43 protein-coding genes, 1 tRNA gene and 2 riboswitches (2 of these 46 only partly in view) are annotated in these 57,671 nt (G+C 46.1%); of the genes, 32 read left to right on the forward strand and 12 right to left on the reverse strand.

Going from position 1 to position 57,671, the window contains the following annotated elements:
• A protein-coding gene (locus tag MMB75_RS18320; protein ID WP_045244931.1) for a sugar phosphate nucleotidyltransferase crosses the window boundary here: on the forward strand, window positions 1-1,225 show its 3' portion. The gene continues 131 nt to the left of window position 1, outside the view; the window shows 1,225 of its 1,356 coding nt (coding positions 132-1,356); the start codon falls outside the window, past its left edge; the stop codon is at window positions 1,223-1,225.
• A gap of 189 nt (window positions 1,226-1,414) precedes the next feature.
• Here MMB75_RS18320 and MMB75_RS18325 read toward each other — a convergent pair whose 3' ends face one another.
• The 4 genes from MMB75_RS18325 to MMB75_RS18340 all read right to left on the reverse strand — a co-directional run bounded on the left by MMB75_RS18325 (window position 1,415) and on the right by MMB75_RS18340 (window position 6,202).
• Window positions 1,415-1,930, reverse strand: a complete 516-nt coding sequence (locus MMB75_RS18325; protein WP_016818604.1) for a thioredoxin family protein — start codon at window positions 1,928-1,930, stop codon at window positions 1,415-1,417.
• A gap of 135 nt (window positions 1,931-2,065) precedes the next feature.
• Window positions 2,066-3,922: a beta-glucoside-specific PTS transporter subunit IIABC gene (locus tag MMB75_RS18330; protein ID WP_017427395.1), complete on the reverse strand. Its 1,857-nt coding sequence runs from the start codon at window positions 3,920-3,922 to the stop codon at window positions 2,066-2,068.
• Between the two features lie 226 nt (window positions 3,923-4,148).
• Window positions 4,149-4,997, reverse strand: coding sequence for a BglG family transcription antiterminator LicT (gene licT, locus MMB75_RS18335; protein ID WP_016818607.1), 849 nt, complete (start codon window positions 4,995-4,997; stop codon window positions 4,149-4,151).
• A gap of 233 nt (window positions 4,998-5,230) precedes the next feature.
• A complete protein-coding gene (locus tag MMB75_RS18340) occupies window positions 5,231-6,202 on the reverse strand; it encodes a LacI family DNA-binding transcriptional regulator (protein ID WP_019688430.1) in 972 nt (323 codons plus the stop codon).
• Between the two features lie 211 nt (window positions 6,203-6,413).
• Here MMB75_RS18340 and MMB75_RS18345 point away from each other — a divergent pair, with 211 nt between their 5' ends.
• Window positions 6,414-7,871: a glycoside hydrolase family 1 protein gene (locus tag MMB75_RS18345; RefSeq protein ID WP_045244845.1), complete on the forward strand. Its 1,458-nt coding sequence runs from the start codon at window positions 6,414-6,416 to the stop codon at window positions 7,869-7,871.
• A 168-nt stretch (window positions 7,872-8,039) separates the two neighbouring features.
• Window positions 8,040-8,124, forward strand: a riboswitch (glycine riboswitch).
• 11 nt (window positions 8,125-8,135) lie between these two features.
• A riboswitch (glycine riboswitch) is annotated at window positions 8,136-8,230 on the forward strand.
• 158 nt (window positions 8,231-8,388) lie between these two features.
• Window positions 8,389-9,807: an alanine/glycine:cation symporter family protein gene (locus MMB75_RS18350; protein WP_039269192.1), complete on the forward strand. Its 1,419-nt coding sequence runs from the start codon at window positions 8,389-8,391 to the stop codon at window positions 9,805-9,807.
• Window positions 9,808-9,864: 57 nt separating this feature from the next.
• Here the strand turns inward: MMB75_RS18350 and MMB75_RS18355 are convergent, their stop codons facing one another.
• From MMB75_RS18355 to MMB75_RS18375, 5 genes are all read right to left on the reverse strand, one after another.
• Window positions 9,865-11,037, reverse strand: a complete 1,173-nt coding sequence (locus MMB75_RS18355; protein WP_045244844.1) for an iron-containing alcohol dehydrogenase — start codon at window positions 11,035-11,037, stop codon at window positions 9,865-9,867.
• Between the two features lie 149 nt (window positions 11,038-11,186).
• Entirely contained in the window at window positions 11,187-12,014 is an 828-nt protein-coding gene (locus tag MMB75_RS18360) for a carbohydrate ABC transporter permease (RefSeq protein WP_031462092.1), read from the reverse strand.
• A 21-nt stretch (window positions 12,015-12,035) separates the two neighbouring features.
• Window positions 12,036-12,911 (reverse strand): carbohydrate ABC transporter permease, encoded by an 876-nt coding sequence (locus tag MMB75_RS18365; protein ID WP_016818618.1) that lies wholly within the window; start codon window positions 12,909-12,911, stop codon window positions 12,036-12,038.
• Between the two features lie 33 nt (window positions 12,912-12,944).
• Window positions 12,945-14,234: an ABC transporter substrate-binding protein gene (locus MMB75_RS18370; RefSeq protein WP_196300131.1), complete on the reverse strand. Its 1,290-nt coding sequence runs from the start codon at window positions 14,232-14,234 to the stop codon at window positions 12,945-12,947.
• A gap of 197 nt (window positions 14,235-14,431) precedes the next feature.
• The gene (locus tag MMB75_RS18375) at window positions 14,432-15,913 is read right to left on the reverse strand and encodes a PTS transporter subunit EIIC (RefSeq protein ID WP_045244842.1); all 1,482 of its coding nucleotides are present in this window, start codon (window positions 15,911-15,913) and stop codon (window positions 14,432-14,434) included.
• Window positions 15,914-16,231: 318 nt separating this feature from the next.
• On the opposite strand from MMB75_RS18375, the gene MMB75_RS18380 reads away from it, so the two are divergent.
• Entirely contained in the window at window positions 16,232-17,056 is an 825-nt protein-coding gene (locus MMB75_RS18380; RefSeq protein WP_045244841.1) for an MIP/aquaporin family protein, read from the forward strand.
• A gap of 31 nt (window positions 17,057-17,087) precedes the next feature.
• Complete coding sequence (glpK, locus tag MMB75_RS18385) at window positions 17,088-18,581, forward strand: glycerol kinase GlpK (RefSeq protein ID WP_016818622.1); 1,494 nt, start codon at window positions 17,088-17,090, stop codon at window positions 18,579-18,581.
• An 84-nt stretch (window positions 18,582-18,665) separates the two neighbouring features.
• Here glpK and MMB75_RS18390 read toward each other — a convergent pair whose 3' ends face one another.
• Window positions 18,666-19,706 (reverse strand): LacI family DNA-binding transcriptional regulator, encoded by a 1,041-nt coding sequence (locus MMB75_RS18390; protein ID WP_025365660.1) that lies wholly within the window; start codon window positions 19,704-19,706, stop codon window positions 18,666-18,668.
• Window positions 19,707-20,001: 295 nt separating this feature from the next.
• On the opposite strand from MMB75_RS18390, the gene MMB75_RS18395 reads away from it, so the two are divergent.
• From MMB75_RS18395 to MMB75_RS18415, 5 genes are all read left to right on the forward strand, one after another.
• Window positions 20,002-21,330, forward strand: coding sequence for an ABC transporter substrate-binding protein (locus MMB75_RS18395; RefSeq protein ID WP_045244840.1), 1,329 nt, complete (start codon window positions 20,002-20,004; stop codon window positions 21,328-21,330).
• Between the two features lie 70 nt (window positions 21,331-21,400).
• The gene (locus MMB75_RS18400) at window positions 21,401-22,294 is read left to right on the forward strand and encodes a carbohydrate ABC transporter permease (protein WP_016818625.1); all 894 of its coding nucleotides are present in this window, start codon (window positions 21,401-21,403) and stop codon (window positions 22,292-22,294) included.
• A complete protein-coding gene (locus tag MMB75_RS18405) occupies window positions 22,294-23,112 on the forward strand; it encodes a carbohydrate ABC transporter permease (protein WP_017427404.1) in 819 nt (272 codons plus the stop codon). Before MMB75_RS18400 ends, MMB75_RS18405 begins: the two co-directional genes overlap by 1 nt.
• 23 nt (window positions 23,113-23,135) lie before the next feature.
• Entirely contained in the window at window positions 23,136-24,482 is a 1,347-nt protein-coding gene (locus tag MMB75_RS18410; protein WP_029515190.1) for a GH1 family beta-glucosidase, read from the forward strand.
• Between the two features lie 18 nt (window positions 24,483-24,500).
• Window positions 24,501-27,740 carry a hypothetical protein gene (locus tag MMB75_RS18415; protein WP_019688419.1) on the forward strand — a complete coding sequence of 1,080 codons (3,240 nt, stop codon included), beginning with the start codon at window positions 24,501-24,503 and terminating at the stop codon, window positions 27,738-27,740.
• Between the two features lie 75 nt (window positions 27,741-27,815).
• On the opposite strand, the gene MMB75_RS18420 is transcribed toward MMB75_RS18415, so the two are convergent.
• Window positions 27,816-28,580 carry an exodeoxyribonuclease III gene (locus MMB75_RS18420; protein WP_016818629.1) on the reverse strand — a complete coding sequence of 255 codons (765 nt, stop codon included), beginning with the start codon at window positions 28,578-28,580 and terminating at the stop codon, window positions 27,816-27,818.
• A 215-nt stretch (window positions 28,581-28,795) separates the two neighbouring features.
• Window positions 28,796-28,869, reverse strand: a tRNA-Arg gene (locus tag MMB75_RS18425).
• A gap of 238 nt (window positions 28,870-29,107) precedes the next feature.
• Between MMB75_RS18425 and MMB75_RS18430 the strand changes: the two genes are divergently transcribed.
• From MMB75_RS18430 to murC, 22 genes are all read left to right on the forward strand, one after another.
• Window positions 29,108-30,040, forward strand: coding sequence for a hypothetical protein (locus tag MMB75_RS18430; protein ID WP_019688418.1), 933 nt, complete (start codon window positions 29,108-29,110; stop codon window positions 30,038-30,040).
• Window positions 30,041-30,183: 143 nt separating this feature from the next.
• The gene (tig, locus tag MMB75_RS18435) at window positions 30,184-31,497 is read left to right on the forward strand and encodes a trigger factor (RefSeq protein ID WP_017427409.1); all 1,314 of its coding nucleotides are present in this window, start codon (window positions 30,184-30,186) and stop codon (window positions 31,495-31,497) included.
• A gap of 409 nt (window positions 31,498-31,906) precedes the next feature.
• Window positions 31,907-32,497, forward strand: coding sequence for an ATP-dependent Clp endopeptidase proteolytic subunit ClpP (clpP, locus tag MMB75_RS18440; protein WP_016324659.1), 591 nt, complete (start codon window positions 31,907-31,909; stop codon window positions 32,495-32,497).
• A gap of 12 nt (window positions 32,498-32,509) precedes the next feature.
• Window positions 32,510-33,766: an ATP-dependent protease ATP-binding subunit ClpX gene (gene clpX, locus MMB75_RS18445; protein ID WP_013372695.1), complete on the forward strand. Its 1,257-nt coding sequence runs from the start codon at window positions 32,510-32,512 to the stop codon at window positions 33,764-33,766.
• 110 nt (window positions 33,767-33,876) lie between these two features.
• Window positions 33,877-34,995: a flavodoxin-dependent (E)-4-hydroxy-3-methylbut-2-enyl-diphosphate synthase gene (ispG, locus tag MMB75_RS18450; protein ID WP_017427410.1), complete on the forward strand. Its 1,119-nt coding sequence runs from the start codon at window positions 33,877-33,879 to the stop codon at window positions 34,993-34,995.
• Window positions 34,996-35,213: 218 nt separating this feature from the next.
• A complete protein-coding gene (gene lonB, locus MMB75_RS18455; protein WP_016324658.1) occupies window positions 35,214-36,941 on the forward strand; it encodes an ATP-dependent protease LonB in 1,728 nt (575 codons plus the stop codon).
• A gap of 110 nt (window positions 36,942-37,051) precedes the next feature.
• Window positions 37,052-39,388, forward strand: coding sequence for an endopeptidase La (gene lon / locus MMB75_RS18460; RefSeq protein ID WP_277509606.1), 2,337 nt, complete (start codon window positions 37,052-37,054; stop codon window positions 39,386-39,388).
• 18 nt (window positions 39,389-39,406) lie between these two features.
• A complete protein-coding gene (gene yihA / locus MMB75_RS18465; protein WP_013372691.1) occupies window positions 39,407-40,018 on the forward strand; it encodes a ribosome biogenesis GTP-binding protein YihA/YsxC in 612 nt (203 codons plus the stop codon).
• Window positions 40,019-40,305: 287 nt separating this feature from the next.
• Entirely contained in the window at window positions 40,306-40,893 is a 588-nt protein-coding gene (locus MMB75_RS18470) for a hypothetical protein (protein ID WP_013372690.1), read from the forward strand.
• A 266-nt stretch (window positions 40,894-41,159) separates the two neighbouring features.
• On the forward strand, window positions 41,160-41,558 hold the full coding sequence (gene speD, locus MMB75_RS18475; protein WP_277509688.1) for an adenosylmethionine decarboxylase: 399 nt from the start codon (window positions 41,160-41,162) through the stop codon (window positions 41,556-41,558).
• A 249-nt stretch (window positions 41,559-41,807) separates the two neighbouring features.
• Complete coding sequence (gene hemA / locus MMB75_RS18480; protein ID WP_013372688.1) at window positions 41,808-43,202, forward strand: glutamyl-tRNA reductase; 1,395 nt, start codon at window positions 41,808-41,810, stop codon at window positions 43,200-43,202.
• A 16-nt stretch (window positions 43,203-43,218) separates the two neighbouring features.
• The gene (ccsA, locus tag MMB75_RS18485; protein ID WP_058830511.1) at window positions 43,219-44,046 is read left to right on the forward strand and encodes a cytochrome c biogenesis protein CcsA; all 828 of its coding nucleotides are present in this window, start codon (window positions 43,219-43,221) and stop codon (window positions 44,044-44,046) included.
• A gap of 8 nt (window positions 44,047-44,054) precedes the next feature.
• The gene (locus tag MMB75_RS18490; protein WP_277509615.1) at window positions 44,055-44,702 is read left to right on the forward strand and encodes a precorrin-2 dehydrogenase/sirohydrochlorin ferrochelatase family protein; all 648 of its coding nucleotides are present in this window, start codon (window positions 44,055-44,057) and stop codon (window positions 44,700-44,702) included.
• 1 nt (window position 44,703) lies between these two features.
• A complete protein-coding gene (gene hemC / locus MMB75_RS18495; protein ID WP_045244836.1) occupies window positions 44,704-45,630 on the forward strand; it encodes a hydroxymethylbilane synthase in 927 nt (308 codons plus the stop codon).
• A gap of 4 nt (window positions 45,631-45,634) precedes the next feature.
• On the forward strand, window positions 45,635-47,191 hold the full coding sequence (gene cobA, locus MMB75_RS18500) for a uroporphyrinogen-III C-methyltransferase (protein ID WP_045244835.1): 1,557 nt from the start codon (window positions 45,635-45,637) through the stop codon (window positions 47,189-47,191).
• Window positions 47,192-47,239: 48 nt separating this feature from the next.
• Entirely contained in the window at window positions 47,240-48,238 is a 999-nt protein-coding gene (gene hemB / locus MMB75_RS18505) for a porphobilinogen synthase (RefSeq protein ID WP_017427414.1), read from the forward strand.
• Window positions 48,239-48,269: 31 nt separating this feature from the next.
• The gene (gene hemL, locus MMB75_RS18510) at window positions 48,270-49,574 is read left to right on the forward strand and encodes a glutamate-1-semialdehyde 2,1-aminomutase (RefSeq protein WP_025365649.1); all 1,305 of its coding nucleotides are present in this window, start codon (window positions 48,270-48,272) and stop codon (window positions 49,572-49,574) included.
• A complete protein-coding gene (locus tag MMB75_RS18515) occupies window positions 49,571-50,482 on the forward strand; it encodes an RluA family pseudouridine synthase (RefSeq protein ID WP_045244834.1) in 912 nt (303 codons plus the stop codon). The genes hemL and MMB75_RS18515 overlap by 4 nt, the downstream gene beginning before the upstream one ends.
• 125 nt (window positions 50,483-50,607) lie before the next feature.
• Window positions 50,608-51,939: a LysM peptidoglycan-binding domain-containing protein gene (locus tag MMB75_RS18520; RefSeq protein WP_045244833.1), complete on the forward strand. Its 1,332-nt coding sequence runs from the start codon at window positions 50,608-50,610 to the stop codon at window positions 51,937-51,939.
• 433 nt (window positions 51,940-52,372) lie between these two features.
• The gene (locus MMB75_RS18525) at window positions 52,373-55,039 is read left to right on the forward strand and encodes a valine--tRNA ligase (RefSeq protein ID WP_017427418.1); all 2,667 of its coding nucleotides are present in this window, start codon (window positions 52,373-52,375) and stop codon (window positions 55,037-55,039) included.
• A gap of 36 nt (window positions 55,040-55,075) precedes the next feature.
• On the forward strand, window positions 55,076-56,452 hold the full coding sequence (locus MMB75_RS18530; RefSeq protein ID WP_016818421.1) for a bifunctional folylpolyglutamate synthase/dihydrofolate synthase: 1,377 nt from the start codon (window positions 55,076-55,078) through the stop codon (window positions 56,450-56,452).
• 6 nt (window positions 56,453-56,458) lie between these two features.
• Window positions 56,459-57,671, forward strand: the 5' portion of a protein-coding gene (gene murC / locus MMB75_RS18535; protein ID WP_038978209.1) for a UDP-N-acetylmuramate--L-alanine ligase. It continues 167 nt past the right edge of the window; only the first 1,213 of its 1,380 coding nucleotides appear in the window; its start codon is at window positions 56,459-56,461; its stop codon lies beyond the right edge, outside the window.

A 57,671-nucleotide genomic window follows, 5' to 3' on the forward strand; every position in this document is an offset into this window, starting at 1 on the left:
GTTGGATGAGGCGAATTTGGCAGATCAAGCCTATTTTTCTACGAGTGGAACTCAGGTCGAACTGATTCAGGGACAAATTGGTGGAGACGCTGTAGTGATTGAGGAGCCGACTCAGCGGGATACCTTCCCGGCCATTTCCTTGGCTACCGCTTACTTGCATGACATTGCAGGTGCATCACGTGACGAGATCGTGGGGGTCATGCCGGTGGATGGCTATGCGGGGGATGAATTTTTCGAGCATCTGCGCAGGCTTCCTTCCATATTAGAGCAATCAGGAAGCCATATCGCATTGATGGGGGCTGTTCCAACGGAGCCCTCAGATAAATATGGATATATTGTGCCTTCAGCTCCTTTACTTGACCAGGAATATTATAGGGTGAGTTCATTTGTAGAAAAGCCCGATCTGATTCGATCTGAAGCCTTGATCCGTGAAGGAGCCTTATGGAACTGCGGAGTGTTTGCTTTTAGACTCGGCTTTTTATTGGATGTGCTGGCGCAAATGAGTTTACCAGCCGATTATAAAACACTTTCGACAAATTACGCAGACTTGCCTAAAACCAGCTTTGATATTGCGGTAGTAGAGCACACTCGTAAGCTCTCCGTGCTCCCATATCATGGAGAGTGGAGGGACTTGGGAACGTGGGATTCGTTGGTGCGGGAAGTAAGTTCAAAGCTAAGCGGTCCCGGATATATTTCGGAAGCATCACATGACTCGCATATCATCAATGAACTGGAAATTCCGGTTAGCATCTGGAATGTCCCAAACATTATTGTTGTTGCTGGGCCGGATGGTGTGCTGGTTACGGATCGACAATCATCAACAGGAATTAAGGATATGGTGGCAGAAATTGAAATTGGACCGCGTTTTGAGGAGCGATTCTGGGGAAAGCAAACGGTCTTGTCCCATCAACAAGCGGCAAGCGGGTTACAAACGGTCACCAAACGTGTTGTCATTTCGAACGGGAGATTTATCAGCTATCATGAGCATCAGTTCCGAAAAGAGGTTTGGACCATTGTTTCAGGAACCGGAAGTGTCTGTATCAATGGGATGACACAGACAGTCAGCCCTGGTATGGTCATCGTTGTAGAACCTGGTACCAAGCATTTTATAGGTGCAGTAGAGGGAGATTTTGAATTCATTGAGTCACAAATCGGACATATCGTATCCGAAACGGATATTATTCGATATGAATTTCCCGATTCGATTGATGCTCGTACTGTATAATCGCCTGCAATATAGGAACGGATGGGTGTAAACAAGGCTTTCCGAAGCGAGTGAAGAGCGCTAGGAACTATTTTTAATCAGCTTGATGATTTGGACATTCTTAATAAAAGGTATTCATGCGTTGTTCGCTTGAATACCTTTTTTGCATGAACAACTCTATTATTCTCAATGAAATGGATAAAAAGAGGCTTATAAAATGAGTTTTTTGGAGGTTAGCCATTCTTTTACTGCATCTGTACTGAGATCTCTTTTTGGCGTCCATTCTATTTTATCCACCAGCTTGCCGTTCCTGAATTCTGCAATCGTGGGGGTGTATTTTACGTTGTAATCTGCTTTGAACTTATTCCATTGGGATTTGTCCTTATGAATTTTGTGAACGTTTAAAAAAGTAATTTTGGAGCCCAGATTATACTGTTCAATCATCTTGTTAAAGTTAGGCTCAAACCGATTGCAGTCGCCACAACTGGGTCTGCCAACATAGACAAATACACTTTGATCCTGCTGAATCAATTGTTTAAAACCATCCATTGTAACCGCATTCAAGTGGTCATATATTTCGGGGTAATTGCTTTTGCTCGCTTGGATCTCTTTATCTTTCTGCTGAACTACCTGCTCCAAGTCTTGAAATTTAACTACAGCTGAAATAGCGATACCAATGATAAGCAACACAATGACACTTAACCCGGCGATATATCCTTTTTTCACAGAAATCCTCCTTTTTTTACAATCTCAAACTTACAATATATGATATTTCCATTTTTCGCTGTAACACTTGTCTCATGATGTATAAAAAAAGAAGCTTTCCATTAGGAAAGCTTCTTTTAGTCTGAAAGTTAAACGTTAGACTACAACGGTCAACAAGTAATCCTCACGTTTCACTTCCGTTTCCATGGTGTTCAGTACATCCAGGTATTGAGCGGAATTGGTTACGATGATCGGCGTAGTCGTTGTATAGCCTGCCGCTTTAATTTGTTCGATATCAAATTCAAGCAACAACTGTCCTTGCTTCACCACATCACCCTCTTTGACGCGTTTGTCAAAGAATTGTCCTTTCAGCTTCACTGTATTAACACCAACGTGAATCAAAATTTCTGCTCCGTCATTGGAAGTAATACCGATGGCATGTCCGGTCGGGAATACTGTCGTAATCGTTCCGTTAACCGGAGATGTCAGCACACCCTCTGTAGGATCGATCAAGATTCCTTTCCCCATAGCGCCTGAAGCAAAAGCAACATCAGAAGATTGTTCTAATGGCAGCACTTTACCTTGCAGCGGACTTACGAGGATTTCTTTTTCGATGGCTACTTCTTTTTTTACGGGTGCTGTTTCTGTTTTTGCAGCTTCTTCTTTTGGATCATCAAAGCCCAAAATCATAACCAATACAACTGCAAGTACAAAGGCAACGAGTAAGCCGATAACAACCCACAAGAACCCAGCTCCAAAATAAGTTGGCAACGCCAGTAAACTAGGCAGGGAGAAGGATTTTGCAGTTGCTCCGCCGGAAGCGATAATAGCGCCACCGATACCACCAGAAATACAAGCGTAAATGAAAGGCTTTTTCAATTTCAAAGTTACACCATAAATCGTAGGTTCAGTAATCCCGAATACAGCTGCCAGTGTAGAAGAACCAGCCAAAGCTTTCATTTGAGTATTTCGTGATTTCAGGAATACCCCCAGTGTTGCACCCGCTTGAGAAAGTACGGCTGCTGTAAGCATTGGAAGCATCGTGTCATAACCCAATGTTTGAATATTGGACAGCATAATAGGAACGAAGCCCCAGTGTACGCCGAAAATAACAAAGACTTGCCAGAATGCCCCAGCAACAGCTCCGGCAATCAATGGGCTTAAATTGTACACCCATGTAAAACCGTTCGCCAAGCCTTGGCTGATCAGGTTACCGACTGGACCAAAGGCCAAAAACGTCAACGGAACAACAACTAGCAGTGATAGCATAGGGACGATAATGTTTTTAACCGATTGATGAACAAAGGAATTAAACCAACGTTCCACATAGGACTGTACCCATACCGCGAGAATAATCGGGATTACGCTGGAACTATATTTTATCAGAATGATTGGAATCCCGAGAAAAGCCAGTTTTGCCGGATGGTCCACCGCTGCAATAACATCCGGGTAGACGAGGGCTCCAGCAACTGCGACCGATACAAAAGCATTCGTCTTAAATTTACGGGACGATGTAATAGCTAGGAATATAGGCAAGAAATAAAACACGCTGTCCGAAGCGGCGTTCAGAATGAGATACGTACCGCTTGCAGTATCAATCCAATGGAGCGACGCAATTAAGGCCATAATCCCTTTGAGCAAACCAGCTCCGGCAAGAGCACCCAAGAGAGGTGAGAAAATGCTGGAAATGATATCGACCGCTTTGCCAAGAAAATTCGTTTTTTCGGAAGATTCTTCTTTTTTCGCATTTGGATTATCTGCATCCTGCAGATTTGTTTCTGCCATCATATGCTCAAAGACCTGACCTACATTGTTACCAATGACCACTTGGAACTGGCCACTGCTTTCCACCACTGTAATGACACCAGGTGTTGCTTCCAGTGCAGCTTTGTCTGCTTTTGTGCGATCTTTTAATTTAAATCTCAAGCGTGTAGCGCAATGGAATACCGAATTGACATTCTCTTCGCCGCCAACGAGAGTCACTATTTTTTTGGATAGCTCTTTATCACTCATGTTCAGAACTCCTTAAGTGTTATTCTTGCTACTGATAGGATTTACCGTTTACATTTGTTACTGAGATGCGCCGGCGTGCATCTTTTTTAACCTTGTAAACAAGAAAAACCTAAACTCGTGGTGAAAACTGCGCACTCCTCCTATAAGGGAACGTCGATTTCACCATCAGTTTAGGTTTTGCCTGCCTTACCAGTCACAATCCATGAACGATGAGGATATAAAGTTTTTAGCCTGATATGTTATTACGCTCAGTTACCCGATGAATGTGAATCGTTAGATATACATACTCATCTTTGCTTAAATATTGATCATATGTTTTTTCCAGATACTCATTAATTTTTTGGGCACAAGCAAAAGCCTCGGTATATGTTTGCTTTACCTGGTTGTACAAAAATTCTTCACCACTGTGAATAACCTCTTTGCGAATCACTCGCATTGCAAAATATTGCAAATGGGTCAAAAATCTCGAATAGCTAAAAGAAGACTCATCCAGCACAATCCCGTAATGATACGTAATAATATTCAATATGTGTTGGACAATCTCGGTCATTTTCAGTGTAGCCTTCATCTCGTTACCATCAATCCGTGCATTCACCATATGCAGTGCAATAAATCCCGCTTCGTCTTCGCCCAATTTTACACCGAGCGTATTTTCAATTTTTTGTAGAGCATCCAGCCCAACTGCAAATTCTTTTTTGTAAAAGCGTTTAATTTCATACAGCATCGCGTTTTTGAGTGCCAATCCTTTTTCTTCCCGCTGTATGGCAAAATGAATATGGTCGGTCAATGTTAAATAAATGTTATCACTTAACTCCGTATCCAGCACTTCGGCTGCATGGGTCACAATTTCATTCACGACCTCCAGATGAGACACAGGAATATCGTTTAGCAGCTCAGTTAGTCTGGCCGTGAACTCGTTTTCATTTAACATGAAAATCTTATCTATTTTATGATCATCGACTTGGTCCCCAGCCACCTTTTTGAAGGAAATACCTCTTCCCATGACAATGACCTCTTTGCCTTTATCGTTTTTAGTCAACAGGACGTTGTTATTGAGCACCTTCTCAATAATCATTGAAGTTCCCCCTCCCATCCTTTACCAATAAAAAATGCCCAAGCACAATTCAACACTATTGTTAGCAATAGCACTCAATTGAACTCAGGCATTGCCCGCATCACCGGTCACAATCCTTCGATATAGTGCTATTGTAGCACAAAAAAAAGCGATTTCAACATATTTTATTCTCTTTCGACAAAAAATATTTCATATCAAGGCCCATTTGCCTAATTTGCAAGTCAATTGTGCCCTTAAGTAGTCGTACGCTCTATGAGGCTGTATTCTAGCGAATGAAGCTCCATTTGGCGTCCAATCAGCTGAGGGGAAAGCATGAAAAAGGCATTTTCCGCCTGAGCCATAATGGGATTTTGAACCGTTGTAATCCCCATGGTGTGCGCCAGCTCCGTGTTATCAAACCCAACAATCGCCAGATCTTCCGGTACCCTCAGCAATTGTCTGCGCGCTTCGCAGAGAATGCCCACTGCTACATAATCGTTAGCACACAAGATAGCCTCTGGAAATTCCTCACGATGCTGTAACAAATTGCGCACGACCTGTTCGCCATCACGAATGTTATAAATAGAAGAATAGTTCCAGTGTGGCAGCACCGGCAGATTGTGTTCACTCATGATCTGCTCATAGGCTCGTTGTCTGCTGTGAGTATTGATGCTGCTTGGACGACCAAAAGCATTGGCTATACGTGTATAGCCTTTTTGTATCAAATGTTTTAATGCTAACATGTATCCTTCATATTGATCCATAGCGACGGAGCGAATATCGGTATGCTCCATTCGTTGCCATGCCACGATCGGTCCATATTTGCAATAGGTACTCAAAAAATCAGTGTCATTCACGCAGGAAATGATGACCAGCGCATCGACTCTTTTTCTTTTTAAATCCTCGAAAGCTTGAAGCTCTTTCTTTTTGTCTTCTCCCGAAGTATAAATAATGGTTTGGAATTCATATTGGCCTGCGATTTCCACAAAGCTGTCCAGAAATGCCAGCACAATTTCATTGATAGTTGAAGTGATGATACCAATCTGAAGCGTCTGACCCTTGGATAGAGAGATCGCATTCCGATTAGGAACATAATCTAATTCCTGCATGATTTTTAAAATTTTAGCTCTGGTTTCGTGACTTACATGGGGGGACTGATTTAACACTCTGGATACCGTAGCTTTGGAAAAGCCCGCCAGTTTTGCAATTTGATCAAGATTCGACATGATGCTTCTCCTCACCTGAGAAAAAAATACTTGACATGAAACGCGTTACAACAATTAGGATGCTTTATGAGGGCATTACGTCTATTTTAAAGCATCTGTCGATGCATTTCAAAGGAGAACGGTTACCGTTAGTTATGGATTCGCATTGCAGCACCTGACGGGTTACTGACTAAAGTGAAAACATTAAATTAAGGAAAGAGGTTTTCATACCATGACGAAGACGCTAAAAGGATTCCCGAAAAACTTCCTCTGGGGCGGGGCAACTGCAGCCAACCAATTGGAAGGTGCTTTTGACGTAGATGGAAAAGGTCTGTCCAGCGCAGACATGATAGCCTATGTACCTAAATCAGAACGTAAGAACGATCATGCTATAGAAATTTCGTCCGAACGACTGGAGGACATCTTGGCAGGGAAGGTAAACGCCCGTTTTCCAAAGCGTGAAGGTGTGGACTTTTACCACCACTACAAAGAAGATATTGCCTTGTTTGCAGAAATGGGCTTTAAAGTATTCCGGATGTCCATCCACTGGTCGCGGATTTTCCCGAATGGATATGATGCCGAGCCGAATGAAGCGGGATTGCAATTCTACGACAATGTATTCGATGAGCTGCGCAAGTATGGTATTGAGCCTTTGGTAACACTGTCGCATTATGAAACACCGCTAGGTTTGACACAGAAATATAATGGCTGGTTGGGACGCGAAGTCGTGGATCATTACGTAAAATATGCCGAAACGGTATTTACACGCTATAAGGATAAAGTAAAATACTGGCTGACCTTTAACGAAATTAATGTCATGACTATGAGCCCGTTTACAGGCGGCGGTGTGGTTATTGACCGTGTAGAAAACAAGCAACAAGCGATATATCAAGCATTGCACCATCAATTTGTAGCAAGTGCATTGGCGACCAAACGGGGACATGAGATCATTCCGGGCGCTCAGATCGGCTGTATGCTGGCCCGCATTGAAAGCTACCCACATACGTGTAACCCAGAAGATATCCTGAAAGCACAGCATGAAAATCAAATGAACCTGTTCTTTACGGATGTGCATGCTCGTGGGGAATATCCCAACTATATGAACCGCTATTTTGAAGAAAATAATATTGTGATCCAGACAGAATCCGGCGATGCCGAAATTTTGAAAAATAACACGGTCGATTTTATCTCATTTAGTTACTATATGACCTTGACCGTATCGGCAGGGCCAGAAGGCGAAAAGGCAGCAGGGAACCTGATAGGCGGTGTGAAAAATCCGTATCTGCAGTCTTCCGACTGGGGATGGCAGATCGATCCGATCGGCCTGCGTGTTACACTGAATACGTTTTATGATCGCTATCAAAAGCCACTGTTCATCGTGGAAAATGGCCTGGGTGCGTATGATAAGGTAGAAGAAGACGGCTCTGTGCATGACACGTATCGCATTGATTACTTGCGTCAGCATATTGCCCAAATGAAGGAAGCGATTGCTGACGGTGTTGATCTGATTGGTTACACCAGCTGGGGACCTATCGACCTTGTGAGCATGTCTACGTCCGAAATGTCCAAGCGCTACGGATTTATTTACGTTGATCTGGATGATGACGGTAACGGAACGCTTCAACGCTCCAAAAAGGACTCATTTAACTGGTATAAAAATGTGATAGCAACCAACGGTGAAGAACTGTAATTCCATATCGTTTTGGCGGGTACAGCAGAGAAAATCCTCAGGATGCAATCTGCTGTACCCGCTTTTTGTATAGACACTCTATTGATTCTTTCAGAGGGCTTCACAAATTTTTCACTTGTAATAAGCTGAAATTTTTCTGTATAATGAATAAAAATTTCATATGTCTGGTTGATGTTTGCGGGAGATGGAATGAAAGTTCCAACCGAAGGGGCAAAACTCTCAGGTGCTTAGGCTGATTTACAGCAACGAGCAGGGACCGTAAACGGACAGAACTCTGGAGAGACCCTTAATTGGGCGCCGAAGGTGCACCGCAGATCACATCTGCTTAAACTCTCAGGCAAAAGGACAGAGACGCGAATAACCTGTGACAGGGATAGCCCTAGGCTTTTTATAAGCTTTTAGAGGTGAAATCCTGCACAAGATGGTTGTATTTTTTCGTGCCTTTAACCTCTCCAGGAGTCGAATCAACAGATTTGACTCTTTTTTGTTTTCTACTATGCTGGAGGAGCGGGTTGAAATGAATTTGGTACATGTGTTAGAAACGATTAGCAGTTGGATATGGGGGGCGCCTCTCATCATCCTTGTTATGGGAACGGGGTTATGGCTGACCATACGTCTAAAAATGTTGCAGGTATTCCGCCTGCCCCTGGCGATCAAGCTCATCGGTAAGGCCCCGAATGAAGGTAGCGGGGATGTAAGTAGTTTTGCGGCTTTGAGTACGGCATTGGCGGCTACCGTCGGTACAGGAAGTATTGTCGGTGTAGCGACAGCCATTAAGCTGGGCGGGCCAGGTGCCCTGTTCTGGATGGTCGTTGCAGCCTTCTTTGGGATGGCGACGAAATATGCGGAAGGTGTACTTGCGGTAAAATACCGGGTGAAGGATCGGAATGGACAATTTTCCGGCGGCCCGATGTATTATATTGAAAAAGGCCTGGGACGCCGTTTTAAACCGTTGGCGATGCTGTTTGCTTTTTCAGGGATGCTGGTAGCGTTGTTCGGAATTGGAACATTCCCTCAGGTCAAGGCGATTGTATCTTCGACTGAAAACAGTTTTGGCGTTCCGCCGATTGTAACGGCGCTGACAATTGCTGTCCTTACAGGTCTTGTGACCATTGGAGGACTCAAAAGCATTGCCAAGGTATCGACGAAGGTCGTTCCTTTTAAAACAGGCCTGTATGTATTGATTTGTATCATTGTACTGATTCGATTTGCTGACCAACTTCCTGCCGCAATTGCGCTTGTGCTTCATTCGGCATTTTCAACTACATCGGCAACCGGCGGATTTGCAGGAGCTACGATTATGCTGGCCATGCGCAGTGGGGTAGCCAGAGGTATTTTTGCCAACGAAGCTGGATTGGGGAGCGCACCGATTGCAGCCGCAGCTGCCAAAACCAAATGGCCTGCGGAACAAGGGCTGATTTCCATGACGGGTGTGTTTATTGATACGATGGTTATTTGTGTGATGACCGGGTTGACGTTACTGGTGAGCGGGGTGTGGAGCGGGCCTACCGATGCAGGCTTGATGACTCAGCAAGCATTTTCCAGTGCATTTCCGCTGGGAGCAGAGCTGCTCACCATCATCCTGATTATGTTCGCATTCACCACCATGCTCGGCTGGAACTATTACGGGGAACGCTGTGTTGAATACTTGCTTGGGGTTAAGTGGATCAAGCCTTATCGTTATTTGTTCATTGTACTGGTTGGCGGGGGCGCGTTCATTAAACTGGATGCGATTTGGCTGCTGGCAGATATTTTTAACGCCATGATGGCTTTTCCAAACCTGATTGCTTTGCTCGGCTTGTCGGGAATTGTCGTTGCCGAAACCCGGACTTATATGAATTCTTTGTATCCTAATAAGAACAAGGGTATTCTTGCTGGTGCCAATGTAGGGGCGGCTATCCAAGTAGAAGAAAAGGGACAAACGGTAAATTCATAAATACTAAAAGGGAGTATCCTCAGCCATCACAGGCTTGAGGGTACTCCTTTTTTAATGTTATAACGATGCACGCAGTATAGCTAAAATATCTTCCTGTTTCAGCTTTTGATAATTACCGAAACCTCCGTGCTCCATTTCACGGGCCGCGATGTTTGCGATGTTTTCCAATTGCTCATCATGAATGTTGTAATCGGCCAGAGTAGAAGGTGCACCGAGACTTGTCCAAAACGCACTTAGACGGTCAATACCTTCCAAGGCAATTTCTCTGTCAGTTTTACCTACAGTGTCCAAGTCAAACATACTGAGCATCAGCCGCTTCATGCGTGCAGCATCCTGATCCACCGTATGTCTCATCCAGTTGGGAAACAGAATCGCCAGACCACCAGCATGAGGAATATCATATACAGCGGATAATGCATGTTCAATGGTATGCGAAGCCCAGTCCCCGAAGTAACCCATTTGCAGCGTACCGTTCAGGGCAATCGTCCCAGCATATAATATCGTTTCGCGATGCTCATAGTTGTGCAAATCCTCCAGCAGCTTAGGTGCCGTTTCGATCACGGTTTGCAACACGGAAAAGCACATGCGGTCTTGCAGCGGTGTATTTTTGACATTGTGAAAGTACTGTTCAAACACGTGGCTCATCATATCCACCATGCCATAAACCGTCTGATCACGTGGCACAGAAAAGGTGTTTTTCGGGTCCAAAATGGAGAACTTCGGATGCGTCACCGCGCTGCCCCACACGTATTTTTCGTTCGTTTCCCAGCTGGTGATAACTGAATCCGGATTCATTTCCGAACCAGTGGCGGCCAGTGTAAGGATGGTACCGAAGGGCAAAGCCTGGGTCGGCATATGTTTTTTGTTGATAATATCCCACACATCGCCGTCATATTCAGCTCCTGCTGCGATAGCTTTGGTGCAATCAATAACGCTTCCGCCGCCCACTGCAAGCAGAAAGTCTATCTTTTCCTTTCGGCAAATGTCGATGCCCTTCTTAACGGTGGACAAGCGCGGATTGGGTTCAACGCCCGCCAATTCATGAATGTTGAGGTGCAGAGGCTCTAACGCATTTAATACCTGGTTATACAAACCATTTCGCTTGACACTTCCGCCTCCATATACCAACAAAATGTTTTTGCCGTAATTCAACAGTTCTTGCTGTAATTGTTCAATTTGATTGTCTCCAAAAATTAATTTGGTGGGGTTATAATATGTGAATTTGTTCATCTGGAAGGTTCCCCTCGGTTCATAGTTCATGTTCAAATGGTAATCTCTTATCTTGACTAGCCCATTAAATATCTGACTTGGCCATGTGAGCTATTTGAAATGACGATTAACCATTATACATGAAAAGAATAAGGGGAATCAAGTGAAGGCTAATCTTTGATCGCTCCAGCGGCAAGATCGGAAATAAATTGGCGGCTGATGAAAAGAAACAAAATAATAAGAGGAAGTACAGCCAGCAGGGTGCCAGCAATGACCATCGCATAATCCGTATTGTAAATCCCGTTCAACTGCGACAATGCAATCTGGAGGGTGAATTTGCGCTCATCCGTTAAAACGATTAATGGCCATAAGTAATCATTCCAAGCTCCTATAAAGGTAAATGCGCCGAGAAAAGCGAACGCAGGGCGTAAAATCGGCAGTGCTACATTCCAGTACAGCCGAAAAAAGCTGCACCCGTCCATACGCCCCGCATCCAGGAGCTCCTTGGGAATAGATTCTTCTGCATACTGACGAATCCAGAAAATCCCGAAGGCATTTACCATACCCGGGATGATGAGCGCTTTGAACGTACCTACCCATCCAAAGGAAGCCATCATGACAAAGGAGGGGACGAGCGAAAGTTGTGAAGGGACCATCATTGTAGCTAGCAGAATGACGAATAGCACCTTTTTGCCCGGAAAATCAAACTTTGCGAATGCAAAACCGGCCAGTGAATCAAAAAACAGCACCAATAGGGTAATCGAACTGGCTACAAAAAGGGTATTCAAAAAGGCGCCGGCAAAATCAATCTGCTGCAATACTCTCGTGATGTTATCCAGGAAGTGGCTGCCGAACCACAATTGTGGCGGAAAACGATAGATGTCTGAGGTTGTACGGGTTGCCATGACGATTAGCCAGTAAAATGGAAACATCGACAGGATGATACCTACCAACAGCCCAGCATATAAAACAATGGATTTTGCACGTGTCTGCATCATGTGGTAAAGCTCCTTCCATCGTTATTTTTTACCTTGAACGAGTTTCCAATTGATGATGGAGAATAGAGCAATGATGAGAAACATGCCCCATCCGACAGCAGCGCCATATCCAAAATAGTTGTTAATGAACGACTCGCGGTACAGGTATAAAACGATGGTCATGCCACTTGCCCCGGCACCGCCGTCATTACCGACCAGGACCTGTGGCTCGGTGAACAGCTGCATCCCACCGATGGTGGACGTAATGACCGTAAACAGAATGACTGGGCGCAGCATCGGAATGGTGATGCGGAAAAAAGCTTGCGCTCCGGTTGCCCCGTCTATTTTGGCGGCCTCATACAGCACATGTGGGATACTCTGGAGCCCAGCCAGATAGATAATGGCGTTGTAACCCATCCATCTCCAGACGACCATGGAAGAAATGGCGATTTGGATACCCCATGGCACATTCAGCCATTGGATCATAGGTAGCCCCAAGAGCTGCAAAAGGTAGTTGAGAAATCCAAAATTGTTGGCAAATAAGGCGCCAAAGATGATGGCAACAGCAACAATAGATGTCACATTGGGCAGGAAGAATCCAACTCGCCATAAGGTGCGCATTTTCACAAAAGGGGCATAAAGCAGAAAGGCAACAATGAGTGCTAGAAATAGCATTGGAATCGTGGCGTACACCCAGATCACAAACGTATTACCTACAGCCTGCCAAAATTCGTTGTCTGTCACAAGGTAACGAAAGTTGCCCCAGCCGTTGTAGGTCATGTCTCCGATCCCGTCCCATTTGTGAAACGCCAGGTACAATGAAAAGCCAATCGGAAACAAGCCAAAGATGCCAAACAGCAAATAAAATGGCGAGATCGCAGCATAAACGGCCCGGTGCTTCCAGATTTCTCTCAGCATATTGTCCACACGCCTTTTTTGAAGTTTTGTTTTTTAACGCTGTAATTCCCGTTCAATTCGTTGCATTGTTTCCGTCCATAATGAGTCGGGATCGGCATTTTGTTTGGCCACATTGGCAAGACGACGGGTTACAATGCCGTGGATGACAGGATAGCGCTCGCCGAAATAGCTATTTTTCACCTGACGTGCGGAGGCGGCAAAAATGAGGCCAGTGGCCTGACCACCAAAGAAAGGCTCGGGTGTCTCCATGACTGGATCGTCATAGACGCCGGGAGTGGATGGGAACAGGCCGATTTTATGGTAGGCTTCCAGTTGGTGTTCCGGGCTTTGCAGCCAGGTCAGAACTTCAAAGGCTTCTTTGGGGTGTTGGCTAGATTTGAGGATAGAGATGAAAGACCCTCCCAGATTTCCGTCTCCTCCAGGAGCACGGGCGACTCTCCATTTGCCCGCTGTATCCGGTGCGGCTTCTGTGAGAACTTGCTTCATCCAGATTGCCCCTACGAACGAGGCGATTTTGCCGTTATTGACCGAAGCATTCCATTCAGGAGTCCAGCCATCTGCATTGGCGAGCAGATGCTTCCTGTGGAAATCCACAGCGGTTTTCCAGCCCAGGCGGATGTCAGGAGATTGATTGCCGATATAACTTCCGTCCGGCTTGAAGTACAGGTTCGTATGTTGAGCGAGTACCTGATTGTAAACGTTTACAATATTATCGGCCAAAAATGAATGGCTTCCGAATTTCTGCCGAAGTTGTTCTCCGGCTGCCATATAATCATCCCATGTGCGGATCGAGGCGCTGACCTGTTCAGGATCACTTGGCAAGCCTGCCTGTTCAAACAGGTCGCTTCGATAGAAGAGGGCGGTAGGCCCAGTATCCATGGGAAATGCAATCATTTTACCATCAGGAGTGATGCCCTGATTCCATTTCCATTCCAAATATTGATCCTTCAGTCGGTCTGCTCCGAGTTCCTTTAGATCATAAAAACGATCTGCACTCGGGAATAGTTCCACCATCCAGTCGTTCAGAGCTACGATGTCCGGTTCACCGGAACGAGCTGCGAGCGTTGTCTTCAGCTTGGCTTTAAAGTCACCGCCTATTTTTTGAGTTTTTAATTCAATGTTGGGAAACTGTTTTTCTGCCTGGACGAGCAATTCATCGTCAATAGAACGGTTCCAGTACCACAATGTAAGCGTTATCTTTTTGCTGTTTGACAAATTAGCTTCAGATGATTGACCTTTAGAGGATAGGGACCCACTACAACCACTAATCATAGTGATAAAAGCAAGACATAATACCAGCCATTGCCATTGTACTGTCTTCACATCATTTCCCTCCTTGCTGTCTGAATAATCTGCCTGCTGAACAAGTTGTAAATGGTTTAGCTCCATCATATGAAGCTGTTACCCATTTATGTGCATTGCCTTAACCAAAAACAAAAAATTTGAAACGTTTATCCATAAAAAAAAGCACGTGCGTCTGCTATAGGAAGATCGCACGTGCTTAAGGCATGGGATTAGCTTCATGACATCAATCGTTGTATCTCATCTTTCAGAGCTTCAGATCGAGTACCGAAAATAACCTGTAGGGTACCGTTCCCAAGCCTGATAATTCCTGACGCTCCGAGCTGCTTAAGAGCTTGATCGTTAACCGCTTTGTCGTCCTTGACGACAAGACGCAGCCGCGTGATGCAGGCATCAATGCTTTGGATATTGTCTGAACCGCCGAGATAGGTTAGGACCTGGCCTGCCTGACTGGACTGGGTGCCGGATGAGGCGCTTGCTTTTCCAACGGGTATGGATTTGTTAGCCTCAAATAGAAGGGTGTCATCTACATCGTCTTCGCGCCCGGGAGTCTTTAGGTTGAATTTGAGGATGATGAAGCGGAACAGAAAATAATAGATGAGGGCGAAGACAAGCCCAATCGGGATCATTCGCAATGGGTGGGTGGAGAGCTTCATATTGACCAGATAGTCAATGAGTCCTGCTGAAAAGGAAAAGCCGAGTTTGACATCCAGTAGGTATACGACTAGGCCGCTCAGACCTGTTAGCAGAGCATGAATGCCGTAAAGCAGAGGTGCAATGAACATAAAAGAAAATTCGAGAGGCTCAGTAATACCGGTCAGGAACGACGCCAGCGCAGAACCGATAAAGATGGAAGCGACAGCTTTACGTTTTTCCGGCTTGGCCGTATGGATGAATGCAAGAGCCGCCGCTGGCAGAGCGAACATCATAATGGGGAAGAAGCCGGACATGAACATACCCGCCGATGTATCGCCTGCGAAAAAACGCGTCAGGTCACCATGAACAACTTCACCTGCAGCGTTGGTATAGTCCCCAATTTGAAACCATGCGATCGAGTTCAGCACATGATGCAGACCGAGCGGGATCAGCAGTCGATTGGCAATCATGAACACCATTGACCCGATTCCACCAAAGCCAACAATCCAGTTGCCGAAGGCTGCAATGCCATCTTGTATCGGACTCCAGATCATGCCGAGCAGAATGGCTAAAATCATGGTCGTGAAGGCTGTAATCATGGGGACAAAACGTTTGCCCGAAAAAAAGCCGAGCCAATCTGGAAGTTGAATATTATGATATTTTTTAAACAGATAAGCGGACCATCCGCCGATAAAAATACCGCCCAATACGCCCATGTCCAGCTTGACGTCGTCTGGAATATACGCAAATATACCCGGTACGGCCGCCAAAATACGGGTCAGCACCAAATAGGCAATGACTGCCGAAAGTGCGGCTACCGCGTCGCCTGCCAGACCAATAGTAACACCGATGGAGAAAATGAGCGCCAGATTGCCAAAGATAGCACCCGCCCCTTCATTCAGAAAAGGAGTGACATAATGATTCAGAAATCCACCAACTCCAGGGCCAAGCGGAATATCCGTTTCATAATTAATGAGAGCCAGCCCTTGCAAAATCCCTGCGGCGGGTAATGTAGCTACTGGAAGCATTAATGACTTGCCAATTTTTTGCAGAAATTTCAGCATAACATTCTTCCCTTCATCATCAAGTTTGGGAGTGTCGTATTCATCCTGAAATCCTTACATTCAGCCATTTTTTTACATCATAAATCGGGCAATCTAACATGGTCAACGATTATTTTAGGATATCAGAAGACGTAAATCCGCAGTTGACATCGCTTACATGCTTATATAATATCAAATTTAAGTTAATAATCGTGACGGAGACAAGAGAGCCACGCAGACATCCCATGTTACAGCACAGGGTTGGTTTGTGATGGCTTTTCTTTTTTTTGCGCGATGAAAACGATCAAAATCGGATGATCTATTGAGGAGGTTGGTTGTATGTCGCCATACGCAGCCGAATTCATAGGGACAATGATTCTTATTGCCCTAGGTGGCGGAGTGTGCGCAGGGGTGTCCCTGAAAAAGTCTTTTGCCCACGCTTCCGGCTGGATTGTGGTCGGATTGGGGTGGGGGCTCGCGGTAGCTATTGGGGTGTATGCGGTGGGCCAAATCAGCGGAGCGCATTTGAATCCCGCAGTTACACTCGCGTTGGCATTTCAGGGTAGTTTTCCATGGCAGGATGTTCCCGGTTATATTGTGGCTCAGGTTCTTGGAGCCATGGCGGGTGCAGTGATCGTCATTTTGCATTATTGGCCCCACTGGAAAGAGACGGAGGACACAGCAGCCAAACTCAGTGTATTTGCGACAGGACCAGCTATTGATCATCCGTTTGGTAACGTGCTTAGTGAAATGATAGGTACTTTTATCTTTGTTCTTGCTTTACTGTCGTTTGGTGCCAATTCGTTTACAGACGGCCTTAAACCGCTAATTGTTGGTTTTTTGGTTGTCAGTATCGGTTTATCCCTTGGAGGCACAACGGGCTATGCCATCAATCCAGCGAGGGATTTTGGGCCGCGTCTGATGCATTATTTACTACCGATACCCGGTAAGGGAGCATCCAACTGGAAATATGCATGGGTGCCCATTGTAGGACCGCTATTGGGGGGATCTTTCGCAGGGCCGTTTTATCAGGCCGTTTTTAAGGGGAGTATGACTCCGGCCTTCTGGATTTTATTAGGGGTTATCGTGGTTGTACTCTTGATTACCTTCGGTATTAGTCGTATTTATAAAAATCATAAAATGGATCACAAGCTTACAGCGTAAAAACGATGGATTTACACGGGGAGAGATGAACATGGGAAAATATATTTTGTCACTAGACCAGGGAACGACAAGTTCAAGAGCGATTTTGTTCAATAGCGAAGGAGATGTGGTGTACTCGGCCCAGCGGGAATTTCCGCAATATTTTCCTCACCCCGGCTGGGTAGAGCAGAATGCGAATGAAATCTGGAGTTCTATTCTGGGCGTTATTGCCTCCTGTCTTTCCGAATCCGGTGTAAAAGCAAAACAAATTGCTGCCATCGGCATTACCAATCAGCGAGAATCGGTGGCCGTGTGGGACAAAAATACCGGATTACCCGTGTATAACGTACTCGTATGGCAATCACGCCAAACCTCGGATATTTGCGAAGAACTGAAGCGGCAAGGGCATGAGGAGTTGTTTCACAGCAAAACAGGGCTATTGATCGATCCGTATTTTTCAGGCACTAAAGTAAAGTGGATACTGGACCATGTAGAAGGAGCGCGGGAAAGAGCGGAACGAGGTGACTTATTATTTGGTACGATTGACTCGTGGCTAATCTGGAAACTATCCGGCGGAAAGGCCCATGTAACAGACTACTCCAATGCGGCCAGAACGCTGATGTACAATATTTATGAGCTAAAGTGGGATGAAGAGCTACTGGATATTCTGGGAGTTCCGAAAATCATGCTGCCCGAGGTAAGGCCTTCTTCCGAGGTATATGCGCACACCGTGGATTATCATTTTTTTGGTCAGAATGTACCGATCGCCGGTGCAGCGGGTGACCAGCAGGCAGCCTTGTTCGGTCAGGCTTGTTACGAAAAAGGAATGATCAAAAACACTTACGGTACAGGTTGCTTCATGTTGATGAATACGGGAGATCAGCCGGTTGAATCCAAGCACGGTCTGATCACGACCATCGCTTGGGGGCTGGAGGAAGGCAAAGTGCAATACGCACTTGAAGGGAGTGTGTTTGTTGCGGGCTCTGCGATCCAGTGGCTGCGAGATGGGCTGCGCATGTTCCGTGAAGCGAAGGACAGTGAGCCTTATGCGGCCCGTGTTTCCTCCACAGAAGGAGTATATCTTGTACCCGCTTTTGTCGGGCTGGGCAGCCCCTACTGGGATAGCGAGGTGCGTGGAGCGATGTTTGGTCTGACACGTGGGACCACGAAGGAGCATTTTATCCGTGCCACCCTGGAGTCGCTCGCTTATCAGACCAAGGATGTGCTTACAGCCATGGAGATTGATTCAGGAATTACGGTGAAGATGTTGCGAGTGGATGGAGGAGCCGTGTTGAACAATTTCCTTATGCAATTCCAGAGCGATATTCTGGATGCGACGGTGGAACGGCCAGTTATCCATGAGACAACGGCGCTGGGGGCCGCGTGTCTGGCAGGGTTGGCGATAGGATACTGGAAGAGTACAGATGAACTTCGTAAGCGAGTGAGAGTGGAAACTTCTTTTACCCCTACGATGGATGAAGCAACACGTGACAGCCTGTATGAAGGCTGGAAAAAGGCCGTGAATGCGACGATGGCCTACAAATAATGGCTTAAACGAAAGGGCTCTTGTTATATAACTGCAAAAAGGTGACTTCTGTATTCGACAGGAGTCACCTTTTTTAGGTATGTGCTATCCCTCAACCCTTGTAGGGTTCCAATGTTGCCGGGCTCCGCAGGAGGTGCGAATGACGAGTTCGGGCTCCACTTTAATACATTTCGTATCCATTTGTTTATTCATCAGGTCAAACAGCACCATAGCGGCCAGACGACCTATTTTTTGCTTATCTTGTTTCACAGTCGTCAGTGGAGGATCGGTATAACGACAGGCTTCAATATCATCACATCCTACTACGGCAATATCCTCGGGTACCCTCAAGCCGCTCTCCTTGAAAGCACGGATGGCACCAAAGGCAAGCAGGTCGGTAGCCGCAAAAATAGCTCTTGGTAAATTTTCTTGCTCTATCCACGCCTTTGCGATCTGGTATCCATCCTCTGCTGCATAGTCCTTGCCATACACGATCCATTCCGGTCTGACATCAAGGCTAAACCGCTTTAGTGATGAGATAAAAGCTTCTTCTCTCTCTTTAATAACCAAGGAGGGGCGTTCTATGCCTATAAAACCCATTTCGCGGTATCCATTCATGTAAAAATGCTCAACAACTTTCATTGAAATCTTCTGATTGTCGGACATGATATAGCAGGAACTGGCTCCGGTTAATTCGATATCGACACCGATGCAGGGGATAGGGCTGGCATCGAGATCAAAAACACTCTTCTCCACTTCGTCTCCAGCAATAATAATGCACCCGTCCACTGAGAAATATTTTGAGCGAGCCAAATAGTCCTCTCCATTATCCAGAAATTTCTCATTCGAAAAAAACAGCAGGTCGTAACCGAGCAAGCCAATCTGCTTTTTGAAAACATTAATGATGTCTACAAAAAAAGGATGGCTAAAATCGACATTCAGCTTGCCAGCGAATATAACGCCTACCAGATTGGATTTTTTGGTAGCAAGCGTTTTAGCCGAGGAAGAAGGTCTATAGCCTGTCTCCTCCATAATTTTGAGTACTCGCTGCCGGGTTTCCTCACTGATATCTGTGTAATTGTTTATGATCTTCGAAACCGTTGCTACTGAAACGCCTGCCATGCTAGCTATTGTTTTTATATTCATGGAATCCTCCGCAACTAAACTGATTTAGTTCATTTGACCTTGCATTCTAAAATTAATGATTACTCGTATTCTATGCTACCTCATAGAAGAGAGTCAACCGTGCTATTAAAGGATTAATCCTAATATATTATGGATAATGAAGTTTGATTTAACGATAGTTAATGATTTTTTGATAATTTACAAATTGCTATTTACAAATACAGGCTATTCGATACATAATAGTAGCTGTAATTAACTAAACCGCTTTCGTGAGAGTGAGTGCATTTTATTCTAAGATTACAGGGGGAATTTTGCAATGCTGAAAAAGTGTTTTTCTTTACTTGTTGTAACCGCTTTAATCGTGGTATTAGCCGCTTGCGGTAAAGGTAACGAAGCTGGGCAGAACGGGAATAAAAAGGTCACGTTAAAAATTATTCATTGGCAGCAGGAGAATATTAATAACTATATAAAGGAATTTAATAAAAAGTTTGAAGAGAAGTATCCTGATGTTCAGGTGGAGTATACGACGGTTCCTGCTGATTCCACTTATGATCAACTGATGCAAACGCGTATGAATGCGGGTTCAACCGGTGATGCAGATATTATTCCTCTGAAATTCAGCTTCGTAGGCGCACCGCAGGAATGGTCTAAGGGAGCTGCTGATCCGATGTGGAAGCAGTGGATCGAGGGAGGACTCATTGCAGATCTGTCAGATCAAGCTTTTATCAAAAACTATAATCCTACAGATGTCAAAAATGCCATGACCTATAACGACAAGGTATACGGTGTAAACATGGGGAAGGTAGCACTGACAGGTCTGTTTTACAACAAAGAGATTTTTGAAAAATATAATCTTGCTGTGCCCACGACATGGGACGAACTGGTGAATGTTATGAAGGTGCTCAAGGATAACGGTGTAGAACCGATTGGTTTCGGCGGTAAAGATGTATGGCCTATCAACCTTGCTGTCCAAGGGCTTCAGGTCTCTATCCATGATGATCAGTTGGAATACATCAAAGGGTTGTGGATAGGTAAAACAAAACTGACTGACCCTGTCCAGCTTGAGGTGCTGGAAAAATCACAAATTTTGATGAACAATGCCATTGGTGGATTTATGGGAATTGACTATGGCACCTTGCCAAGTTTGTTTGCTTCAGGGCGTGTAGCTATGATAGCGGATGGTACGTGGGATGCAACTACGATTCAGACAGCCAATCCAGAGCTGAAATTTGGTTATTTCCCGATTCCGGGCAGTAACGACCCCGCCAAAAATAAAAACCTGGCAGGCAAGTATGATATGACCTGGATGGTACTAGAAAAGTCACCAAACAAGGAGTATGCGATCAAATGGCTTGAAATGCTCTCTGAGAAACAGAACTACACGGATTTTGTGAATGCTGCTGGATTTTTGCCAACACAGTCTGATGTGAAGATAAGCAGCGATTTCGTTAATGAAATCCAGCCTTCACTGGAAAACTTCAAGCTCTCTTGGGATCAGCTGTTTATCAATCGTAAGAATGTTGGACAGTACATTAAGGAAGCCAGTGTACATGCGGAATTTTTGGCGCCTGCCGGTCCGTTAAAAACGCCTTTGGAGCTTGCGCAGAAATCTCAAGCAGACTGGGATGCGGCAGCCCCTAAATAATCCATAGATTTTACATGAACACAATGGTAACTGCAAAGCTCCCATAATAATGTGAAAAGGTGTGAGACCCATGTATCCCTTTGGAAAGGGTGCAGCCCGGATAATGCCCTATCTTCTGCTGAGTATTCCGGTGCTGCTCTATTTGCTTCTTGGTTTTGGACCCTCTATGGTAACCGTGCTTTTTTCCTTTACAGATGCTACCGGGGTTCCGGGACAGACGTGGAATTTTATCGGATTTGAGAATTACACGACCTTTTTCACCTCCTCCGATTCTGGAGATCGTATTGCTTCCATTGGCCGTTCCTTATATTTTGCCGTAGCGGTGGTTGTGATCCAAAACGCAGTTGGGCTATTCATGGCTATCCTTATTAATAAAAAGCTCAAAGGTGATGTGTTATATCGCTCTGTATTTTTTCTGCCCGTTGTGCTCGGGGTAACGGTATCCGGTCTGATCTGGCAGTTGCTTGCCAATCCGCTTGGCGGTCCTGCGCAAGCATTGCTGAACTTTTTTGGAACCAGCTCCAACTTCTTTGGGGATTATGATATTGCATTTGAATTGGTCATTTTTGTGCAAATTTGGATGTACATGGGTTACTCGATGACTATTTTCTTAGCTGGACTCCAATCCATTCCTAGTGACTTATATGAAGCGGGATATATGGACGGCGCTTCTGGATGGAAAGCGTTCAAAAATATTACCTTTCCAATGATTGCACCGTCCTTTACCGTCAATATGCTGCTATCCATTATCGGCGCCTTGCAAACCTTTGACATTATTTATGTGCTGACAGGGGGTAAATTCAACACGACGACACTTGCATTTGATGTATATGCCACAGCCTTTGGCTCCGGGACATCAGATTATGGTCTTGCTTCCGCAGTTGCGATGATCCAGTTTGTATTCGTGTTTACGGTATCAATGATTGCACTTTATTACTTGCGCAGAAGAGAGGTGGAAATGTAATGAGCAGTAGCAAAGGAACCAAAATAGTGAGCTACACCATCGTACTGCTCATGCTTTCGTTATATGTACTCCCGCTTTTCTACCTTTTTAATGTATCGATGAAGACGCAAAGCGAGTATTTGATGGATCCTGTAGCGTTAGCCAAGGGTCTGCGTTTGGAGAATTTCATGGATGCTTGGGATAAAGGGAATTTCTCTCAATATATGTGGAACAGTATTTTGTATACAGGAGTTTCTACGTTATTAACCCTGATTATATCCGTGTTTGCCGCCTTTCCGCTAGCACGGGGATATGTTAAGTTCAGCACCTTCTTTTATGTGTTTTTCCTGATTTCCATGTATCTCCCCAATCCGCTAATTCCGCAATTTGCCCTTATTAATAGTCTGGGACTGTACAATACACAGCTTGGTTTTATTTTGCTGAAAACGACAGGTACCGGCATCGCTTTCCTGATGTTTGTGGGGTATATCAAGTCTGTCTCCCGAGAGCTGGATGAAGCGGCTGCAATGGACGGATGCGGTTATTCACGTTATTTGTTCACGATTCTTGTACCACTGATGAAGCCCGTGTTGGCGACAGGCATCATTTTGACAGCCATTGGTGCATGGAACGACATTATAGGTCCTACCATTTATTTGTCTGATCCCGCCTATCAGCCAGTGACCAAGGGACTGTTCTCTTTCTATGGACAATACATGAACAACTGGCCGCTGCTTGCTTGCGGTATCTTGATTGTTACACTACCGCTGGTTATTTTGTATATTTTCCTCCAGCGCTTTATTGTCGGCGGTGCAATGGCTGGAGCTGTGAAGTCTTGATTCCTGAAAGGACGGTACCGAGTATGAGCGAGAATACCTTTATATTTCCTGCCACGTTTATGTGGGGAACTTCAACCTCTTCTTATCAAATTGAAGGGGGTACAGATGAGGGCGGCAGAACGCCCTCCATTTGGGATACTTTTTGTCAAATCCCCGGGAAGGTAATCGGAGGGGACTGTGGAGATGTAGCATGTGATCATTTTCACCACTTTAAAGAAGACGTGCAATTAATGAAACAGCTTGGTTTTTTACATTATCGTTTTTCTGTAGCTTGGCCACGTATTATGCCCGCGGCTGGCATTATTAACGAAGAGGGGTTGCTCTTCTACGAGCATCTGCTGGATGAGATTGAGTTGGCTGGACTGATCCCGATGCTGACGCTGTATCATTGGGATCTACCGCAGTGGATTGAGGACGAGGGTGGATGGACACAGCGAGAGACTATCCAACATTTTAAAACGTATGCCTCTGTAATCATGGATCGATTCGGCGAGCGGATAAACTGGTGGAATACGATCAATGAGCCTTATTGCGCCTCTATTTTGGGCTATGGTACAGGAGAGCATGCCCCTGGCCATGAGAACTGGAGGGAAGCCTTTACTGCCGCCCATCATATTCTGATGTGTCATGGGATTGCCAGCAATTTGCACAAGGAGAAAGGGTTAACGGGTAAGATTGGCATTACGTTGAACATGGAACATGTGGATGCGGCTTCCGAGCGACCCGAGGACGTGGCTGCTGCCATTAGAAGAGATGGCTTTATTAATCGTTGGTTTGCGGAGCCATTGTTTAACGGAAAGTATCCTGAAGATATGGTGGAATGGTACGGAACGTATCTGAATGGATTGGATTTTGTACAGCCTGGTGATATGGAGCTGATTCAGCAACCGGGGGATTTTTTGGGCATTAACTATTATACCCGTAGCATCATTCGATCAACGAACGACGCTTCGTTGCTGCAAGTAGAGCAGGTTCACATGGAGGAGCCAGTAACGGACATGGGATGGGAGATTCACCCTGAATCTTTTTATAAGCTGCTGACACGGATTGAGAAGGATTTTAGCAAGGGCTTGCCCATTCTGATTACGGAAAATGGAGCAGCGATGAGGGATGAACTGGTAAATGGACAGATTGAGGATACCGGGCGTCAGCGCTATATTGAAGAGCATTTAAAGGCCTGTCATCGCTTCATTGAAGAGGGAGGTCAGCTCAAGGGGTATTTTGTCTGGTCTTTCCTTGATAACTTTGAATGGGCCTGGGGCTACAGCAAGCGTTTTGGCATTGTGCATATCAATTACGAGACGCAGGAACGGACTCCCAAACAAAGTGCGCTATGGTTCAAGCAAATGATGGCGAAGAACGGGTTTTAAATAGAAAAGGGGGATACGATGCAGCCGTATTATTTTGACAATCAAGGACGTTTTGTGATTGAAAATTTTGCGCATGCCAAGCCCTTTTCCAGTTTCTTGCCCGGCATTGCTGGTGTTCAGGGGATTCCCCTGTGGGCGTATTATGTTAATCGTGGACAAGGAATTGCGAGCTTTGGTGTGGAGGATAAAAATGGAGCGATTATGGAATTTTTTCCGGCTAACCGCAGCTATAGCCTCGTACCGATCCATGGCTTCCGTACCTTTTTAAAGGTAAAAAGGCAGGATGAGTGGAGCTATATGGAGCCGTTTTCGGCTGTGCGTCCTTTAGAGCATGAGCAACAAAAAATGTTAATATCCCGCCATATGCTGGAAATTAATAGCTCTCATCCAGATATAGGGCTGGAGGTGCGTGTGCAATATTTTACGCTTCCTCATGAAAGCTACGCTGCTTTGGTGCGCAAGGTTGAGATTGTCAATCATTCCGATCAAGAACTTGAGCTGGAGGTGCTGGACGGCATGCCGGCTGTGCTGCCCTTCGGTATTGACAATACGGCTTACAAGGAGCTTGGATATACACTGAAAAGCTGGATGGATGTGTATAACCTCAATAACAGCATACCTTACTATAAGGTACGTGGAAGTACAGCGGATACAAGTGAGGTCCATCAGATTGAGGTGGGACATTTTATGTATAGCTTTGTGGAGCAGGATGGCAAGGCCAGACTAGTACGTCCCATTGTCGATCCATCCATTATATTTGGTGAAAATACGTCCCTGACCTTCCCTGACTGCTTTATCCATACACGTGTCGAAGACCTGATATCACAGCAGCCAGTGACGACGAATAAAGTGCCTTGTGGGTTTAGCGGTTATGCGGCACGACTGGCGGCAGGTGCAGCTGTAAATTACTGTTCGGTCATCGGGCATGTGAATGATATTCAATTGATCAATGAACGGATTACAGAAATTGCAACGATGTCTTATATCGATCAAAAGGCGAAGGAAGCTAGAACGTTAGTTGAAGAGTTGACGGATGGAATGGCCACGCAGACATCCATTCCGTTGTTTGACGAGTACTGCCGTCAGAGCTATCTGGATAATCTGCTACGTGGGGGTTATCCATTATTGCTGGACAATGGCACGGAGCAACCCTTTGTGTATCATGTATTTTCGCGCAAGCATGGAGATCTGGAACGAGACTATAATTTTTTCAAACTCCAGGCGGGGTATTATTCGCAAGGGAATGGTAATTTCCGCGATGCGAACCAGAATCGGAGAAATGATGTGTGGTTTAACCCGGGCGTCGGAGATTTTAATATTCGTTTGTTTATGAGCCTGATTCAGCCGGACGGCTATAACCCGCTTGTTGTAAAAGGCTGTAGCTTTCAAATACGAGAGCTCGAACCGTTGCTGGAACAGGTGGAAGTGGCGGCCCATTCGTCTTTGTGTACTTTTTTTCAATCATCATTTACCCCGGGCGAGCTGATTCAGCACATCATTCATGACAATATTGGACTAAAGCAAACGGTAGAGACATTTGTGACCGAAGCCCTCAAGCATTCCGAGCAATGCTATGAGGCTGATTTTGGTGAAGGCTTCTGGATCGACCATTGGACTTATAATATGGATCTAATCGAAAGCTATTTAAGTATCTTTCCAGACAAACAAGAAGAACTCCTGCTCTCGGCCAGGGAGTACATGTATTACGACAGTCCCGCATGGGTACAGCCGCGCCGAAACAAATACGTGCAGATGAAGGACGGACGTATTCGTCAGTACGGAGCGGTTGTAGAAAGCAAGGAGAAGAAAGCTCAACTTCACATGCGGACCCGCGATGTTCACTGGGTTCGAACCGGACGAGGCAACGGAGAGATTTACAAGTCCAATTTGTACGAGAAGCTGCTATCCTTGGCTGCCATCAAGCTGTCTACATTAGATCCAGAAGGCTTGGGAATTGAGATGGAGGCGGGGAAACCAGGATGGAATGATTCCATGAACGGACTTCCGGGGCTGTTTGCTTCGGGCTTTAGTGAGCTATGCGAGTTACAGCGACTCGTAAGATTTTTAATACATGCACAGATGAAGCTTTCGGCAGACTTTGTGCTGAGGCTACCGCTAGAGGTAGCCAGGTTGATCCAAGAATTAGGGCTCGCAGTTGAAGAGTACTACCACGATTTTAATGATGCGGAGCCTGAGAATGGTAGTGACGATCATGGCTTCTGGTCACGGATTTCGGATGCTAGAGAAGCATACCGTGAAACGGTTCGCTTTGGATTTGAAGGGACAGAAGCAGCATTATCCTTTGATGATGTACTGGAGTTTTTGCAGCGGGCTGAACGTAAGATTCAAGAGGGGATGGATAAGGCTCTGCGTATAGGAAAGGGGATATACCCAACCTTCTTTTATTATGAAGCCAAAGAATTCGAGGTACAGCAGGATGAGAACGGGGGGTTGTTTGTAAATATACATTCCTTTAAACGCAAGGATATACCGTTCTTCCTGGAAGGACCAACCCGGGCTATGAAAGTAACTGGCGACATTGTAAATGGGAGGAAGCTGTATCGACTTATCAGACAGAGCGAGCTTTACGACAAAAAGCTGGGTATGTATAAGGTGAATGAGAGTCTGGCGGGACAGCCGATTGAACTGGGCCGTTCCAGAGCTTTCACGCCAGGGTGGCTGGAAAATGAATCGATATTTATGCATATGGAATATAAATATTTACTTGAGTGTTTAAAGGTGGGTCTATACACTGAATTTTTTGCAGACATCCAAAAAGCGCTACCCCCTTTTATGGACGCTGCGATCTATGGAAGAAGTACGCTGGAAAACAGTTCCTTTATTGCTAGCAGTGCTAATCCTGATGCAAGTTTGCATGGAACGGGCTATATTGCGAGGCTGAGTGGATCAACGGCAGAATTTATTCATATGTGGCTATGGATGATGACAGGCGGGCAGCCATTTGGCTATGATTCTAGGGGGCTTACCTTGAAGCTGGAGCCCAAGTTGCCAGGCTGGCTGTTCACAGCTACAGGTGAGTTAACCTTCTGCTTTCTCGGAAGCTGCCAGGTGACGTATTATAATACAAGTCGCATGGATACTTACGCGCCGGACTGCATAGTGAAACAGTATATACTGCATTATAGCAATGAGGAACAGAAGACAATAAACCAGGCTGTATTAGACCAAAAAGAGGCGCAGGATGTGAGAGACCGGCTGGTTTCTCGTATCGAGGTGCATCTGGAGAGATCGCTTTAATTCATTTAAGCCGTCATGCTGCCAAACGGAGCATGACGGCTTTTTAAGACCCTAATTTCTTGTATTAGTGCGGAATTACGCGGAAATATCTTGCAAATCTAATATAACAGGGCAGTGGTCACTGCCTGTAATATGGCAATCAATACTCGCATCTATTAAAAGCGGACGAAGCCGCTCCGAGACGAGGAAGTAATCAATCCGCCAGCCGATATTCCGTTCTCTCACCTTTGGCATATAGGACCACCAGGAATAAACATCCGTTCGATCAGGATAAAAATATCTGAAGGTGTCTATAAATCCAGCGTTGAGCAGCTGTGACATGCGGTCTCGTTCCTCGGGCGTGAAGCCAGCATTTCCGTAGTTGGCTTTGGCATTTTTGAGATCGATCTCCTGATGAGCCACGTTCAAGTCTCCGCAAATGATGACAGGCTTCAGAGTGTCTAGTTGTTGCAGATAGTTGCGAAAACGGTCTTCCCATTCGAGCCTGTATGGCAATCGGGATAAATCCCGTTTGGTATTCGGTGTGTACACATTGACAAGATAAAATTTTTCAAATTCCAGCGTAAGGGTTCGACCCTCCGGTTCTTCATTTTCTTCAAGTCCATAATGCACAGAGAGCGGCTTGATTTTGGTGAAAATAGCTGTGCCAGAATACCCTTTTTTCTCAGCATAATTCCAGTATTGCATGTATTCCTCCATGTTCTCCATGAGGATTTGTCCTTCTTGAAGCTTCGTTTCCTGTACGCAAAAAATATCGGCATTCGTTTCTTTTAGATAAGTATAGAATCCTTTGGTTACACAGGCTCTTAAGCCATTTACATTCCAAGATATTAATTTCATTTGATTAAACTCCTTACTACTCCACGCAGTCAAGCGGTGTAATGGGTATATCCTCGATTAAAAGGCTGTCCCAGACAAGCGCTCGAATAGCGCTACGGAAACAGCCTTTTCTACATTAAAATAGGTTGTAATACGATGCTGGCTCCAACGTCCATGGTAGATCTTACGTGGGTGGAAAATAAAAAAAGCTTCCTAAATAGGAAGCTTCGGCTATACGTCCCAGGAGGGATTCGAACCCCCGACCGACGGCTTAGAAGGCCGTTGCTCTATCCAGCTGAGCTACTGGGACATAAAATTCAAGCGAATATTAATATATCATATGGATGAAAAAGATTCAAGTCTTATTTTACATATATCGCTTATTCGGGCTCTACACCACATAAATTCAGACTACACATCGTTTTTTTTGCCTTATAAAAGGGTATGTTAGAATACAGGTGAATATGTTGAAGACGAGTAGTTGAACTTCGGCTGCTGTTTCTCATATAATCTACGAATACTTTAGCTTGCGGAGGAGAGGGGGTGCCTTGAAAATAAAGGACTCCAAGGTGACGACAAAAGAAAATAATATCGTATTGTTTCCGAAGACACTGGACTACTATCAAATTCAACTTACGGTGATGCTTGAAAACGAACGTTACGGAGAGGCGATGGCGATGCTGCGCTTTTTGATGCAGTGTCAGGGACAGGAGCAGAAACAATACGATGAATGGAACGCTCTATCACAATGGTTGGAAGCTGCATTTCCACAGTATGCTGACAGCGGAGCGGTAACGGACAATGTGGAAGAAGACGAAGTCAGTGAAGTTGAGTTGGCTCGCCGTCATGCACGTTTTAAGCAGGAACAGGATGCAGGCTACGGTAACAAGCTTTTGCAGATGGCTATGGATCAACCGTTATCCGAACAGACGATTCTAGCTTTGGAACAGCTATCCTACTTGGAACTGCCGGAGATCGACGATGCTTTGCTTCGCTGGATTACTGAACGGGAAATCCATCCTCTTCTCCAATTCCGTGTTCTACAGACATTGAGACGCCGCGGAATGGAAGGGACGATAGAAATCAGACGAGGGGATGAAAAGACGGAAATCGATATTGAAACGGTTCCGTTACAGCCTGATGAGTTTCCAGAGGCGATTATGCGTATTTTGGAACGGGTAGCTGACCAGACTGAAGTGCATGAGCCCACACTATTCTATTTTGCACAGGAGCTGTGGTCACAGTTTGTGATGGCCGTGTACGGTACTAAAGATTATAGATCAATGTTGATAGAGGAGGACGGAATGCCGGATATTTGGGCAGCAGCACTCCATCAGACCGTTTCGGAAAGTTTGAACGGGAACAACAATGAAGAAGAAACTCGCGCTATATATGGCATTACAGATGCACTGCGCTTCCGTTTTGAGCAAGCATATCGGTCGATGCGAATATTCGTAGCGGCGGGAATGAACACTCCTTAATGACCGGAAACGTTTACCTGTTAAAGCATTCAAGGGCTGCTCTTGAAAAAGACAGTAATGTTAGATATACTATAGTGGTTATTTTGTGTGCGTTGATTGTAATGAAAACTAAGTGAAGATTTTGTTGGAGGGGAAAGCATAAAATGAAAGCAACTTGGGAGAAAATAGAGAAGAACCTTGGGGTTCTTGAAGTTGAGGTAGACGCGGATCGTGTAGCCGCTGCACTCGACAAAGCTTTTAATAAAGTGGTTAAACAAGTAAGCGTACCAGGATTCCGTAAAGGTAAAGTGCCACGTCCTATCTTTGAAAAACGTTATGGCATTGAAAGTCTGTACCAGGATGCAATTGACTTCCTGTTGCCAGAAGCATACAGCCAAGCTGTAGAGCAAACAGACATCTTCCCAGTAGATAGCCCAGATGTTGAAATTGATCAATTTGCTAAAGGCGAAACTTTCAAATTCAAAGCAAAAGTTACGGTTAAACCTGAAGTAACTTTGGGCGATTACAAAGGCGTAGAAGTGCCTGTAAGCAAAATCGAAGTAAGCGACGAAGAACTGGCTCAAGAGCTGGAGCGCCTGCAACAACGTCATGCTGAATTGGTTGTCGTTGATGAAGATGCTGCTCAATCCGGCGATACAGCTATCATTGACTTCGACGGTTCCGTAGACGGTGTACAGTTCGAAGGTGGACAAGCTGAGAAGTATTCTCTGGAACTGGGTTCCAATACCTTTATCCCTGGCTTTGAAGATCAAGTGATTGGTTTGCACACTGGTGATTCCAAGGACGTTGAAGTAACGTTCCCTGAGAACTACCATTCTGCTGACCTCGCTGGTAAACAAGCTGTATTTAAAGTGAAAGTTCATGAACTGAAACGCAAAGTTCTTCCTGAATTGGACGATGAATTTGCTAAAGATGTAAGTGAATTTGATACACTTGCTGAATTCAAGGAAGACTTGAAAAAGCAATTGCTGGAACGCAAAGAAAACGAAGCTAAAGCAGCTCGTGAGGGCGCTGTAGTGGAGAAAGTTGCTGAAAATGCAACAATCGACATTCCTGAGGCAATGGTTAAGAGTGAAGTGCAAAACATGGTTCGCGATTTCGACAACCGTCTGCGCAGCCAAGGCATGAATCTTGAAATGTTCCTCGGCTTCTCCGGTCAAAGCAAAGAAGACCTGGAAGAGCAAATGAAAGCTGATGCTGAGAAGCGCGTACGCAACAACCTCGTGCTGGAGCAAGTGGCTAAAGCAGAAAACATCGAAGTTTCCGAAGCGGAAATTAATGAAGAGCTGCAAAACATGGCTGATGCTTACAAACGTTCTGTAGAAGAGATCCGCAGCATTCTGGAAAGTAACGGCTCGTTCGCTAACTTGAAAGAAGAGATCTCACTGCGCAAAACAATCGCTTTGCTGGTTGAAAACAGCAAAGAAGTTGAAGCGCCAGCTGCAGCTGCTGAGTAATTTAAACGATAAAATATACGGTGTATGCTGTAACAGGCTGCAACGTAGTAATTAGATAAGGATAAGGCACGTAGTGAAAGTTACGTGCCTTATTTTTACCTTAGACAATCCAAATTTTAGTCGTTTATGGAAAGCGCTGTGAATGGTGTTTTCTGTTTTACATAAGTCACTACCGTACATTTGCACATACATACGAAACATGGTTAAATATGAGAAGGTCTCGGCAGGACGTCTGTAAATAGCCTGCATTTTATATATGAGCACAGGCAAATATGACACGAGACTCTGAACATGTTAAAATATTTTGTAAGGTGTTCACGTTTCATGATTGCCGCTTCCGTTTTAATGGGACTTAAGGAAGCGGATGAATACAGGTGTTCATTTTAATAAAGAAAAGAGGTTGGTCGTGATGAGTCTCGTCCCTATGGTTGTGGAACAAACGAATCGAGGAGAACGATCTTACGATATTTACTCGCGGTTGCTTAAGGATCGCATCATTTTCCTAAGTGGCCCGATTGATGACGATGTCGCCAATCTCGTCATTGCACAGCTATTGTTCCTTTCTGCGGAAGACCCGGAGAAGGACATTAATTTGTACATTAACTCGCCAGGCGGTTCTGTTACTGCAGGCATGGGTATATATGATACAATGCAATTCATTAAGCCGGATGTATCGACGATTTGTGTAGGTATGGCTGCTAGTATGGGCTCTTTATTGCTCACAGCCGGTGCACCAGGCAAGAGATATGCACTTACCAATAGTGAAGTTATGATTCACCAGCCGCTCGGCGGCATTCAGGGGCAAGCCTCCGACATGCTGATTCATGCGGACTGGATTATCAAAACACGTGCCAAGCTGAATCAAATCTATGTGGAGCGTACAGGTCAGCCCCTCGAAAAAATCGAACGTGATACTGACCGGGATTTCTTCATGGAAGCGGAAGAGGCGAAAGCATACGGTATCATTGACCAGGTGCTGTCTAAACCGATTAATCTGTAAAGGGGTGGCTCTATGTTTAAATTTAATGATGAAAAAGGACAATTAAAATGTTCTTTCTGCGGTAAATCTCAGGATCAGGTTCGCAAGCTTGTTGCCGGACCGGGCGTATATATATGTGACGAATGCATCGAGTTGTGCACGGAAATTGTGGAGGAAGAATTGGGTCATGAAGAAGAAGTAGATCTGAAAGACATTCCAAAACCAATGCAAATCCGTGAAATTCTGGACCAATATGTTATTGGTCAGGATCAAGCGAAAAAATCATTGTCTGTTGCGGTATATAATCACTACAAACGTATTAATACACAAAACAAAATTGATGATGTGGAATTGCAAAAAAGTAACATTCTGATGCTTGGACCTACAGGTTCGGGTAAAACGTTACTTGCGCAAACCATGGCTAAAATTTTGAACGTCCCATTTGCTATCGCAGATGCCACTTCCCTTACGGAAGCGGGTTATGTGGGTGAAGACGTTGAAAACATTTTGCTGAAACTGATTCAAGCTGCCGATTATGATGTAGAAAAAGCCGAGCGCGGCATTATCTACATTGACGAAATTGATAAAGTAGCCCGCAAATCCGAAAACCCGTCCATTACGCGTGACGTATCGGGTGAAGGTGTACAGCAAGCGTTGCTTAAAATTTTGGAAGGCACAGTTGCTTCTGTACCTCCGCAAGGTGGTCGTAAGCATCCACATCAAGAATTCATTCAAATTGATACCACGAATATCCTGTTCATTTGCGGTGGTGCCTTTGATGGTCTGGAGCAAATGATCAAACGTCGTATCGGTAAGAAGGTCATCGGCTTTAACGCGACTAGTGAACAAAAAGATCTGAAACCAGGCGAATATACCTCCATGGTATTGCCAGAGGATCTGCTGAAATTCGGTCTGATTCCGGAATTCGTAGGACGTTTGCCAGTTATTTCTACGCTGGAGCCGCTTGATGAGAAGACATTGGTTCGTATTTTGTCTGAACCAAAAAATGCCTTGACCAAGCAATATCAGAAGATGCTGGAACTGGACAATGTGCAGCTGGAGTTTAAGCAAGATGCTCTGGAAGCCATTGCTCGTGAGGCGATCAAGCGTAACACGGGTGCCCGTGGCCTTCGTGCAATCATCGAAGGTATTATGCTCGACGTTATGTACGAAGTTCCTTCCCGTGATGATGTGACGACTTGCGTCATCAACGAGCAGGTAGTAAAAGACAAAATCGCACCGGAACTCGGTGGTACAGATAAGGATAAAAAACAAGAAGAGAGCGCCTAAGGATTGATACTTCGCGATCTCTACAACATGAGAAGCCAGATCTCCACTTCACTAAACCTGTATGAGGTTTTATGGGGTGGAGGTTTGGCGTTAATGGGAGAGAAAAGTACATGTTCTTAAGACAAGACACACGTCCCGTTAAAGTCGGGAATCTGACGATTGGCGGCAGCAATGAAGTCATCATCCAAAGCATGTGTACAACCAAAACGGCAGATGTGGAAGCTACAGTAGCTGAGATTCTTCGCTTGGAAGAAGCCGGATGTCAGATAGTGCGGGTTACCGTCAACAATGAGGAAGCTGCCGCAGCTATTAAGGAAATTAAGAAGCGGATTCATATTCCGCTGGTTGCAGATATTCACTTTAATCACAAGCTGGCTCTACTGGCGATTGAAAATGGGATTGACAAGGTTCGTATTAACCCAGGCAACATTGGACGACGTGAAAAAGTGGAAGCAGTCGTTAAGGCGTGTAAAGAAAAAGGGATTCCGATTCGGATTGGTGTGAACGCCGGATCATTGGAACAGCATTTACTGGATAAGTATGGCTACCCGACGCCAGAAGCGATGGTAGAAAGTGCACTGTACCATATCGGGATACTCGAAGAGCTTGATTTCCATGATATTATCGTATCACTGAAGGCTTCTGACGTTCCAATGGCGATTGCGGCTTACACGAAGGCAGCTGAAATTATTAAGTATCCCCTCCATTTGGGCATCACCGAAGCCGGTACACTCTTTACTGGAACGGTTAAAAGCGCAGCGGGTATGGGAGCACTGTTGGCAGCTGGTATCGGGTCCACCATGCGTATTTCGCTAAGTGCCGATCCGGTAGAAGAAGTGAAGGTAGCACGGGAGTTGCTCAAAACGTTTGGGTTGATCACGAACGCAGCTACATTGATTTCTTGTCCGACTTGTGGGCGTCTGGATATTGATCTGTTCTCTATTGCGAACGAGGTAGAGGATTACATTGCAAAACTCAAGGTGCCGATTAAAGTATCTGTACTAGGGTGTGCAGTTAACGGCCCGGGTGAAGCGAAGGAAGCTGATATCGGAATTGCCGGAGCACGCGGAGAAGGTCTATTGTTCCGTTATGGAAAGATGATTCGCAAAGTCCCTGAGGCTGAAATGGTTGACGAATTGAAAAAAGAAATTGATATCATCGTCAAAGCTTATGAGGAAACAGGTAAAATACCCGGACGTGAAGAGCGTCACACTGCCGAGAAAGTGTAGGCATAAGCGGTTATTTTAAAATAGGTATAATCATAAACTAATTGTCATTGTTTAAACACCGTGGAGAGCAGCTCTGCTACAGAACTGTTCTTCGCGGTGTTTTTGTATTTCTCTCTGATCTTTTGAAAGACAGCCGTTTAGCTCTCGTGGAAAAGGAAATACTGTCTTTCATAGAACAGCATTTTCAAATTGCTGAGATGAGAAACGGAGGGAATACGATGGACTTGACTATGATATTGTTATTGGTGCAAATGTTTTTTGGGATTGTTATTGGTCTGTATTTCTGGAACCTTCTACGGAGCCAGAAAACGAACCGTAGTGCGGTGGATCGGGAATCTCGGAAGGAATTGGATAAGTTGCGCAAATTGCGCTCTATTTCACTTACTAAGCCGCTAGCTGAACGCACACGTCCTGCCACGTTACAGGATATCGTCGGTCAGAAGGATGGGCTGCGTGCGCTCAAGGCGGCGTTATGCAGTGCGAATCCGCAGCATGTCATTATTTATGGCCCCCCTGGTGTAGGGAAAACGGCAGCCGCACGTGTGGTGCTGGAAGAGGCCAAGAAGAATCAGTCCTCCCCATTCAAAGGGGATGCTAAATTCACGGAAATTGATGCCACAACGGCCCGTTTTGACGAACGTGGTATTGCGGACCCGTTAATTGGTTCAGTACATGATCCAATCTACCAAGGGGCAGGAGCGATGGGGGTAGCAGGTATCCCTCAACCTAAACCCGGAGCTGTAACGAAGGCTCATGGAGGGATGTTGTTCATTGATGAGATTGGCGAGCTGCATCCAACGCAGATGAATAAGCTGTTGAAAGTGCTGGAGGATCGAAAGGTATTTTTGGAAAGTGCATATTACAATTCTGAAGATTCGCATACTCCTGCATATATTCACGATATTTTCCAAAACGGTTTGCCAGCGGATTTCCGCTTGGTAGGTGCGACGACCCGTTCGCCGCACGAGCTGCCACCTGCTATTCGATCCCGGTGTATGGAAATTTATTTCCGTGCCCTGCAGCCGCAGGAGATTGCTCGTATTGCTGAAGATGCTGTACACAAGCTAGGCTTTGGTCCTTGTCCAGAGGCAGTAGAGGTTGTACAGCGTTACGCGACCAACGGCCGGGAGGCAGTCAATATGATCCAGCTTGCTGCTGGTTTGGCACTTACCGAGAAAAGGGAACGACTCGATGCTTCGGACGTGGAATGGGTAGCGGGTAGCAGCCAAATTCAACCCCGTCCTGATCGAAAAATACCGGGCTTGCCGCAAATCGGATTCGTTAACGGATTAGCTGTATACGGTCCGAATATGGGCATGCTGCTGGAAATTGAAGTTACTGCGGTTCCGGTTCCCGAAGGAAAGGGAAGCTATAATATTACGGGTGTTGTGGATGAAGAAGAGATCGGAGGTAACTCCCGTACACTGCGTCGTAAGAGCATGGCTAAAGGCTCTGTGGAAAATGTTCTGACTGTTTTGCGTACGCTCGGTTTGTCTCCGTCCAATTACGATCTGCATATCAATTTTCCCGGGGGGACGCCAGTAGATGGTCCGTCGGCAGGGATTGCGATGGCAACAGCTATTGCCTCCGCGATGCGGGGAATTCCGGTGGATCATGAAATTGCCATGACTGGCGAGATTAGCATCCATGGTCGAGTCAAGCCGATTGGCGGCGTATTAGCGAAGGTCGAAGCTGCTTTTCAGGCTGGTGCCAAAAAAGTGATCATTCCGCAGGATAACTGGCAAGCTCTATTTGACAGCATTGAGGGACTAAAAGTCATCCCTGTACAGTCGGTGACCGAAGTGTTCCGTCATGTGTTCGGAGAAGAGATGACGACGGATGCGCCTGTACATGCGCCAATTGAGACTTTTCGCCCATCCCAGTCCTCCTTGTTACAGGCGGATGGAACGCATAATGGGACGATTTCAGATACAGGATCTTGCTAATGAACTAGTCTTTCATTGGTTTTTTTATAAAACATTTGATAAAATATGAAAGATAGCAACGTGAGGATTGTAAAATCCGGAACCTGAGAATCACTGGAGGTGCGAAAGCGATGGGACCCACCAAGACAAAAGGTCGTCGTTTTCCTTTGCTGCCTTTAAGAGGACTTCTGGTTTACCCGAGCATGGTTCTGCATCTCGATGTGGGCCGGGAAAAATCGGTCAAGGCTTTGGAAAAAGCGATGGTTGAAGACAATTTGATTCTCCTGTGTTCTCAATCAGAAGTTAATATTGAAGAACCCACACAAGAGGATATTTTTCGAGTCGGCACGGTAGCCAAAGTACGCCAAATGCTCAAGCTTCCCAACGGAACCATTCGAGTATTGGTGGAAGGGCTGGAACGTGCTGAGATTATTCAATATACGGACAATGAAGAATATTACGAGGTAATGGCGAAGGAGCTGCACGAGGCAGAAAATGTGCAGCCTGAAATGGATGCGCTTATGCGCACTGTATTAACTCAGTTCGAGCATTATATCAATTTGTCCAAAAAGGTAACACCGGAGACTCTCGCTGCGGTATCTGATATTGAGGAGCCAGGACGCCTGGCTGATGTGATCACAAGCCATTTGACGCTCAAAATTAAGGAAAAGCAGGATATATTGGAGACGATCGACGTAACTCAGCGTCTGGAGAAGCTTCTAGATATTTTAAACAATGAGCGTGAAGTGCTGGAGCTGGAACGTAAAATCAACCAGCGTGTGAAGAAGCAAATGGAAAAGACGCAGAAGGAGTATTATCTGCGTGAACAAATGAAGGCGATTCAGAAGGAACTTGGTGAGAAGGAAGGTCGCGCAGGAGAAGTTGAAGAACTACGCAACCAGCTAAGTGAACGAGAGTTGCCGGTTCCGGTGAAGGAGAAGGTCGAAAAGGAAATTGACCGTCTGGAAAAAATGCCAGCAAGCTCTGCCGAGGGTGGTGTCATCCGCAATTACGTCGATTGGCTGTTAAGCTTGCCGTGGAACAAGTTCACCGATGATGATCTTGATATTGTCAAAGCAGAAGAAATACTCGATAACGACCATTACGGGCTGGATAAGCCCAAGGAGCGGGTGTTGGAGTATTTGGCTGTGCGCAAACTGGTGAAGACCATTAAGGGACCCATTCTGTGTCTCGTAGGTCCGCCAGGAGTCGGCAAGACCTCGCTGGCTCGCTCGATTGCCAAATCCATGGGTCGGGAATTTGTCCGCATCTCTCTCGGAGGTGTGCGGGATGAAGCGGAAATCCGTGGTCACCGCCGGACTTATGTTGGCGCGATGCCGGGTCGGATTATTCAGGGAATGAAGACCGCAGGAACATCTAATCCAGTCTTTTTGCTGGATGAGATTGATAAAATGGCCTCCGACTTCCGGGGCGATCCATCGGCGGCATTGCTCGAAGTGCTCGATCCTGAACAAAACAACACGTTCAGTGACCATTTTGTTGAGTTGCCGTTTGATCTGTCCAACGTGATGTTTGTAACGACAGCCAATGCTGCACATAATATCCCGCGTCCGCTGATGGATCGTATGGAGACGCTCTATATTCCCGGTTACACCGAACTGGAGAAGTTGGAAATTGCCAATCGGTATCTCCTGCCCAAGCAGAAGAGAGAGCATGGCTTGGGAGAGGAACAGTTGGTTATTGGGGAGGATACGCTGCTGCGTGTCATTCGTGAATATACCCGTGAATCTGGTGTGCGTAATCTTGAACAGCAAATGGCTTCTCTATGCCGCAAGGCGGCGAAGTCAGTTGTATCCGGTGGCGAAGGACCGATTGAAATCACACCGGATAATTTGAAAGATTATTTGGGTACCGCCAAATTCCGTTACGGTGTAGCAGAACTGGAGGATCAGATCGGTACGGTTACAGGCTTGGCGTGGACAGAGGTCGGTGGTGAAACACTGATGATTGAAGTGACGGTCGTGCCTGGGAGCGGGAAACTTATCCTTACGGGTAAACTAGGAGACGTTATGAAAGAATCCGCTCAGGCGGCATTCAGCTACACTCGTTCCAAAGCAGTCGATCTGGGCATCGAATTGGATTTCTATGAGAAAAATGATATCCATATTCATATTCCTGAGGGAGCAATTCCGAAGGATGGTCCATCTGCCGGAATCACGATTGCTACTGCATTAATTTCGGCTTTGACCAACCGTCATGTATCCAAGGATGTAGCGATGACGGGCGAAATTACCCTGCGCGGTCGCGTATTGCCGATTGGTGGTTTGAAAGAAAAATCGCTGGCTGCCCATCGGGCAGGCTACAAAAAAATTCTGCTTCCCAAAGATAATGAACGGGATTTGAAGGATATTCCCGACAGTATCCGGCAGGATGTTGAATTTGTCCCCGTTGCCCATATGGATCAGGTGTTAAAGCATGCTTTGGTTGAGCAGGCAAGGGTACATTAGAGAGGAATTAAAGACACAATGAAAGTAACAAAAGCAGAATTTATAATAAGTGCGGTTGGTCCGGATCAGTTTCCAGTGGACGCTTTGCCAGAGATTGCTCTGGCGGGGCGCTCCAATGTTGGAAAATCATCACTGATTAATCGGATGATTAACCGTAAAAATTTGGCGCGTACCAGTTCTACGCCGGGTAAAACTCAGCAACTCAATTATTACCGGATTAATGATGAGCTTTATTTTGTCGATTTTCCCGGTTACGGTTATGCTAAGGTATCCAAAACGTCACGTAAGGCTTGGGGACAAATGATTGAGTCTTATTTGCTGGAACGTGAGCCGCTCAAGCTGGTGCTACAAATGGTAGATTTGCGCCACCCACCGTCCAAGGATGATATCATGATGTACGACTGGCTGCGCCATAACGGGCTTCCTGTCTGTGTTGTAGGTACAAAAGCAGATAAAATCCCTAAAACACGTCGAGAAAAGCACTATAAGGTAATCAAGCAGGAACTTGGAATACTTCCCGGGGGTTTGTTTATCCCCTTTTCATCCGAAGAAGGCATGGGCAAGGAAGAGCTGTGGTCGGTCATCTCCAGTTATATCGAGAATGACGACGAAGAGCAGACGGAATTGTAAGGTTAGGGGCGTCCTTAAGGGCGCCTTTTTTTTATGATGTTGGATTCAAAAACATTAAACTCACTAAAAGGGTAGGAATAATATATAATAAACAAAGGAAATCGTGGGATTTAAGCATAAAAGTGAGCATATGGAGGATAATACAGCTGCGATTCCGGTATTTTCCGTTTATTTTCGATGAATGGCGGATATTTATGATTTGATACGCAAGAAAGCGCAACAGGACTGATGTATAATAAAGTATAAAGCTTACACTAAAGGTTCAGGAAAGAATTGAGGAGATTGGTATGGCACAGCGGTTAGCCACAGAGTATGTAAAAACCACTTTGACCTTGTCAGAAACCCAAATGGACGAATTTTTGCAGGCAGTGGATGATCCCCAGGTGCATTACCGCATTAAAGTTCTGGATAACGGAAGACAGGAAATCGTTCTAGAGCATATTGCGGGTGAGGAAGTTCATTTATTTTTTGAAGCCAAAGAGGGAGCGTTTGTTTGTGAATTAACTTGCCGCTTAGTGCATCCACAGCTAACCCTGTTTATACGCCAACTATTTGTTCGCTTTAAGGGTGAAGGTATTGTTTACCGCATGTATCAAGGATTCACTATGGTGTATTTTTATAATGAAGGTGCGGTCCGCAAAATTATGGAAAAGAATGCGGAAGGCTCTAGGCTGGTGTTTGAATATAGAAATACAGTGCAAGAACTGCAGCAGCTTTTTCAACATCAGAACGTCGAAAATGAAATAGCAGATATATACAACCTCATTAATTCGTTACTTGACGAACGGAATTTGGCGCGTACTTTCTCTGAGCTGGAACAGATTGACCATAAGCTTCGGATGAGTTGCTCCAAATTGTTTGCACTGGAAGCTTAAAAGGCTGAATATATGGAATGAATTGTTATACAGTGTAGTCCCTTTCTTTGCCGAAAGGGGCTTTTTTATTCCAAAAAAATGATTGCATTTGCTGCACATAGATGTTATTTTTAATCTCGTTGAAAATGAATATAGGAACCAGGATTCACTCAGGACATTGAATGTTGCGAGAGGTTATCCCTCGGAGAAGTGAATGACGTAGGTCCTAGCGGATGAAATTTTTTTCAAACATTTTATTCCTAGGAAGGGGGAACCGAAAGATGGAATTGGAATACTCAACTTTCGGAAGACACGTTGCCGTAGATACTTGGGGTGTTGAGTTTGAATTACTGAATGATGCGCAGTTTCTGGAGACTCAATTAGTTGAAGCTGCTGAAGCTTGCGGAGCAACGGTGATGTCCGTTCAATCCAAGCAATTCGAACCACAGGGAGCTACCGTGCTTGTACTGTTGTCGGAGAGTCATCTCTCTATTCATACGTATCCTGAGAGAGGGTTTGCCGCTATTGATTGTTATACTTGCGGTGAGACTGTTGATCCGCAGCTGGCTATTGATTACCTGGTATCCGTTCTAAAACCGAAAAAAACATATGCGAAGAAGCTAATTCGCGGCTTGGGAGAACTTCAGGTGGAATCACCGAAGTGCAAGTTGGCTGAGTTGGTATAAATCTTTTTTTATGGAGCCTTTTGTGCGTCCTATATTATAACCATGGAACAATTCCATGGTTATTTGTTTTAAAAGTAGTTCAAACTAAACTAAATCATACAGAACGTGCTGGATGTTTATGAAAGCTATCCAATTTTCATAAACAATTCATAAAACAGCCGAAGGGGATTCGGACTTCTGTGATATAATTAACATAGTTTATGATAACAATGAGTATTCTTATTACAGTTTAGGCAGGTGAATTTTACAATGCACATCGTCGTTGTTGGGTTGAATTATCGTACGGCGCCTGTGGAAGTCAGAGAACGGTTTACATTTGCAGAACAGGATTTGCCAAAAGCGCTGGAGCAACTCAAACTTACCAAAAGTGTGTTGGAGGGCGTAGTTGTCGCAACCTGCAATCGGACTGAAATATATGTTGTGGTCGACCGCCTTCACATGTGCGGTTATTTTATACGCAGTTTTATGGAGCAATGGTTTGGTATTCCTCGTGATCAGTTTACACAACATTTATATATATATGAAGACGAGCAGGCAATTCGGCATTTGTTCCGTGTGACTTGTGGTCTGGATTCCATGGTCATCGGAGAAACACAAATTTTGGGTCAGGTAAAGAATGCTTTTCTCCAGGCTCAATCTCAGAAAATTACAGCAACGTGGTTTAATATGCTGTTTAAGCAGGCCGTCACATTGGGCAAGCGTGCCCATTCGGAGACGTCTATTGGAGAAAGTGCCGTATCTGTTAGCTATGCAGCCGTTGAGCTGGGCAAACGGATTTTCGGGATGTTTACGGATAAAAAGGTACTAATCCTCGGTGCTGGTAAAATGAGTGAGCTTACCGTTAAGCATTTGTACAGCGGCGGAGCTGCCGAGGTTATTGTAGCAAATCGAACTTTGTCCCGCGCCGAGGATCTGGCCTCCAAGTTTAATGGAACACCAGTTACGATGGAGGAAGGCATGAATCGGTTGGCGGATGTGGATATTGTGATTAGCTCGACTGGTGCTCAGGGGTATATTCTGGATCGCAACCGTGTCGAAGCCAGTATGAAACGTCGTCAGTCTCGTCCTTTGTTTATGATTGATATCGCGGTTCCGCGCGATTTGGATCCGGCTATTGGCGAATTGCAGAATGTTTTCCTATATGATATTGATGATCTGGAAGGGATCGTGGAGAGCAACCTGGAAATGCGTCGTACTGAAGCTGCAAAAATCGAGCATATGATCGAAGATGAGCTTAGCGAGTTTTATCAATGGTTGAAAACGATGGGAGTGCGTCCGGTGATTCGTGCATTACAGGAAAAAGCGGAGTCTATACATCAGGATACGCTGGAAAGCTTGTATAACAAGCTTCCCGAGCTGGATGAACGGCAGCGTAAAGTGATAAGCCGCTTGACGAAAAGTATGCTGAATCAGATGATGCATGATCCGATCAATCGGGTTAAGGAACTGGCTGTCCAAAAGCAGGGAAATGAGGCGCTAGACATGTTTAGCCACATTTTTGCTCTGGAGGATCGTTTGGAGGACGCTGCTCAGAAAGTAGATAAAAGCGATGCATCTGCGTTGATAAAACCGGAGGCTGGTGTTCATGGAAAAACCGGTCAGGCTCAGGCTTTGCCAGCGTCGTTTGCGCCGGCCAGCCTGTAAAGGTGGGTGAACAGACATGGCCTCAGGCATGCTTATATATGATTCAATGATTTATGTTTTTGCCCTGAGCCTTCTGTTTGTATTTTCGGATGGAATTCGTCGCAATGCGAATGCTAAACGGACAGGTACAGGGCTTCTTCTTGTCGTTGTAGTGCTCCAGCTTGTTTTTATGGGAATGAGAACCTGGAATGAAGGGCATCTTCCCATTTTCGTGACCTACGACTTTCTGTTTCTGTTTTCATTTATTCTGGTACTGATTTCTTTGATTCTGTCACGTTATCAGCGATCGGAATTTGCAGTATTGCTGCTTAATATCATTAGCTTTGCTGTTCTTGTGCTTAACAATATATGGATGGAGCCGATCGACAACCCGCTTGGAAATTGGCATACAGTACATGGGCTGCTTCTGATTCATATTGCGCTGGCTAATCTTGGATTTGTCGCGATGACGGTAGCAGCTGTATTTTCGGGATTGTATCTGTTTTTGCATCGTAAATTGAAAGTAAAGAAATGGAATGACACGATCAAGCGCCTGCCGAGTCTGGAAATGATGGATCGGTATACACATATGGCGCTGTTAATTGGTACTCCTCTGCTGGGAGTTTCTATTGTCGTGGCTGTCATTTCTATTATTGCCGAGGAACGTTGGCGTCTTTTACTAGATACCAAAGTGCTGATGACAGCGATTGCCTTATGCGTGTATATTGTATTTTTAGTGAGCAAAAGATTGAACCAGCGTTCAGGCCTTGTCATGGCAAAGTGGTCTTTGGTTGGCTACACGCTACTAATTCTTAATTTTTTGCTGAATTCCTGGTCTGTATTTCATCAGTGGACGGGAGAGTGAAAAGCCACTTGCAGCATTTTGTCCCGATTTCGTTGAATTGTAACAATAAGCTCTGTTGTGTTGTAGGCGGCGGCAGGATTGCGGAACGAAAGGTTAAGGGGATGATGGAAAGTGGGGCGTCCATTACCGTCATTAGCCCGAATATAACGCCGGATTTGCAGATCCTGGCCGATCACAAGCAGCTCCACTGGGTAAATCGCGTATATCGCGAGGGTGACCTCCAGGGAGCCTTTCTTGTATATGCCGCTACGAACCAGAGAGAAGTGAATAATAAGGTTGCGCATGAGGCCAGACAAAGGGGTATACTGGTAAATGTGGCGGATCGCTCGGAAGAGGGAGATTTTATAACGCCGGGCATCATCCAACGAGGGAGACTGACGATTAGTATTTCCACCGAAGGGGCAGGCCCCGCTGTGACCGCTGATATTACATCAGCCTTGGATACGTTGTTCGGTAGCGAATATGAGCCTTATCTGGATTTTATGCACGATATGCGACAGGTCATCAAACGTAAGATAAGTTCCCCACAGCAAAGGACCAAACTATTAAGACGCTTGGCGAGTAGCGGAATTTTGGAACAGATACGACGTCATGAATTTATGGCTTGGACCGAAAAAGAAATAGATCTATGGATTGCGCAAAATCAGGAGGAATAACATGCGAACAATTGTGGTAGGCAGCAGACAGAGCGCTCTGGCGTTAACTCAGACCGGGCATGTCATTGAGGATTTGAATGCACTGTGCGCGGAGCATGGATTGAATTTACAATTTGTCGTCAAAAAAATCCTGACCAAGGGTGATCGAATATTGGATGTAACCTTGTCCAAAGTGGGTGGCAAAGGACTTTTTGTCAAAGAGATTGAACAGGCCATGCTGGCTGGTGAGATTGATATGGCAGTACATAGTATGAAGGATATGCCGTCCGAATTGCCGGAAGGTCTTGTCAATGGCGCTGTACCGCGCCGTGAGGACCCACGCGATTGCCTAATTACATTGGGCGCCAAGAGTCTGGAGGATTTGCCTTCAGGAGCCAAGGTGGGCACAAGCAGCTTGCGCAGAGCCAGTCAAATCAAGTCCATGCGACCTGATCTACAATTAGAGCCAGTACGTGGCAATATTGATTCCCGTCTGAAAAAGCTGGAGACGGAAGGTTTTGACGCCATCATTTTGGCAGCAGCAGGTTTGCACCGGATGGGCTGGAAAGACCGCATTACGTCCTATATACCAGAGGAGGCATGCTTACCGGCAGTGGGACAGGGAGCGCTCGGTATTGAATGCCGTGCGAGCGATGAAGAGCTATTGGCATTGTTGAAACTCTACAACCACCAGGATACCTCGGCTACGGTTGCGGCTGAGCGAACCTTTCTGGGTGTGTTAAATGGGGGATGCCAAGTGCCAATCGGAGCTCATGCGGTTTGGGCTGATCAAGAAATCAGCCTCACAGGGATGGTAGGTTCGCCAGATGGCGAGGTTATTTTGAAGGAAACGCTCCAGGGAAATGATCCGCAGAAGCTGGGAGAAGCGGTGGCGGCCAGTTTGATAGCCAAAGGAGCGGAACAGATTCTGGCGCAGGTGAGGGGATAGTGGAATGGTGGGAAAGGTATATTTAGTAGGTGCAGGACCCGGAGATGCAAGATTAATTACGGTCAAGGGTTGGGAGTGCATTCAACTGGGCGATGTCATTGTGTATGACAGACTGGCAAGCCCTCGCCTCTTGGGGCTGATGAAGCCAGGGGCCCAAAAAATATATGTCGGCAAACTGCCAGATCGTCACACCATGAAGCAAGAGGAAATTAATCAGCTGCTGGTGGATTTAGCCTTGGAAGGAAAGACAGTCGTCCGGCTCAAAGGGGGAGACCCCACTATTTTTGGGCGAGTCGGCGAGGAAGCCGGGCTATTACGTAAACACGGTATTTCCTATGAAATCATACCTGGCATCACATCAGCCATCAGCGTGCCTGCGTATGCAGGCATTCCCGTTACACATCGGGAGATGGCCTCGTCGCTGTCTATCATTACAGGTCATGAAAGTCCGGATAAACTCGATAAAAGTATTCATTGGGATAAAGTAACGAACGCAACGGGTACACTGATCTTTATGATGGGTGTAGCGAAGATCGGCTATATCAGTGATCAGCTGATAAAGCATGGTAAGCCGTCCGATACTCCAGTTGCTTTGATTCGTTGGGGGACCCGCGCCGAGCAAGATACGCTAGTTGGTACGCTGGCGGATATTGAAGCCAAAGTGAAGGCAGCGAATTTTCAACCGCCCGCCGTCATCGTTGTCGGAGAAGTGGTCAATCAGCGTGAACAGTTAAAATGGGCAGAGGATATGCCTTTGTTTGGCAAGCGAATTTTGGTTACTCGCGCACGCGCGCAAGCCAGCAGTCTGGTTCACCGGATTGAAGAGCTTGGCGGTGAACCTTATGAATTCCCAGTTATCCAGACCGTCGTCCCTTCGGACGAGCAGGCAAAGCTGAAAATTAAAGAGGCATTTGCGAGACTTCCTGAATATGACTGGGTGTTTTTTACCAGCGTTAACGGGGTGGAATACTTTTTCACTCATTTAAAGGAACAGGGCAAGGATGTACGTGCGCTATACAAAGCTCGTATTGCCGCAGTCGGACCAGCCACAGCAGACGCACTTCGAAAACACGGAATTGTAGCAGAACAGATCGAAGGACCTTTTCAGGCAGAGGGATTGCTTGAGGCGTTTGAACAGGATTTGCAGGCAGGACAAAGCGTATTTCTGCCAAGAGGTGATCTCGCTCGCTCCTGGTTGCCGGATCAGCTGAGGGAGATGGGACTTCATGTGACCGAGGCTGATTTGTATCAAACGGTATTGGCTGCCAACACACAGGATGATGAACTTCTCAAGCTGCTGGAGGAGCGTGCCATTCACGCGATTACGTTTACCAGTTCCTCAACCGTAACCTTTTTCTTGGAAGCCCTCAGACAAATGGGGATCAGTGATCCAGTATCGCTGCTGGAGGGAGTTACGATCGCTGTGATCGGCCCCTTGACTGGTGAGACAGCAACCCAAGCCGGATTGACTGTCAGTTTGATGTCAGAGAAGGCGACCATTGAAAGTCTAATTCAATCGCTATGTGACTGGAAACAATCAAGTACGGTTATGACATTATAAATTTTAATTTTTACAAATGAATGTATAAAAAAATGGAGGTTTGTAATTATGAGTGTCCCTTTTACCAGACATCGTCGTTTGCGTCAGTCAGCTGCCATCCGCAGCATGGTGCGTGAAACGGTTTTGAATCCGTCTGATTTCATCCAACCGATCTACGTAACATTTGGTACTGGAGTGAAACAGGAGATTAGCTCCATGCCAGGTGTATACCGTTTTTCTCTGGATCGGCTGGAGGAAGAACTGAAAGAAATTAGTGAGCTTGGCATTCCTGCTGTGCTCCTGTTTGGCATACCAGAAACCAAAGACAGTGTAGGGACTTCAGCTTTTGTGGACAACGGTATTGTTCAGGAAGCTACTCGTTTGATCAAATCGCGTTATCCCGAACTGCTGGTCGTGGCAGACACTTGTTTGTGTGAGTTTACGGACCATGGACACTGCGGTATGGTACACATGCATGAGCATGATGGTGAAGTGTGCGGTGAAGTATTGAATGATGAATCTCTGGAGGTGCTGGTACGCACAGCCGTTTCTCAGGCCAGAGCCGGTGCAGATATTATCGCTCCTTCTAATATGATGGACGGTTTTGTACAGGCGATTCGGCAGGGACTCGATCTGGAAGGTTTTTCACATATTCCGATTATGTCGTATTCCGTCAAATATGCGTCTGCTTTTTATGGTCCTTTCCGTGAAGCTGCTGATTCTGCGCCGCAGTTTGGTGACCGCAAATCCTATCAGATGGACCCTGCCAATGCACGTGAGGCGTTGCGGGAAGCGGAGTCTGACGTGATGGAGGGTGCAGACATGCTGATGGTGAAGCCTTCTCTTTCTTATCTGGATGTAATGCGCACCATTAAGGACCAATTTGATTTGCCTATGGTGGCTTACAATGTCAGTGGTGAATATGCAATGGTCAAAGCGGCAGCCCTCCAAGGCTGGATTGATGAAAAAGCGATGGTGCTGGAGATTCTGACAAGCATGAAGCGTGCCGGTGCAGATATGATTATTACCTATTCTGCCAAGGATGCGGCAAGATGGTTGAAGCAATAAGTGTATTTTTCAGAAGACAGGAGTGATTAGAATGATCGACGAACAACGAACGGTACGCAAGGATACGCGTTCCAAAGCAGCCTTTGATGAGGCAAAACAATATATTCCGGGTGGCGTAAACAGTCCGGTTCGAGCTTTTAAATCCGTGGGTATAACACCGGTATATATTGATCGTGGGGAAGGATCACGTGTATATGATATCGACGGTCAATCCTATATAGACTATGTATGTTCGTGGGGACCGCTTATTATGGGTCATGCGCACCCTGAAGTGGTTAAAGCCTTACAGGCTGCTGTTGTAAAAGGAACCAGCTTCGGAGCCCCAACGCTTGCGGAAACGGAAATGGCCAAGCTCGTATGTGAGCGTGTTCCTTCTATGGACATTGTTCGAATGGTCAACTCGGGAACCGAGGCAACAATGAGTGCGATCCGACTCGCGCGTGGATTTACGAAACGCAGTAAAATCCTTAAATTTGAAGGTTCTTATCACGGTCATGCAGACAGCTTGCTGATTAAAGCGGGCTCTGGTGTTGCGACCCTAGGTCTACCTGATAGTCCGGGTGTACCTGAAGTCGTGGCCACACATACAATCACTGTCCCTTATAATGATTTGGCGTCGGTGAAGCTGGCTTTTGAGAAATTTGGCGAAGAGATTGCTGCGATTATTGTCGAGCCAGTAGCCGGCAATATGGGTGTTGTACCGCCACAGCCTGGATTTTTGGAAGGTTTGCGTGAGGTAACCCGACAGTACGGAAGTCTGCTGATTTTTGATGAAGTGATGACTGGATTCCGGGTAGGACTTCATTCTGCTCAAGGGCGCTTTGGTGTGACGCCGGATCTTACGTGTCTGGGCAAAGTGATTGGTGGTGGCCTACCTGTAGGTGCATATGGCGGCCGTCGCGACATTCTAGAGCAAATTGCACCATCTGGCCCGATCTATCAAGCGGGTACGCTGAGCGGAAATCCGCTGGCTATGGCAGCAGGTTATTCGACGCTAAAATTGCTGACACCGGAAGTATATGATCGTCTGGAAGAGCGGGCAGCACGGCTTCAAGCCGGATTCGAACGTAACGCGCGAGAGCTGGGGATTCCTGTCACGATTAACCGTGTCGGTTCTATGGTGTGTCCGTTCTTCACAGACGAGAAGGTTGTCAATTTTGACACTGCTAAAACGAGTAATCAGGACCACTTCCGCCGTTACTTTACTGAAATGGTCAATGAGGGTGTTAGTGTAGCTCCATCTCAATTTGAGGGCATGTTCGTATCAGGTGTGCATACCGTTGAGGATATTGATGCGACCATTGAAGCGAACTATCGCGCGCTCAAACGTCTATGAGTTGGAAAGGCAGCTGGAAAAGAAGAGGACCGTGGCTGGAAGTCACACCAGGGCCAGAAATTGCAACTGATGAAAATCGCGCTGAAGCTGTGGATCGCTGGTTGTTGAATCGTCTGGGATTACCGGACAAGCTGTGGCGCAGGCTACGGCATGAAAAAGGGATTGAACTTACAGGGGACCGGCTGCGGCTGGCCCTTTTTCCTGTAGTGGACCTCGACGTCATCCCACGTTGGTATGATTTGAAGATACTATACGAGGATGATTTTTGCTTGGTTGTACACAAACCAGCGGGGATGGCGGTCCATCCAGACGGTGGTGTAAAGGATGGTCCGCTAACATTGGATCATGCTGTCGCATCCTATTATGAAATCAACGACATTCATACAGCAGTACGGCATGTACATCGTCTGGATGTGGACACGACAGGCCCGGTGCTATATGCCAAAAATGAATTTGCGTTGCTCAAGCTGGACGAACAAATGCGAGCTAAGGACATCGGTCGTCGTTATGTAGCTTTGGTACGAGGGAAAGTACCTCCATCGCTGCGGACGTTGGATTGGCCGATTGGCAAGGATAGGCATCATAAACAGCGCCGCCGTGTATCCCCAACTGGACAGAAGGCGGTTACCCATGTGGAAGTTGGCGAAGTATGGGGGAGTGGTTCGGCTGCGGTCAGTCTCGTGTATCTGACGCTGGAGACAGGTCGGACGCACCAGATACGCGTACATCTTAGTCATGCTGGCTATCCTTTACTTGGGGACGTATTATACGGCGGTCGTGCTACTGATTTTGGCAGACAGGCCCTTCACGGAGAGCGGCTCACCTTCTGTCATCCGCTGAGCGGCGAAACGATTATCGTCGAGGATGCTTGGCCGGATGATTTTCAAAAGCTGCACAAACAACTATAAAAGATGGCATGCCTTCTATTTTGGCGCATATACTTGAACCTAGAAACGGTTTGCAATATGGAGTTTCCGTGCGCCTGACACGAGTCAGAGGATGTGCGGAGGCTGCCCAAAGGAGGATGCCATCCTTGAATAAACAACAGAATGATCAGCCGCAAGGCTTGCGTTTTGATATCTATGAACGCATTCATTTGACGGAGGAAGCTGCCGGGATTGCCGAGTTGGAGGAAATTGAGCTTCTGCCACGCATTCAGGTTGTAACCCACGGCGACCATGCCGCTTTGCGAGGGCATTTGCTGCTGGAGGGCGTGTACCGCACACCTGAACAGATCACGAGCGAGCTTCATCATTTGATCCCTGTGGAAATTACCATTCCGCTTAACCGGGTAGGAAGATTGGAAGATATCTCCGTGGAGATTGAAAATTTTGATGTGGACCTGCTCTCTTTACGTAGTCTAAACATTACAGGGGTGCTTTCTTTGCATGGGGTGGAAAGCTCGCATGCAGAGGAGACGGCGGTTTGGCTGGATGAGGAATTTACTGTGGTGCATGCACCTGAACATCCGGCTCCATCTCTTTACGGCGCTGGAGAGCATCGTCACGAAGAGGCTTATTCTACCCAAGACTCGGTATACAACAACATTTCAGACCCGGAAACTTCATACAAAGTACCAGCACAACAAGAGTCAGCTTACTGGGAACAGTCGTCAGAGGATCAAGGGGAACAGAAGCCATCATTGGAGCATCAAGCTTATGATCCGATAGTAGATCCGAACCGATATTATGAGCCGTGGACGGGAAAAGTAGTTGAAGACAGCTCTTCCGAAGTTAAGCATGAGCAGGAGGCGTCGGAAGTGTGGGCATTTCAGCAAGAGGAAGCAGGGACGGAAGGGAACGAGCCCAAAGTATCCTCTGCATCTCCTAATGTAGCATACGACCCTTTGCTGTCGGAGCCTCATTCTGCCACAGAGTCAGAGATTTATCTGGAGCCGCAATTGGAAACAAGTCAGGGGAATGACTTTGACTTCAGGCCTGAAGCGTCGGAACAGGTAAACCATGAAGTTCAGGATACCTTTACTGAGGAAAAGCCAGAGATGCGCGTGGCGCTTAACAGTAAAAAGGATGAAGGAGCAGACGAGCCGGACCCGGTTGTCTACTCATCATTGCTTCAATCCAGCCGTTCGGTGAAGGAAGCCGAACACCAGCAGCAACTGGAACATGAACCGCAAGGTCAGGATCAGAAAGCCGAGGAAGAGCGTGAGGATGCCAAGTGGAAAAATCTTTTTTTCCATACACAGGATGAAACGCCTTTCCGCAAGGTGCGGTTATGCATTGTACAGCGCGAGGATACACTGGAAACGATAGCAGACCGTTATCAGCTCAGCACACGGGAGCTTCAATTGTATAATAGATTGGCAGAGCATCATGTAGAAGAAGGGCAGGTATTGTACATCCCTTGATTCGGTTGCTGAAACATGCGACGAAGTGCTGACTATCGTCAATGAGAAATGGGTGTTGACTATAGTCAATGGGAAATGTATGATGTGGTATAGTTATTGAAAGACTGAGATCGGGAAGAGTAGGCAGCAAGCCCTTCAGAGAGTGGAATTGCAGCGCTGTGAGGTTCCGCAGGAAGCTACTGGCCGAAGTCACCCGGGAGTCGCCTGTTTGAACGGTTCCTCATTTCATTCCTTCGGAAGGTAAGAGGTTCACGGTAGAATAAGGCCGGTCCGCAACCGTTATCTGCATAAAGTGTCACACCATGTGTAATGGATCAGTGGATACATACACTAGGGGTGAAACAAAGGTGGTACCGCGAGAGAACAGCCTTTCGTCCTTTGAGGATGAAGGGCTTTTTTATTTGCCAATTGAAAATCATGGAGGTATCCTGATATGTCAGAACAAGACAACAAGACAACCTTGGAAATGCCAACAACGTACGATCCCAAATCAGCAGAACAAAAATGGTACAAAACGTGGATGGAGAAGGGCTATTTCCGCGCCGGGCAACATCCAGAGGCAGAGCCTTTTACTATCGTTATTCCACCACCGAATGTTACGGGTATGTTGCATATTGGACATGCTCTTGACTTTACTTTGCAGGATATTATTATCCGCGCCAAGCGGATGCAGGGTTATGATGCCTTGTGGCTGCCAGGGGCAGACCATGCAGGTATTGCTACTCAAACAAAAGTAGAGCAGAAGCTACGTGAAGAAGGTTTGACTCGCTATGATTTGGGCCGTGAGAAGTTTTTGGAGAAAGTGTGGGAGTGGAAAGATCTTTATCTGGACAATATCCACAATCAATGGGAGAAAATGGGTTTTTCTCTCGATTATTCTCGTGAACGTTTTACATTGGATGAGGGACTGTCCAAAGCGGTACGCGAAGTATTCGTTAAACTGTACAAAAAGGGTCTGATTTATCGCGGTAAACGCATCATAAATTGGGACCCCGCTGCACGTACCGCATTGTCGGATATTGAGGTGGAATACAAAGAGGTGAACGGAAATCTGTATCACCTGCAATACCCTCTGAAAGACGGTAGCGGATTTATTACTGTAGCCACTACACGCCCTGAAACGATGCTGGGCGATACGGCTGTAGCTGTACATCCAGAAGATGAACGCTATAAGCAAATGATCGGCAAAACGCTTGTGCTTCCAATCATCGGGCGTGAAATTCCGGTCATTGCGGATGACTATGTAGATAAAGATTTCGGTAGCGGCGCGGTTAAAATCACACCGGCTCACGATCCGAATGACTTTGAAATGGGTCAACGTCACCAGTTGCCTCAAATTACGGTGATGGACGAGACGGGAACGATGAATGCTGAAGCAGGCAAATATCAGGGACTGGATCGCAGCGATTGCCGTAAGCAAATCGTCGCTGATTTGAAAGAGCAGGGTGTACTGATTCGTATTGAAGAGCATGTACACCAAGTAGGTCATAGTGAGCGTTCTGGCGTAGTTGTAGAACCTTATCTGTCGACGCAATGGTTCGTGGAAATGAAGCCTCTGGCAGCTAAGGCGATTGAAGCACAGAAGGCTGGCAACGGTGTAAACTTTGTACCGGATCGCTTTGAGCGTACTTATCTGCATTGGATTGAAAATGTGCGGGATTGGTGTATTTCCCGTCAATTATGGTGGGGACACCGTATTCCGGCTTGGTATGATGAGGAAACCGGAGAAGTTATTGTATCGGCGGAGGACCCTACCACTTTGCCTGAATATGCCGGTAGAAAACTCAAACAGGATGAGGATGTACTCGATACTTGGTTCAGCTCTGCTTTGTGGCCGTTTTCGACCCTAGGTTGGCCTGAGCAGACAGAGGATCTCAAACGCTATTATCCGACAAATGTTCTGGTGACAGGCTATGACATTATTTATTTCTGGGTATCGCGTATGATCTTTACCGCGCTGGAGTTCACGGAAGAGATTCCGTTCAAGGATGTACTTATGCACGGTTTGGTTCGTGACGCGGACGGAAGAAAAATGTCCAAATCCCTGGGCAATGGTGTTGATCCGCTCGACGTGATCGACCAATATGGTACCGATGCAATGCGTTATATGATCTCCACCAGCAGCACACCTGGACAAGATCTTCGTTTCCGCTGGGAACGTGTGGAGCAGGCGCGTAACTTTGCCAATAAAATCTGGAATGCATCACGCTTTGCGCTGATGAATCTGGAAGGCGTCACTGCGGCAGATATAGACATTACTGGTGACTTGAGCACCGTTGACCGTTGGATTCTGCACCGTCTAAACGAAACTTCACGCGACATCACGCGTCTAATAGATGCTTATGAATTTGGCGAGACAGGCCGCCTTCTGTATAACTTTATTTGGGATGATTTGTGCGACTGGTACATTGAGTTTGCGAAGCTTTCCCTATATGGCGATAATGCAGAGGCGAAAAAGAAAACACAATCGGTACTTGCATACGTTTTGGATCGGACACTGCGCATGATTCATCCGTTCATGCCGTTTATCTCCGAGGAAATATGGCAGCACCTTCCGCATGAGGGAGAAACGATCACACTGGCCGCTTGGCCTGCTTACGATCCTGCTTTCGAGGATAAGGACGCGGTCGCTGAAATGAATTTGCTGATCGACGTGATTCGCGCTGTGCGCAATATCCGCGCTGAAGTCAACGTGCCGATGAGTAAAAAAATTGAATTGCTCATAAAACCCGGCGATCAAGCCGTTCTTGATATCATTAACCGCAATGGAGAGTATGTACGTCGATTCTGTAACACGTCTGAATTCGACGCAGGCTTAGAGTTCACCGCTCCAGATAAAGCCATGACATCTATTGTTAGCGGCGCAGAGCTATACCTGCCGTTAGCCGGACTGCTAGATATTGCCCAGGAAATTAGCAGACTTGAAAAAGAACTTCAGCATTTGAACAGTGAAGTGGAGCGCGTGGAGAAAAAACTCTCCAACCAAGGCTTTGTGGCGAAGGCACCAGCCAAAGTCATCGAGGAAGAGAAGGCCAAGCAAGCCGATTACTCAGATAAGCGCGCTAAAGTTATCGCACGTATTGAAGAACTCAAGGGATAATTTCACTCACAATAAAATGACCTGAAGGTGAAGAGGATGTCAGATACGATCAGGGGCGGCGACATAGCCCCTTTACAAAGTTATGATGAAGCAGTGGAATGGATTAATGGGTTGATTCCGTTTGGCATTAGACCCGGACTGGAGCGAATCGAACAGCTGATGAGTAGGCTGGGTGATCCGCAACGACATCTGAAATTTATTCATATTGCAGGAACCAACGGTAAGGGCTCGACTTGTGCCTTTCTAACCTCTGTGCTTCTGAAATGTGGATACGATGTTGGGACCTTTACTTCTCCGTACATCACCCGATTTACGAACCGTTTTCAATTCAACGGGACCGATATTCCAGATGAAACGCTGGTTTCACTGGCCAATCGCTTGTATCCGTTGGTGAAAGAAATCGCAGATAGTGAGTTGGGATCACCTACGATGTTTGAGGTGTCCACAGCGTTGGCTATTTTGTACTATGCTACGGTAGCTTTTCCAGATGTTGTGGTATGGGAGACAGGCCTCGGGGGAAGGATGGATGTAACTAATATCGTGAGTCCTATCGTTTCGGTCATTACGAATGTCGGCTATGACCATACGGACATTTTGGGAGATACACTGGAACAGATTGCAAGAGAAAAGGCTGGGATCATCAAGCCGGGTGTACCTGTCGTCAGTTGTGTTTCCCAGCCCGAGGCTATTCAGGTCATACGTGAAACGGCGGCCAAGCAAGGAGCTACCTTGTACCTGGCAGGAGAACAATTTACGTATGAACGGTTAAACGGGAATGAAACAGGTCAGACCTTTTCATTCGCCGGACCCTTCCGACATATGGAAATCGACATCACGTTGTTAGGTGAGCATCAATGTTCTAATGCGGCAGGAGCTCTGATGGCACTTGAAGTCCTACGTCAGTATATGGCTTTTGTGTTGGATGATGAGGATCTGCTGGAGGGATTTAGGCAAGCTGCCTGGGCAGGGCGTCTCGAACAAGTCAGTACCTCGCCGAGAATTGTCCTTGATGGGGCTCATAATCCAGAAGGGGCGCAAACGCTGGCCAAGAGTCTCCCACAAGTGTATTCGTACAAAAAATTGGTTTTAATGATGGGGATGCTATCAAACAAGCATCATGAGGCATACTTGCAGCATATACTGCCACTAGTGGATACGCTTATCCTGACCGAGCCCGATTTTCGCCGCAAAATGAATGCCGCTGATTTGGCTCATCTCGTGGAGAAGCTGCGGCCGTCTTATGCCAAAACGGATTTAAAAATTATTGTAGAAGGTGACTGGAAAAAGGCTTTAAACCTGCTTCAGTCACATACGGAAGCGGAAGATCTGGGGGTGGTGTCCGGCACGCTGTATCTTATTGCGGATGTACGGGCTACCCTTATGTATCAAACCGATTCGGAAAAAGGTTGGTGAAATTTGTTGATTACTTCGGAACATGTTCATTTTATCGGTATCGGCGGCTACGGGATGAGCGCGATTGCTCGGGTCATGCTGGAGATGGGATATACCGTGACTGGCTCAGATGTGGCATCACAGGAGCTGACAGAAAAACTGGCGGCAAAAGGCGCAAAAATATATATTGGACACACGCCTGAACATATTGCGGGCGCAGATATCGTCGTCTATTCAACAGCATTGTCACGTGACAATGTAGAGCGGGTGGCAGCAGAAGAATTGAATATTCCAACACTGCACCGTTCGCAGATGCTGGCTCGCTTGCTTAACGAACGTAAGGGTATAGCGGTTGCGGGTGCGCACGGGAAAACGACAACCTCTTCTATGATCGCTCTGGTTATGGAGAGATGTAACGTTGACCCAACGTATATTATCGGCGGCGAAATCACGAATTTGGGGACGAACGCCAAAGCGGGGAAAAGCGAGTTTGTCGTTGCCGAGGCGGATGAGAGCGATGGTTCTTTCCTACAATATCATCCTTGGCAGGGGATCGTAACCAATATTGAAGCAGATCATTTGGAAAATTACGATGGGGACTTCAATCGCCTGAAAAGTGCTTACGTGCAATTCTTGAGCCAAATTCGGCCGGATGGAGCAGCTATTGTATGCGCAGATGATCAGAACATCCGAGAGATGCTGCCTCAGCTCCAAACTCGGGTCATTACTTATGGGGTAGAGCATGAAGCGGATTACATGGCGACAGATATCCAACTAGGTGACCGCCGATTAAGCTTTACGATGAGCCGTAAGGGAACAGCACTCGGAACGATTGAATTGTCTGTACCTGGTAAACATAACATGTATAATGCGATGGCTACCGTGATTTCATGTCTGGAAGCAGGGATTCCATTTGATCAAATTGCTGCAACTATTGTGGAATTTCATGGAGCGAAACGTCGTTTTCAAGTGCTAGGTGAAGGCAATGACATTTTGATTATTGATGATTATGCGCATCACCCAACAGAGATTGAGGCTACGATCAGTGCAGCGAGAGCAACTGGCAAGCGTATTATTGCCGTGTTCCAGCCACAACGCTACAGTCGTACCTTTTTCCTGCTGGATGCGTTCAGCCGTGCGTTTAGCGAGGCTGGTGAAGTGATCATTACCGATATTTATTCACCAGCGGGAGAAAAACAGATTGAAGGTGTGCATTCTTCCAAACTGGTGGATTTAATCG

Origin of the sequence: Paenibacillus sp. P2(2022) (genome assembly GCF_029522175.1) — a bacterium.
GTDB classification, from domain to species: Bacteria; Bacillota; Bacilli; order Paenibacillales; family Paenibacillaceae; genus Paenibacillus; species Paenibacillus polymyxa.

Excerpts from the sequence above, each read along its gene's own strand:
- MMB75_RS18365 (WP_016818618.1), bottom strand. The coding sequence starts at position 12,911 with ATGCTGAGAGAAATCTGGAAGCACCGGGCCGTTTATGCTGCGATCTCG.
- lonB (WP_016324658.1), top strand. The coding sequence starts at position 35,214 with ATGGACTTGACTATGATATTGTTATTGGTGCAAATGTTTTTTGGGATT.
- MMB75_RS18415 (WP_019688419.1), top strand. The coding sequence starts at position 24,501 with ATGCAGCCGTATTATTTTGACAATCAAGGACGTTTTGTGATTGAAAAT.
- MMB75_RS18525 (WP_017427418.1), top strand. The coding sequence starts at position 52,373 with ATGTCAGAACAAGACAACAAGACAACCTTGGAAATGCCAACAACGTAC.
- hemB (WP_017427414.1), top strand. The coding sequence starts at position 47,240 with ATGAGTGTCCCTTTTACCAGACATCGTCGTTTGCGTCAGTCAGCTGCC.
- MMB75_RS18375 (WP_045244842.1), bottom strand. The coding sequence starts at position 15,913 with ATGCTGAAATTTCTGCAAAAAATTGGCAAGTCATTAATGCTTCCAGTA.
- MMB75_RS18395 (WP_045244840.1), top strand. The coding sequence starts at position 20,002 with ATGCTGAAAAAGTGTTTTTCTTTACTTGTTGTAACCGCTTTAATCGTG.
- hemL (WP_025365649.1), top strand. The coding sequence starts at position 48,270 with ATGATCGACGAACAACGAACGGTACGCAAGGATACGCGTTCCAAAGCA.
- MMB75_RS18390 (WP_025365660.1), bottom strand. The coding sequence starts at position 19,706 with ATGAATATAAAAACAATAGCTAGCATGGCAGGCGTTTCAGTAGCAACG.
- MMB75_RS18400 (WP_016818625.1), top strand. The coding sequence starts at position 21,401 with ATGTATCCCTTTGGAAAGGGTGCAGCCCGGATAATGCCCTATCTTCTG.
- MMB75_RS18360 (WP_031462092.1), bottom strand. The coding sequence starts at position 12,014 with ATGATGCAGACACGTGCAAAATCCATTGTTTTATATGCTGGGCTGTTG.
- MMB75_RS18355 (WP_045244844.1), bottom strand. The coding sequence starts at position 11,037 with ATGAACAAATTCACATATTATAACCCCACCAAATTAATTTTTGGAGAC.
- hemC (WP_045244836.1), top strand. The coding sequence starts at position 44,704 with ATGCGAACAATTGTGGTAGGCAGCAGACAGAGCGCTCTGGCGTTAACT.
- glpK (WP_016818622.1), top strand. The coding sequence starts at position 17,088 with ATGGGAAAATATATTTTGTCACTAGACCAGGGAACGACAAGTTCAAGA.
- MMB75_RS18350 (WP_039269192.1), top strand. The coding sequence starts at position 8,389 with ATGAATTTGGTACATGTGTTAGAAACGATTAGCAGTTGGATATGGGGG.
- MMB75_RS18405 (WP_017427404.1), top strand. The coding sequence starts at position 22,294 with ATGAGCAGTAGCAAAGGAACCAAAATAGTGAGCTACACCATCGTACTG.
- ispG (WP_017427410.1), top strand. The coding sequence starts at position 33,877 with ATGTTCTTAAGACAAGACACACGTCCCGTTAAAGTCGGGAATCTGACG.
- MMB75_RS18530 (WP_016818421.1), top strand. The coding sequence starts at position 55,076 with ATGTCAGATACGATCAGGGGCGGCGACATAGCCCCTTTACAAAGTTAT.
- MMB75_RS18515 (WP_045244834.1), top strand. The coding sequence starts at position 49,571 with ATGAGTTGGAAAGGCAGCTGGAAAAGAAGAGGACCGTGGCTGGAAGTC.
- licT (WP_016818607.1), bottom strand. The coding sequence starts at position 4,997 with ATGATTATTGAGAAGGTGCTCAATAACAACGTCCTGTTGACTAAAAAC.
- MMB75_RS18470 (WP_013372690.1), top strand. The coding sequence starts at position 40,306 with ATGGCACAGCGGTTAGCCACAGAGTATGTAAAAACCACTTTGACCTTG.
- MMB75_RS18330 (WP_017427395.1), bottom strand. The coding sequence starts at position 3,922 with ATGAGTGATAAAGAGCTATCCAAAAAAATAGTGACTCTCGTTGGCGGC.
- MMB75_RS18410 (WP_029515190.1), top strand. The coding sequence starts at position 23,136 with ATGAGCGAGAATACCTTTATATTTCCTGCCACGTTTATGTGGGGAACT.
- clpX (WP_013372695.1), top strand. The coding sequence starts at position 32,510 with ATGTTTAAATTTAATGATGAAAAAGGACAATTAAAATGTTCTTTCTGC.
- ccsA (WP_058830511.1), top strand. The coding sequence starts at position 43,219 with ATGGCCTCAGGCATGCTTATATATGATTCAATGATTTATGTTTTTGCC.
- hemA (WP_013372688.1), top strand. The coding sequence starts at position 41,808 with ATGCACATCGTCGTTGTTGGGTTGAATTATCGTACGGCGCCTGTGGAA.
- MMB75_RS18380 (WP_045244841.1), top strand. The coding sequence starts at position 16,232 with ATGTCGCCATACGCAGCCGAATTCATAGGGACAATGATTCTTATTGCC.
- cobA (WP_045244835.1), top strand. The coding sequence starts at position 45,635 with ATGGTGGGAAAGGTATATTTAGTAGGTGCAGGACCCGGAGATGCAAGA.
- clpP (WP_016324659.1), top strand. The coding sequence starts at position 31,907 with ATGAGTCTCGTCCCTATGGTTGTGGAACAAACGAATCGAGGAGAACGA.
- tig (WP_017427409.1), top strand. The coding sequence starts at position 30,184 with ATGAAAGCAACTTGGGAGAAAATAGAGAAGAACCTTGGGGTTCTTGAA.
- lon (WP_277509606.1), top strand. The coding sequence starts at position 37,052 with ATGGGACCCACCAAGACAAAAGGTCGTCGTTTTCCTTTGCTGCCTTTA.
- MMB75_RS18420 (WP_016818629.1), bottom strand. The coding sequence starts at position 28,580 with ATGAAATTAATATCTTGGAATGTAAATGGCTTAAGAGCCTGTGTAACC.
- yihA (WP_013372691.1), top strand. The coding sequence starts at position 39,407 with ATGAAAGTAACAAAAGCAGAATTTATAATAAGTGCGGTTGGTCCGGAT.
- MMB75_RS18340 (WP_019688430.1), bottom strand. The coding sequence starts at position 6,202 with ATGTCGAATCTTGATCAAATTGCAAAACTGGCGGGCTTTTCCAAAGCT.
- MMB75_RS18345 (WP_045244845.1), top strand. The coding sequence starts at position 6,414 with ATGACGAAGACGCTAAAAGGATTCCCGAAAAACTTCCTCTGGGGCGGG.